This window comes from Paenibacillus sp. WC2504, assembly GCF_052682475.1.
The window spans coordinates 632,449-690,119 of the sequence record NZ_JBQZFH010000001.1; the positions used below are offsets into that span (position 1 = coordinate 632,449).

50 protein-coding genes and 3 riboswitches (1 of these 53 running past the window's edge) are annotated in these 57,671 nt (G+C 49.3%); of the genes, 32 read left to right on the top strand and 18 right to left on the bottom strand.

The window, feature by feature from the left end; genetic code table 11:
* Window positions 1–7: 7 nt before the first annotated feature.
* The 3 genes from ACUN27_RS02985 to ACUN27_RS02995 are packed head-to-tail and all read left to right on the top strand — an operon-like array spanning window position 8 to window position 1,129.
* Complete coding sequence (locus ACUN27_RS02985) at window positions 8–292, top strand: 2Fe-2S iron-sulfur cluster-binding protein (protein WP_326061713.1); 285 nt, start codon at window positions 8–10, stop codon at window positions 290–292.
* Window positions 293–335: 43 nt separating this feature from the next.
* The gene (locus ACUN27_RS02990) at window positions 336–806 is read left to right on the top strand and encodes a RidA family protein (protein ID WP_315952891.1); all 471 of its coding nucleotides are present in this window, start codon (window positions 336–338) and stop codon (window positions 804–806) included.
* Window positions 807–829: 23 nt separating this feature from the next.
* Complete coding sequence (locus tag ACUN27_RS02995; RefSeq protein WP_127456893.1) at window positions 830–1,129, top strand: hypothetical protein; 300 nt, start codon at window positions 830–832, stop codon at window positions 1,127–1,129.
* 276 nt (window positions 1,130–1,405) lie between these two features.
* Here ACUN27_RS02995 and ACUN27_RS03000 read toward each other — a convergent pair whose 3' ends face one another.
* A complete protein-coding gene (locus ACUN27_RS03000; RefSeq protein WP_127456892.1) occupies window positions 1,406–1,741 on the bottom strand; it encodes a 2Fe-2S iron-sulfur cluster-binding protein in 336 nt (111 codons plus the stop codon).
* 136 nt (window positions 1,742–1,877) lie between these two features.
* On the opposite strand from ACUN27_RS03000, the gene nadX reads away from it, so the two are divergent.
* The 3 genes from nadX (at window position 1,878) to ACUN27_RS03015 (ending at window position 5,517) form a co-directional block, all read left to right on the top strand.
* Complete coding sequence (nadX, locus tag ACUN27_RS03005; RefSeq protein ID WP_326061712.1) at window positions 1,878–2,684, top strand: aspartate dehydrogenase; 807 nt, start codon at window positions 1,878–1,880, stop codon at window positions 2,682–2,684.
* 25 nt (window positions 2,685–2,709) lie between these two features.
* Complete coding sequence (locus tag ACUN27_RS03010) at window positions 2,710–4,116, top strand: NAD-dependent malic enzyme (RefSeq protein WP_315952893.1); 1,407 nt, start codon at window positions 2,710–2,712, stop codon at window positions 4,114–4,116.
* Window positions 4,117–4,530: 414 nt separating this feature from the next.
* On the top strand, window positions 4,531–5,517 hold the full coding sequence (locus tag ACUN27_RS03015; RefSeq protein ID WP_445558355.1) for a Gfo/Idh/MocA family protein: 987 nt from the start codon (window positions 4,531–4,533) through the stop codon (window positions 5,515–5,517).
* A 59-nt stretch (window positions 5,518–5,576) separates the two neighbouring features.
* On the opposite strand, the gene ACUN27_RS03020 is transcribed toward ACUN27_RS03015, so the two are convergent.
* The gene (locus tag ACUN27_RS03020; RefSeq protein ID WP_315952895.1) at window positions 5,577–6,935 is read right to left on the bottom strand and encodes an APC family permease; all 1,359 of its coding nucleotides are present in this window, start codon (window positions 6,933–6,935) and stop codon (window positions 5,577–5,579) included.
* A gap of 87 nt (window positions 6,936–7,022) precedes the next feature.
* A riboswitch (guanidine-I (ykkC/yxkD leader) is annotated at window positions 7,023–7,125 on the bottom strand.
* Between the two features lie 191 nt (window positions 7,126–7,316).
* A riboswitch (guanidine-I (ykkC/yxkD leader) is annotated at window positions 7,317–7,418 on the top strand.
* Window positions 7,419–7,489: 71 nt separating this feature from the next.
* Between ACUN27_RS03020 and ACUN27_RS03025 the strand changes: the two genes are divergently transcribed.
* The 9 genes from ACUN27_RS03025 to ACUN27_RS03065 all read left to right on the top strand — a co-directional run bounded on the left by ACUN27_RS03025 (window position 7,490) and on the right by ACUN27_RS03065 (window position 21,329).
* Window positions 7,490–8,206, top strand: coding sequence for an urea amidolyase associated protein UAAP1 (locus ACUN27_RS03025; protein ID WP_445558356.1), 717 nt, complete (start codon window positions 7,490–7,492; stop codon window positions 8,204–8,206).
* Window positions 8,207–8,227: 21 nt separating this feature from the next.
* Window positions 8,228–8,878 carry an urea amidolyase associated protein UAAP2 gene (locus ACUN27_RS03030; protein ID WP_315952897.1) on the top strand — a complete coding sequence of 217 codons (651 nt, stop codon included), beginning with the start codon at window positions 8,228–8,230 and terminating at the stop codon, window positions 8,876–8,878.
* Between the two features lie 23 nt (window positions 8,879–8,901).
* Complete coding sequence (gene uca / locus ACUN27_RS03035; RefSeq protein WP_445558357.1) at window positions 8,902–12,522, top strand: urea carboxylase; 3,621 nt, start codon at window positions 8,902–8,904, stop codon at window positions 12,520–12,522.
* Between the two features lie 16 nt (window positions 12,523–12,538).
* Window positions 12,539–14,377, top strand: coding sequence for an allophanate hydrolase (atzF, locus tag ACUN27_RS03040; RefSeq protein WP_445558358.1), 1,839 nt, complete (start codon window positions 12,539–12,541; stop codon window positions 14,375–14,377).
* 668 nt (window positions 14,378–15,045) lie between these two features.
* Window positions 15,046–15,372 carry an ArsR/SmtB family transcription factor gene (locus ACUN27_RS03045; RefSeq protein WP_445558359.1) on the top strand — a complete coding sequence of 109 codons (327 nt, stop codon included), beginning with the start codon at window positions 15,046–15,048 and terminating at the stop codon, window positions 15,370–15,372.
* Complete coding sequence (locus ACUN27_RS03050; RefSeq protein ID WP_445558360.1) at window positions 15,353–15,805, top strand: SRPBCC family protein; 453 nt, start codon at window positions 15,353–15,355, stop codon at window positions 15,803–15,805. The genes ACUN27_RS03045 and ACUN27_RS03050 overlap by 20 nt, the downstream gene beginning before the upstream one ends.
* A gap of 611 nt (window positions 15,806–16,416) precedes the next feature.
* Window positions 16,417–19,092: a YhgE/Pip domain-containing protein gene (locus ACUN27_RS03055; RefSeq protein ID WP_326061992.1), complete on the top strand. Its 2,676-nt coding sequence runs from the start codon at window positions 16,417–16,419 to the stop codon at window positions 19,090–19,092.
* A 375-nt stretch (window positions 19,093–19,467) separates the two neighbouring features.
* Window positions 19,468–20,151 carry a phosphatase PAP2 family protein gene (locus ACUN27_RS03060; RefSeq protein ID WP_326061991.1) on the top strand — a complete coding sequence of 228 codons (684 nt, stop codon included), beginning with the start codon at window positions 19,468–19,470 and terminating at the stop codon, window positions 20,149–20,151.
* Complete coding sequence (locus ACUN27_RS03065) at window positions 20,148–21,329, top strand: MGDG synthase family glycosyltransferase (protein WP_315952903.1); 1,182 nt, start codon at window positions 20,148–20,150, stop codon at window positions 21,327–21,329. Before ACUN27_RS03060 ends, ACUN27_RS03065 begins: the two co-directional genes overlap by 4 nt.
* Before the next feature lie 189 nt (window positions 21,330–21,518).
* Here the strand turns inward: ACUN27_RS03065 and ACUN27_RS03070 are convergent, their stop codons facing one another.
* The 5 genes from ACUN27_RS03070 to ACUN27_RS03090 form a co-directional block, all read right to left on the bottom strand.
* The gene (locus ACUN27_RS03070) at window positions 21,519–22,427 is read right to left on the bottom strand and encodes an ArsR/SmtB family transcription factor (protein ID WP_445558361.1); all 909 of its coding nucleotides are present in this window, start codon (window positions 22,425–22,427) and stop codon (window positions 21,519–21,521) included.
* A 208-nt stretch (window positions 22,428–22,635) separates the two neighbouring features.
* The gene (locus ACUN27_RS03075; RefSeq protein WP_445558362.1) at window positions 22,636–22,941 is read right to left on the bottom strand and encodes a hypothetical protein; all 306 of its coding nucleotides are present in this window, start codon (window positions 22,939–22,941) and stop codon (window positions 22,636–22,638) included.
* A 705-nt stretch (window positions 22,942–23,646) separates the two neighbouring features.
* Window positions 23,647–24,315: a hypothetical protein gene (locus ACUN27_RS03080; RefSeq protein WP_315952905.1), complete on the bottom strand. Its 669-nt coding sequence runs from the start codon at window positions 24,313–24,315 to the stop codon at window positions 23,647–23,649.
* 134 nt (window positions 24,316–24,449) lie between these two features.
* The gene (locus tag ACUN27_RS03085) at window positions 24,450–25,472 is read right to left on the bottom strand and encodes a LacI family DNA-binding transcriptional regulator (protein ID WP_326061988.1); all 1,023 of its coding nucleotides are present in this window, start codon (window positions 25,470–25,472) and stop codon (window positions 24,450–24,452) included.
* Between the two features lie 110 nt (window positions 25,473–25,582).
* Window positions 25,583–26,173 carry an AAA family ATPase gene (locus ACUN27_RS03090; RefSeq protein ID WP_326061987.1) on the bottom strand — a complete coding sequence of 197 codons (591 nt, stop codon included), beginning with the start codon at window positions 26,171–26,173 and terminating at the stop codon, window positions 25,583–25,585.
* 200 nt (window positions 26,174–26,373) lie between these two features.
* Between ACUN27_RS03090 and ACUN27_RS03095 the strand changes: the two genes are divergently transcribed.
* The 8 genes from ACUN27_RS03095 (at window position 26,374) to ACUN27_RS03130 (ending at window position 40,128) form a co-directional block, all read left to right on the top strand.
* Window positions 26,374–27,525, top strand: a complete 1,152-nt coding sequence (locus ACUN27_RS03095) for a serine hydrolase domain-containing protein (RefSeq protein WP_315952908.1) — start codon at window positions 26,374–26,376, stop codon at window positions 27,523–27,525.
* 166 nt (window positions 27,526–27,691) lie between these two features.
* Window positions 27,692–29,137, top strand: a complete 1,446-nt coding sequence (locus ACUN27_RS03100) for a DEAD/DEAH box helicase (RefSeq protein ID WP_315952909.1) — start codon at window positions 27,692–27,694, stop codon at window positions 29,135–29,137.
* 177 nt (window positions 29,138–29,314) lie between these two features.
* Window positions 29,315–30,259, top strand: a complete 945-nt coding sequence (locus tag ACUN27_RS03105; RefSeq protein WP_315952910.1) for a carbohydrate ABC transporter permease — start codon at window positions 29,315–29,317, stop codon at window positions 30,257–30,259.
* 19 nt (window positions 30,260–30,278) lie between these two features.
* On the top strand, window positions 30,279–31,106 hold the full coding sequence (locus ACUN27_RS03110) for a carbohydrate ABC transporter permease (protein ID WP_315952911.1): 828 nt from the start codon (window positions 30,279–30,281) through the stop codon (window positions 31,104–31,106).
* A 123-nt stretch (window positions 31,107–31,229) separates the two neighbouring features.
* On the top strand, window positions 31,230–32,570 hold the full coding sequence (locus ACUN27_RS03115; RefSeq protein ID WP_315952912.1) for an ABC transporter substrate-binding protein: 1,341 nt from the start codon (window positions 31,230–31,232) through the stop codon (window positions 32,568–32,570).
* Between the two features lie 103 nt (window positions 32,571–32,673).
* A complete protein-coding gene (locus tag ACUN27_RS03120; RefSeq protein WP_315952913.1) occupies window positions 32,674–34,461 on the top strand; it encodes a cache domain-containing sensor histidine kinase in 1,788 nt (595 codons plus the stop codon).
* A 2-nt stretch (window positions 34,462–34,463) separates the two neighbouring features.
* The gene (locus tag ACUN27_RS03125; RefSeq protein ID WP_326061986.1) at window positions 34,464–36,098 is read left to right on the top strand and encodes a helix-turn-helix domain-containing protein; all 1,635 of its coding nucleotides are present in this window, start codon (window positions 34,464–34,466) and stop codon (window positions 36,096–36,098) included.
* Window positions 36,099–36,555: 457 nt separating this feature from the next.
* Window positions 36,556–40,128: an OmpL47-type beta-barrel domain-containing protein gene (locus tag ACUN27_RS03130; RefSeq protein ID WP_445558363.1), complete on the top strand. Its 3,573-nt coding sequence runs from the start codon at window positions 36,556–36,558 to the stop codon at window positions 40,126–40,128.
* A gap of 256 nt (window positions 40,129–40,384) precedes the next feature.
* Here the strand turns inward: ACUN27_RS03130 and ACUN27_RS03135 are convergent, their stop codons facing one another.
* Both ACUN27_RS03135 and ACUN27_RS03140 read right to left on the bottom strand, forming a co-directional pair.
* Window positions 40,385–40,531 (bottom strand): hypothetical protein, encoded by a 147-nt coding sequence (locus tag ACUN27_RS03135; protein ID WP_326061984.1) that lies wholly within the window; start codon window positions 40,529–40,531, stop codon window positions 40,385–40,387.
* 29 nt (window positions 40,532–40,560) lie between these two features.
* Complete coding sequence (locus ACUN27_RS03140) at window positions 40,561–41,064, bottom strand: hypothetical protein (protein WP_326061983.1); 504 nt, start codon at window positions 41,062–41,064, stop codon at window positions 40,561–40,563.
* A 210-nt stretch (window positions 41,065–41,274) separates the two neighbouring features.
* Between ACUN27_RS03140 and ACUN27_RS03145 the strand changes: the two genes are divergently transcribed.
* Both ACUN27_RS03145 and ACUN27_RS03150 read left to right on the top strand, forming a co-directional pair.
* The gene (locus ACUN27_RS03145) at window positions 41,275–42,498 is read left to right on the top strand and encodes a multidrug effflux MFS transporter (protein ID WP_326061982.1); all 1,224 of its coding nucleotides are present in this window, start codon (window positions 41,275–41,277) and stop codon (window positions 42,496–42,498) included.
* A gap of 99 nt (window positions 42,499–42,597) precedes the next feature.
* Entirely contained in the window at window positions 42,598–43,446 is an 849-nt protein-coding gene (locus tag ACUN27_RS03150; protein ID WP_445558364.1) for a hypothetical protein, read from the top strand.
* A 59-nt stretch (window positions 43,447–43,505) separates the two neighbouring features.
* Here ACUN27_RS03150 and ACUN27_RS03155 read toward each other — a convergent pair whose 3' ends face one another.
* Window positions 43,506–44,117, bottom strand: coding sequence for a DedA family protein (locus tag ACUN27_RS03155; protein WP_326061980.1), 612 nt, complete (start codon window positions 44,115–44,117; stop codon window positions 43,506–43,508).
* 28 nt (window positions 44,118–44,145) lie between these two features.
* A complete protein-coding gene (locus tag ACUN27_RS03160; protein WP_326061979.1) occupies window positions 44,146–45,087 on the bottom strand; it encodes a DNA-3-methyladenine glycosylase family protein in 942 nt (313 codons plus the stop codon).
* A gap of 154 nt (window positions 45,088–45,241) precedes the next feature.
* Between ACUN27_RS03160 and ACUN27_RS03165 the strand changes: the two genes are divergently transcribed.
* Genes ACUN27_RS03165 through ACUN27_RS03175 form a run of 3 tightly spaced genes read left to right on the top strand, consistent with a single transcriptional unit; the run spans window position 45,242 to window position 47,223 of the window.
* Window positions 45,242–45,787 (top strand): bifunctional transcriptional activator/DNA repair enzyme AdaA, encoded by a 546-nt coding sequence (locus tag ACUN27_RS03165; RefSeq protein ID WP_326061978.1) that lies wholly within the window; start codon window positions 45,242–45,244, stop codon window positions 45,785–45,787.
* 23 nt (window positions 45,788–45,810) lie between these two features.
* Window positions 45,811–46,374 (top strand): methylated-DNA--[protein]-cysteine S-methyltransferase, encoded by a 564-nt coding sequence (locus ACUN27_RS03170; RefSeq protein ID WP_326061977.1) that lies wholly within the window; start codon window positions 45,811–45,813, stop codon window positions 46,372–46,374.
* Window positions 46,375–46,401: 27 nt separating this feature from the next.
* Window positions 46,402–47,223 (top strand): SPL family radical SAM protein, encoded by an 822-nt coding sequence (locus tag ACUN27_RS03175; protein WP_326061976.1) that lies wholly within the window; start codon window positions 46,402–46,404, stop codon window positions 47,221–47,223.
* Between the two features lie 2 nt (window positions 47,224–47,225).
* On the opposite strand, the gene ACUN27_RS03180 is transcribed toward ACUN27_RS03175, so the two are convergent.
* A complete protein-coding gene (locus tag ACUN27_RS03180; RefSeq protein ID WP_315952924.1) occupies window positions 47,226–48,161 on the bottom strand; it encodes a helix-turn-helix domain-containing protein in 936 nt (311 codons plus the stop codon).
* A gap of 208 nt (window positions 48,162–48,369) precedes the next feature.
* Between ACUN27_RS03180 and ACUN27_RS03185 the strand changes: the two genes are divergently transcribed.
* Window positions 48,370–49,107, top strand: a complete 738-nt coding sequence (locus ACUN27_RS03185) for a ThuA domain-containing protein (protein ID WP_315952925.1) — start codon at window positions 48,370–48,372, stop codon at window positions 49,105–49,107.
* Window positions 49,108–49,161: 54 nt separating this feature from the next.
* Here ACUN27_RS03185 and ACUN27_RS03190 read toward each other — a convergent pair whose 3' ends face one another.
* Both ACUN27_RS03190 and ACUN27_RS03195 read right to left on the bottom strand, forming a co-directional pair.
* Window positions 49,162–49,662, bottom strand: a complete 501-nt coding sequence (locus tag ACUN27_RS03190; protein WP_315952926.1) for a CBO0543 family protein — start codon at window positions 49,660–49,662, stop codon at window positions 49,162–49,164.
* A 674-nt stretch (window positions 49,663–50,336) separates the two neighbouring features.
* Window positions 50,337–51,785, bottom strand: coding sequence for an aminotransferase-like domain-containing protein (locus tag ACUN27_RS03195; protein ID WP_326061975.1), 1,449 nt, complete (start codon window positions 51,783–51,785; stop codon window positions 50,337–50,339).
* A 116-nt stretch (window positions 51,786–51,901) separates the two neighbouring features.
* Here ACUN27_RS03195 and ACUN27_RS03200 point away from each other — a divergent pair, with 116 nt between their 5' ends.
* Together ACUN27_RS03200 and ACUN27_RS03205 are read left to right on the top strand one after the other, a co-directional pair.
* Complete coding sequence (locus ACUN27_RS03200) at window positions 51,902–52,807, top strand: DMT family transporter (RefSeq protein WP_315952928.1); 906 nt, start codon at window positions 51,902–51,904, stop codon at window positions 52,805–52,807.
* 122 nt (window positions 52,808–52,929) lie between these two features.
* Window positions 52,930–53,478: a CBO0543 family protein gene (locus ACUN27_RS03205; protein WP_315952929.1), complete on the top strand. Its 549-nt coding sequence runs from the start codon at window positions 52,930–52,932 to the stop codon at window positions 53,476–53,478.
* Window positions 53,479–53,564: 86 nt separating this feature from the next.
* Here the strand turns inward: ACUN27_RS03205 and ACUN27_RS03210 are convergent, their stop codons facing one another.
* Window positions 53,565–53,741, bottom strand: coding sequence for a YjfB family protein (locus ACUN27_RS03210; protein ID WP_315952930.1), 177 nt, complete (start codon window positions 53,739–53,741; stop codon window positions 53,565–53,567).
* 168 nt (window positions 53,742–53,909) lie between these two features.
* A riboswitch (FMN riboswitch) is annotated at window positions 53,910–54,059 on the top strand.
* Between the two features lie 163 nt (window positions 54,060–54,222).
* Between ACUN27_RS03210 and ACUN27_RS03215 the strand changes: the two genes are divergently transcribed.
* On the top strand, window positions 54,223–55,152 hold the full coding sequence (locus ACUN27_RS03215; protein ID WP_445560590.1) for a DMT family transporter: 930 nt from the start codon (window positions 54,223–54,225) through the stop codon (window positions 55,150–55,152).
* An 85-nt stretch (window positions 55,153–55,237) separates the two neighbouring features.
* Here ACUN27_RS03215 and ACUN27_RS03220 read toward each other — a convergent pair whose 3' ends face one another.
* The 3 genes from ACUN27_RS03220 to ACUN27_RS03230 form a co-directional block, all read right to left on the bottom strand.
* Window positions 55,238–56,854 carry a HAMP domain-containing sensor histidine kinase gene (locus tag ACUN27_RS03220; protein ID WP_445558365.1) on the bottom strand — a complete coding sequence of 539 codons (1,617 nt, stop codon included), beginning with the start codon at window positions 56,852–56,854 and terminating at the stop codon, window positions 55,238–55,240.
* Window positions 56,851–57,546 carry a response regulator transcription factor gene (locus tag ACUN27_RS03225; protein WP_315952932.1) on the bottom strand — a complete coding sequence of 232 codons (696 nt, stop codon included), beginning with the start codon at window positions 57,544–57,546 and terminating at the stop codon, window positions 56,851–56,853. Before ACUN27_RS03225 ends, ACUN27_RS03220 begins: the two co-directional genes overlap by 4 nt.
* A gap of 107 nt (window positions 57,547–57,653) precedes the next feature.
* On the bottom strand, window positions 57,654–57,671 hold the 3' portion of the coding sequence (locus ACUN27_RS03230; protein ID WP_445558366.1) for a hypothetical protein. It continues 771 nt past the right edge of the window; 18 of the gene's 789 nt are visible here — the last part of the coding sequence; its start codon lies off the right edge, out of view — the gene reads right to left on this strand; its stop codon occupies window positions 57,654–57,656.

Sequence of the window (57,671 nt, forward strand, 5' to 3'; positions counted from 1 at the left end):
TTGTGAAATGCCGAATGTGACATTGCACCAAAATGGCCAAGTTTATCAGCAAGAGGTTACTGAGAATAGTAACTTGGTGGTTTTAGCGGGGGTTAAGAAATTCCCTCATCTGAAGTATGGCTGTGGTATGGGGAAATGCACGAAATGTATGGTGAAAGTGGTTACCGGTGGAGATAAGCTTCAAGAACCCAATTGGAAAGAAAATAAGATGCTGGGCGATAAAATTAAGGAAGGCTTTCGCTTAGCATGCCAGTTATATATTTCGGAAGATATTGAGCTTTGTCAGGAATAGATCGGCGAGACAGCAGTAAATATGGGGTAGGGGATGACTTATTGTGCAAATTTATGGACAAGTTGAAGCCAAACTCGAAGAACTGAACATTCTGCTGGACTCTCCGCCTAAACCAAGTGGCAATTATCTGCCCTACACCATGGTACCGCCTTTGATTTATTTGAGTGGTGTAACTCCGAAGGTGGGTGGAGTGCTTCAATATAAAGGCAAAGTAGGACAAGAGCTTTCGAAAGAAGAAGGATATCAGGCAGCCAGGCAATGTGTGATTAATCAATTAAGCACATTAAAGGCTATTTTGGGAGACCTGAATCGGGTGACCAGTATTATTAAAATGGAAGGCTTCATCAATGCGGAAGCTGGGTTTCAGGATCTGCCTTTTGTATTGAATGGCGCTTCTGATTTGCTAGTTGAAGCATTTGGGGATAAGGGCTTGCATGCCCGTTCTGCTATAGGTGTTGCTGCATTGCCCGGAGGGGCGGCAGTAGAGGTAGAACTAATTGTGGCTTATAAATAAAAAAAATGAGCGGAGGGCTTCATATGAGCGAATATATTCTAGTATCCACAACGGATCGTTACCGTACCGTAACAAATAACCCGAATTTAGAGTTAGTGGCCGCATATGAGTATTACTTCTTCGGCAAGAAAAAAACACTTTTTGAAGTATGCAAAATCGTTGGTGACGATGCGAGAATCATCATTCAAGGGGTTTCCGAGAAATTCGCAGATAACAGCATTCCGCTCAAAGTATTTCCCAAGTTCGATTCCACCGCTCAAATAGAGAAAGAGATCTATGAATTGGACATCGACAAGGACAGTAAAATTGTTAAAACGGCATAAGGTAAAGGCGCAGGCTCTTGGAGCTTGCGCTTTTTTTATGGGCAGGGAGCGGCGGATGTGCGATTTGAGCTGTAACGGACTCAGATGACGTTATTTATTGAATTTGCTGCTATTTGAGGTAGTTTCTTGGCCAATAGCGGCTCTGGAGTCCGTTAGCTGCAATTTTTATCCAAAAAGCAGCAAATAAGGTCATCTCAGTCCGTTAGCCAATCAACCCAGCCTACCTAACAAACACATAAAAAAAGCAGCCCCCAAGGACTGCTGCCATCGTTCCTGCTATTGAGCTGCGTTAATTCTTCGCTGAGCGATTTTGCCGAGGCGATTGAGATCTTCTTCGCCCCAGGAGATAGTCACATCACCGGTGACGAAGGTTTGGCAGGCAAGGCGGAAGCCTTGATCGAGCTTTTCCTGGCCGAGTCTGTCGACTTCCTTTTTCATAATTTTGCTGAGGTGTTCATGTCCGTCCACGATTTGTACACGGCAAGTTCCGCAAAGGCCACCGCCGCATTTGTAAGGTACAGACCCTTCATAACGGATCGATGTTCTTAAGAGATTAGCGTCTTGTTCGACTTCTATCGTTTTTCCAGATGTTTGATAAGTCACTGATGGCACTTGGCATCCCTCCATGTCTTAGTAGAGTCAGTATATCATATTTAATTGGTTTATGGTATACCAAATACAATATTTTTGATATGATAGAGGGACAAGGCGAGATCATTTGAACCCACATTAGGAGGATCCCTTACATATGTTAAACGTTGGCATTATCGGATATGGAACCATAGGCCAGGATGTAGCCCAAGCTATTTTGCAGGGAAACGCCGGGCAGGTGCAATTAAAAGCGATACTAGTTCGTGACGAAACGAAGTATCCGGATACAAGTTCCCATGGATATGTGATGACATCAAATGAGGAGGTGTTTTTCCGTCAGGGGCTGGACGTTGTGGTGGAGAGCGCTGGACACGAAGCGGTAAGGCATTATGGCGAAAAAGCCTTAGACAATAGAGCGGACCTCATCTTGGTCAGCGTTGGTGCGTTAGCGGACGAGCCGCTGCACCTTAAAATTCTCGAGAAAGCACGGCAAACAGGCAGAAAAGTGATGGTTCCTTCAGCTGCAATTGGAGGTTTAGATCGCATCGCAGCAGGAAGTGTAGGCCCGATGGACGAAGTTACATTAGTGACAAGAAAACCTCCTAAGGCTTGGATTGGTACAGTTATCGAGCAGCAGGTGAATTTGGCTGAATTAACGGAGCCGTTTTGCGCATTCGACGGAGTGGCTCGTGATTCCGCTCGCTTGTTTCCGGAGAGTGTCAATGTTTCCGCTGCACTAAGCTTAGCCGGTGTAGGATTTGACCGGACCAAAGTGAAAGTGTTCGTAGATCCTCACATCAGCCACAATACGCATGAAATCGAAGCGAGGGGGAAATTCGGTCAAATCCATTTGCAAATCAGAAATACCCCTTCCGCCGGCAATCCCAAAACCGGCTATATTGTGGCGATGAGTGTTATCAAAACGCTGCGAGATTTAACATCACCTTTTGTCATCGGCATATAAAAAATGTAGAAACGGGGATCTGAATATGGCCTATAACAGTATCATTCTGCGTCTGGAATTAACTCTCAACCAAGTGAGTTTTGGCGATGTTGCTTCAGCCATTAGTAAAGCAGGGGGAGATATTACATCTATTGATATTATTCGCCCAGGGCAGGAAGTAACAGTTCGCGATGTTACGGTTCAAGTAGCTGATACGGCTGAGACCGCCGTTGTTGAAGCGATTAAATCGCTAGAAGGCATCCGTCTTGTCAATGTATCGGACCGCACGTTCCTTGCGCATCTTGGGGGCAAAATTTCTGTACAGCCAACACTGCCGATCAAAAACCGGGATGATTTGTCCATCGTGTATACACCGGGAGTGGCCCGCGTGTGCACAGCCATTCATGAAGATCCTCAGAAAGCGTACTCTCTAACGATCAAAAGAAATACCGTAGCTGTCGTAACGGATGGTACCGCTGTACTAGGCTTAGGCGACATTGGCCCTCATGCAGCTGCACCTGTTATGGAAGGTAAAGCTATGCTTTTTAAACAATTAGCAGGGGTTGACGCTTTCCCGATCTGCTTGGACACGCAGGATACGGAAGAGATCATTCGCACGATTAAAGCGATTAGTCCTATTTTTGGCGGTATTAATTTGGAGGATATTAGCTCCCCACGTTGTTTCGAGATTGAGACAAGGCTTAATGAAGAGTTGGATATTCCTATCTTCCACGACGACCAGCATGGAACGGCTATTGTTGTCATCGCGGGACTTCTGAATGCGCTCAAGGTTGTTGGCAAACGAATGGACCAGGTTCGTGTTGTCGTTAATGGCATTGGTGCAGCAGGCGTCTCTATCTGTAAAATGCTGCTTGCCGCCGGAGTAAAGCGGCTCGTCCCCGTTGATCGGGAAGGGGCGATCATTCGCGGAGGCGAATATGCGCACCACCCGATGTGGGCATGGCTTGCCGAGCAGCCGCAAGTTGAAGCTAACCCTGGCAGCTTGCGCGATATCATTAGAGGCGCTGACGTATTCATCGGCGTGTCGAGAGGCGGATTGCTGAACGGAAGCGATGTGCAAAAGATGGCTCCGAACAGCATCGTCTTCGCCATGGCGAATCCGGTGCCGGAGATTGATCCGAAAGAAGCGCTCCCTCATGTGCGAGTATTTGCTACGGGGCGGAGCGATTATCCGAACCAAATCAATAATGTGCTTGTGTTTCCGGGGATCTTCCGAGGGGCGCTGGACTGCCGAGCACGCGAAATCAACGAACCGATGAAACTTGCGGCAGCACGCGCCATTGCTTCTGTCGTTTCCGAGAATGAGTTGAATGACCAGTACATCATCCCGAGTATTTTTAATGAGCAAGTTGTCACCAAAGTCAGGAATGCCGTAGTTGAAGCAGCTATTTTGACCGGTGTTTCACGCCGTATTCCGCCTGATTTCAGATAAGTGGTACCATGAAATAGGACAAAGAGGCTTGGGGGCTAGATACCCGAGGCACCCCAAGCACCTCAAGCAAAAAGTACCCAACAAAGGGTGCTTTTTTTGCATTCAATTTGCGCGTACCTTTATCAACCATCCCAAATCAGGTATAGTAAAAAGAACAAATTGATGGAACCTGCCACATCACCAACATGTGGAACTACAGTCCGCTATTTCAGCGATATGCAAAAATATAGCCCTCCAAGCGGAACTACAGGGCCTTATTTGCCAACATTGGCCTCCGATTCCACCGAATGCGCCAAAATAGAGGACTGTATTTCTCGCTAACTCGTCAAAGTGACATTTTCTGAGCAAATAGAGGACCACAGTTCCCTCCGACCAGCCAAGCTAACGCCAAAACCTAATCACAAAGGAGACACTATGATACGTTTTGCAGTAATAGGAACAAATTGGATCACAGAAGAGTTCATTCACGCAGCCCGCGAGACGGGAGAATTTGCTCTAACAGCCGTGTACTCACGCACGGAGGACAAGGCGGCGGAATTCGCCAATAAATTCGAAGTCGCACACCGCTTTACGGACTTGAATGCTTTTGCTCAAAGCGATACATACGATGCGGTCTATATCGCTAGCCCGAACTCGCTTCACGCTGAGTACGCCGTTCACTGCATGAATCACGGGAAGCATGTCCTTTGCGAGAAGCCCGCAGCATCCAACTCGGCCGAGTTGTCCGCAATGATTGAGGCAGCGCGCAGCAACAAGGTTGTGTTCATGGAGGCGCTCAAATCCACGTTGATGCCGAATTTCAAAGCCATTCAAGAGAATCTGCACAAGCTTGGACCTATCCGCCGTTATTTTGCGGGTTACTGCCAATATTCCTCGCGGTATGATGCCTATAAGCAGGGTACGGTGCTCAATGCGTTCAATCCTATTTTCTCCAATGGTTCCTTGATGGACCTTGGTGTGTACTGCATTTATCCGCTGGCTGTGCTGTTCGGAACCCCTGATCGTGTGCAGGCATGCGGCATGCTGCTGGAATCCGGAGTCGATGGGGAAGGCAGCCTTCTGCTGAGTTATAAAGATATGGATGCGGTAATTATGCACTCCAAAATCGCAAGCTCCTATTTGCCGGCAGAAATCCAAGGCGAGCACGCAACGATGATTATTGATAAAATCAACCAGCCAGAGAAAGTTGAAATCCGTTACCGTGACGGTTCCGTAGAGAATCTTACGCGCGAGCAGAGCGCTAGAACAATGCGATACGAGGCAGAAGAATTCATCCGCCTCATCCAAAGCGGAGCGTCGGAGTCCGAAACGAACTCCCATGCCAATTCCAGCATCGCGATGGCCATTATGGACGAAGCTAGAAAACAAATGGGACTTGTATTCCCGGCAGACCGGAAATAAACGGCAAATAAAAAACCGAGCGATGATCAGGAAAAGGTCCTGAGTTCGCTCGGTTTTTTTTATTTGATAGAACCAGTGGTACGCATAGGTTTGTTTGATATGGCCATGGGAGCGAGGACGGTCCCAGCCCTCTCGGAGCTAACTTTTTTCCGGATCAGATGATACACAATCCCGATCATGAGCCAGACACCGCCCATCCATAAGGCGTCTCGGTCTAGCAGCGATAGTAGATAACCAATGAAGCCGGCTCCGACTAAGGGAAGCGCAAGATACATGATGGTTTGCTTTACGGAGCGTTGGTTTTCTTTGATGTATTTTTGCGCGATGACAGAGATGTTCACGAAGAAGAAGGCCGTTAATGCCCCGAAATTTACGAATTTGACGGCATTGTCCAGGGAGATCACGAGGGCCAGCAGGGAGACACAGCTCACGATCACGATGTTGATGACCGGTGTATTGAACTTCGGATGAAGGAAGGCAAACACACGTTTAGGCAGGATGGAATCGCGCCCCATGACATAGAGCAGGCGGGAAACGCTCGTTACGGACGATAAGCCTTGTGTAAAAATAGCGAGTATGAGCACAGTGATGAACACAGAGCTGAGTGCGGCCCCACCAACAAGTTTAACGATTTCGAAGCCTGCAGAATCTACATTTACGAAGGTTAGGTGTGGATAAATCAGCTGAGTCAAAATAGATGGCACCAAATACAGAATGCTCGCTGTAAGGATGATGATCATGATAGCCCTAGGGATCGTTTTCTCGGCATTCACCGTTTCTTCGGACATGGTTGTGACCGTATCAAAGCCTAGAAAGGAAAAGCAAATAATGGAGGCGCCGGCTAGAATTGTGGAGAACGGCACGTCCGTTTGAAGAAATAATCCCATCGGATGAACATCCCCCGTTAAATTACGGATAAGGAAGAAACAGAACACACCAATAAACAAAATCTGAATCCAAACGAACAATTTGCTAATATTCGCTGAGAATTTAATACCGATAATATTCACGATACCAAGAACGATATTCAGTCCGATGATCCAGACATAAGCCGGGATGGACGGAAACTGTGCATGCAGATAAATGCCGAAGGTAAGACAAGCAATGATAGGAGAGAAGAAATAGTCCAGCAGCAATGCCCAACCAACGAGGAAGCCCAGGTAGGGATGGATACTTTTTTTCGTATACGTGTAGGCGGAGCCTGATGTGGGGAACGACTTGGACATGACGCCGTAGCTGTAAGCTGTGAAGAAGATCGCGATAAAAGCAAGCAGGTACGCCTGTGTCAGCATGCCATGAGCATTCTCGTAAGCTATCCCATAGATGGAGAAATAAATCATAGGTGTCATCCAGGCAAGCCCCATGTAGACGACTTGATACAAGCTTAAGGATTTCCGTAGTTTGACTTCGTTGGTCATGATGGAACACTCCCTTATCGTTGGTGCTGTGGTCGCTGTCAGGGGCTGGTATGCAAAAAAGCCAAGGAGGATATCTAATAAACAGATATCTCCCGGGCTTTTGTCCCTCCGTGAACACAGGGTGAGCTGTGCGTTTTCTCTCGGACCAGACCGAGGCTTATGCCATCGCGGAACCCTAGAAAACTTTGTATGTCATAAATCATTACTTATAAGTTGAAAAGTAACCGTGATGATTCTTCAATGTTAACTATACGTCTTTTATGTAAGTTAATATAACACATTGTAAAGGGTATGAGAAGTATTTTGCATGAAAAAGGTAAAATGCATAGAAGTTATTGACACATCCACTGGTCGATGTTATGTTTAATAACACAAATGAATACGATTGTTTACTAGGGTTCCGCCGGCGCAGCGTCGGGCTGGTCCGAGAGTAAACCGTTCCTAACGCAAGGAGCGACACGGAAGGATAAAAACCTGGGAGATATCACCAAGACGATTTACGTCTTGTGATGTCTCCCTTTTTGTTTAAGCAAACTCAGGAGGAGATGGATACGATGGCAAACGTGTGGAACAAGACAATAGGGCCGGGAGGCAAGTGGTCAGGCGTGATTGGTAAAGGGAAGTTGATCCGGTTTACGGCTCTGGAGGCGGGAGCGAATGTGTCCATCCAATTGTTTCACGCGCGGGATTTGACGGAGCGCTATAATATGCCGGATACGCTTAAGGCGCAGTATACCGCCCATCTGACGCGAGGGCATGTGCTGATGAGTGACAATGGGAGAGTGCTCGCAAGCATCGTGGAAGATAGCATAGGCTGGCATGATCCGCTTAGCGGATACACGAGCCGAGCGGTGACGGACGCCAAATATGGCGCCACCAATTATCAAGAGCTGCGAAATGAGTGGCTGCGGAGCGGGCAGGAGAACTTCGCTGTAGAACTTGTTCGCAACGGGTTGAGCATGAGAGATATGATGCCGGTCCTCAACTTATTCTCGAAGGTGATCTGTGATGAGCAGGGCGATATGCATTTCAGTCTAACGCATTGCCCGGCGGGTGCCACTGTCACGCTTCGTACAGAGCTAGATACGCTGCTCGTTCTTTCCAACACACCCAATCCACTTGATCCAAGAACCACTTATCCATCGGTGCCTGTTCACATCGAGGTCCTGCAGGCTGATCCTGTAGGCATGGACGACTTTTGCGTCAATTATCGTTCGGAGAATCGCCGAGCTTTTGAAAATACATGGGAATATCACGCACTGCTTACTTAAAAAAACGGAGGAGGAACGGATATGGCGGTATTTAATCGTGTGGAAAGCCCTCGCAAAGTCGAGGAGGCGATATATAGCGAGATCATTCAAGCGGGGGATGGTTGGATGCATGCGCTGAAGCCGGGTCAAGTGCTGCGTATTGTTGATCTGGAGGGGAATCAAGCGGCGGATACGTTGTTTTACGACGCTGAGAACCCAGAGGATCATTACAGCGCTGTTGCGACAATTGCAGGCCAAAGCAACATTTATTTAAGCACAGGCTCGGTGCTGCGTGCGGAGTCCGGCAAAGAATTGCTCCGAATCGTAGCGGATACGTGCGGACGGCATGACACCGTAGGTGGCTCCTGTTCTGCTCAAAGCAACACAGTGCGCTACTCGCACGACAAGTTGTCGATGCATAATTGCCGGGATACCTTTATGCTGCAGCTTGCACAGCACGATGGGGCATATACGAAGCGCGATTTAGCACCGAATATTAACTTTTTCATGAATGTACCGGTTACAGCGGAGGGAGGATTGAAGTTCGATGATGGCGTCTCTGGACCTGGCTGCTACGTTGAAGTTCAGTCGCTGGGAAGCTCCATGGTGCTAATCAGTAACTGTCCGCAGCTTAACAATCCTTGCAATGCCTACAATCCAACGCCGATTCAGGTGCTAATTTGGGATAAATAGAAATTTAAAGGGGTGTGGATACGATGTTTAAAAAAGTACTAATCGCTAATCGCGGTGCCATCGCTGTACGCATAGAGCGCACACTGCGCAAGCTCGGAGTGGCATCGGTTGCTGTTTATACGGGAGCAGACCAAGATAGCCTGCATGTGGATGGAGCGGATGAAGCTGTTCTAATCGGCGAAGGGCCGGCGAAGGAAAGCTATTTGAATACAGAGTTGATTCTGAAAACAGCGCTGGAAACCGGTGCTGAAGCGATTCATCCCGGTTATGGTTTTCTTAGTGAGAACGCGGATTTTGCCCGTGCATGTCGCGATCAGGGGATTGTGTTCATCGGACCTACACCGGAACAAATGGAGATGTTCGGGCTTAAACACTCGGCGCGCGAAATCGCGGAAAAGGCTGGTGTCCCAATGCTGCCGGGAACACCACTCATCACAGAGCTTGAAACTGCGCTTTCAGAAGCTGCGCGGATTGGTTATCCGGTTATTCTCAAAAGCACAGCAGGAGGCGGCGGCATTGGCATGCGCGTCTGTGCGGATGAGGCGGCATTGAGAGCCGCTTACGATGGCGTGCGCCATTTGGCCGAGACGAATTTCAAAAACGGCGGCATGTTCCTTGAAAAATATATCGCCAGAGCACGCCATGTCGAGGTGCAAATTTTCGGCAACAACTTCGGAGAAGTCGTTACGCTTGGCGAGCGCGATTGTTCCATCCAACGCCGCAACCAGAAGGTTATTGAGGAGAGCCCGGCTCCGAATTTATCGGACGATGTGCGTGAGGCGATGTTTGCTTCGGCTAAGCGTCTGGCGGCTGAAGTCGGCTACCGCAGCGCAGGTACGGTGGAATATTTGTATGACCCGGAAACGTGCGAGTTTTACTTCTTGGAAGTAAACACGCGACTTCAGGTCGAGCACGGTGTAACGGAAGAAGTGCTGGGAGTTGATCTTGTCGAGTGGATGGTGCGTGAAGCGGCAAATGAGCTGACCGACATCCAATCGCTCATTCGCAAGCCGATCGGTCACAGCATGCAAGCGCGGATATACGCGGAGGATTGCTTGCAGCAGTTCCGGCCGAGTGCGGGGCAGTTGGATCAGGCGGTATTTTCGGCTGGGGCGCGGAATGAAACATGGGTGAGGGACGGCTTAACGGTTACCACCTTATACGATCCGATGCTGGCTAAAATCATTGTCCACGGTACAGATCGTATGGACGCGATTCGGAAGCTGATCGAGGCATTGTCCGAGACGCGTATGTATGGAATTACAACGAATTTGCAATATTTGCAGGCGCTTCTGCAAGAGCAAGATTGCGTAGACGGCAACGTCTTCACGCAGCTATTAAATACATTTGCGCCTGTTGAAAAGGCATTGGAAGTCGTAGATGGCGGCATCCAAACTACGGTGCAGGACTTCCCTGGGCGCATCAGCCACTGGGATGTAGGCGTGCCGCCGTGCGGGCCGATGGACCCGTTCTCGTTCCGAATCGGCAACAAGCTGCTCGGCAACGCGGATGACGCTGCCGGACTTGAAATGACGCTGCGCGGAGGTTCTTACAAGTTCCGCAGCGATTTGTGGTTCTGCGTCACCGGCGCGGATATGCAGGCGGAGCTGGATGGGGAAGCCGTCGCGCTCTATAAGCCGGTATTCGCAGCTCGGGGGCAAGTGCTGAGTTTCGGTGAGGCCAAAGAAGGGATGCGGGCTTATCTACTGGTCAGCGGGGGCTTCGATATGCCGAAAATTCTCGGCAGCTCCTCGACCTTCACGCTGGGCGGCTTCGGTGGACACGGCGGTCGCGCGCTGCGCACAGGCGATGTGCTTGGTGTGAACGCGGGCGGCAGCCCTGTACAAGAAGCGGCTGAACTTGCTGTACAGCATCGTCCGCAAATGACACGGGAATGGACGATTGGCGTCATTCCTGGACCGCATTGCACAGGAGAATTCCTGCGCGCAGAGTACTTGGAGCAGTTGACGGAAACAAACTGGGAAGTGCATTTCAACTCTTCAAGAACAGGTGTTCGTTTGAAAGGGCCGGCTCCGCTTTGGACGCGTGAAGATGGGGGCGAAGCGGGACTTCATCCGTCCAATATTCACGATAATGCCTATGCGATCGGCACATTGGATTTGACGGGGGATATGCCAATCTTGCTGGGTCCGGATGGGCCGAGTCTCGGCGGTTTCGTTTGTCCGGTAACGACGGCTTCGGCTGAATTCTGGAAGCTTGGGCAACTGCACCCGGGTGATTCGATCCGGTTCCACCTGCTGACGCTTCAAGAAGCGGAGGCTTTGCGTGAGGGGCAGGAGGGGAATTTGCGAGCTATTGGCGAGGGGAATTTTGAGGAGCTAACCAGTGCGGCATTGCCTGCTGTTAATAAGGATATTACGCCGGAGTATCCGCGACTTTTCCATGAAACAGCTCTTCGTAGATTCCCAATTACGATTCGCTGCTGCGGTGATCAAAATTTGCTCGTGGAATACGGCGAGCTTGAGCTGGATTTGCTGCTGCGTTTCCAAGTGCAGGCTTTGATGCAAGCGATCGTGGAGAGCGGCTCGATACCGGTGCTGGATCTAACGCCGGGCATTCGCTCCTTGCAAATTCATATTGACCCGACCCGAATTACCGTGAGTGAAGCATGTGCAAAAGTTGTAGAAATCGACGCTGCTCTGCCTCCTCTTGAAGAATTCCGTGTGCCGTCACGCATAGTGCGCTTGCCGCTTTCATGGGACGATCCGGCGACTCAGCTGGCCATTCAACGTTACCAACAAGGAGTTCGGCCCGATGCTCCGTGGTGTCCGAGCAACCTTGAATTCATCCAGCGTATTAATGGATTAGATTCGATTGATGATGTGAAAAAGATTGTTTTTGATGCCAATTACTTGGTACTTGGCTTAGGGGATGTCTACCTGGGTGCTCCTGTAGCCACACCGGTTGACCCGCGTCACCGCCTAGTAACGACGAAATATAATCCGGCACGCACGTGGACGCCTGAAAATGCGGTTGGTATTGGTGGAGCCTACATGTGTGTGTATGGAATGGAAGGCCCTGGCGGCTATCAATTCGTCGGACGTACGATTCAAATGTGGAATCGCCTGCGTTCGACGGAGAGCTTTAAGGCTGGTAAGCCTTGGCTGCTGAGATTTTTTGACCAAATTCAGTTTTATGAAGTGAGTGCTGAGGAACTTCTCCAGCTTCGTGAAGATTTCCCGCGTGGCCGTTATGAAGCGGATATTCAGGAGACGACTTTTGATTTAGGCGAATATTTGCAATTCCTGAGTTCTATTGAAGAAAGTGCAGCAACGTTCCGGGAGCAGCAGCGAATCGCGTTCAACGAAGAGCGGGAGAGTTGGAAGGCGAAAGGCTTGGCGGAGTACGTATCTGAGCAGGAAACGGCAAGTGAACAACCCGAGGATGAACTGCCGGCAGGCACAGTCGCTGTTCGTGGAATTATGCCTGGATCGGTGTGGAAAGTGCTTGTTTCACCAGGTGAGCAAGTGAAGAAGGGGGATCAATTAGCCATTCTCGAGAGTATGAAAATGGAATTCCCGCAGCACGCTCCTTGCGACGGTTATGTCTCGATGATTCAAGTGAAGCCGGGCGATCAAGTTCATGCCGGTCAGCTTATTCTTGGAATTGCCCAATCTGCTTAAGGAGAGGTGTTTGTAGATGACAAAGATTAGGGAGAATGGCGTTGATACGGAGCTTGCTCTAGAACTTACAATTTCTTGGCTTCGGGATAAATATGGTAAAGGGGAATTGACTCCGCATGAAGTCATGGCGGCTATTGTACAGCGCGCAGCGGACGACGCGGGCATGAATCTTTGGATTACGCCGCCTTCTGTGGCGCTCATTCAACCCTATTTGGATGCGCTGGCTGAGCGGAATCCAGCGGATGCGCCGCTGTGGGGGATTCCTTTTGCGATCAAGGATAACATTGATCTAGCGGGGGTGCCGACGACGGCGGGCTGCGAGGAGTATGCTTATACGCCCTCGGAGCACGCAGGCGTCGTGGAAAGACTGATTGCCGCAGGAGCAATTCCAGTCGGCAAAACGAATTTGGATCAGTTCGCGACAGGGCTTGTCGGCGCACGAAGCCCTTACGGCGACGCGCACAATGCGCTGCGTCCCGAATTGATCAGCGGCGGCTCGAGCTCAGGCTCCGCCGTCGCTGTAGCCCGCGGCCAAGCGGCTTTCTCGCTTGGCACGGACACCGCAGGCTCAGGCCGCGTGCCGGCTGCGCTGAACAGGCTGGTTGGCTATAAGCCGAGTCTCGGCGCTTGGCCAACCAAAGGGGTCGTACCTGCCTGTGCGAGTTTAGACTGTGTAACCGTCTTTGCGCACAGTTTGGATGACGCACTCGCTGTAGACAGCGTTGCGCGTGGCCTTCACGCGGAAGATCCGTGGTCGCGCAGCGTGAGGCGAGATGAGACTAAACTTCCGCAGACGCTGTTGCTTCCGGATGGTCCGCTCGGGTTCTACGGTCCATATGCCGCGGAGTATGAAGCGGCATGGGGAAGAGCCGTGGAACAATTACAAGAGCTGAATCTCCCTATTGCGTACGTAGATGTAACGATGTTCGCCCAAGCGGCGGCGATTCTATACGAAGGGCCTTGGGTAGCTGAGCGTTGGGCGGCTTTAGGCGGTTTTATTGAGGCCAACCCGGGGATCGCTTACCCTGTGACGGAGAAGATCCTTCGCTCCGGCTCAGCAGCGGAGTATGATGCAGCTTCAGTGTTTCAAGCGATGCATAAGCTGCAGCGCTTCAAGTTGGAAGCCCGCAAGCTGCTGCAGGGTGCGGTGCTTGTTATGCCTACCTGCGGGGGCACATGGACCCGCGAGCAGGTGCTCGCTGACCCGATTCAGACGAATCGGGAGATGGGCCGCTACACCAATCATTGCAATCTGCTGGATTGGTGTGCGGTTGCAGTGCCGGCGGGCGATGCCGCTCCGCTGACGCCTTTTGGCATTACCCTCTTCGGGGTGGCCGAAGAGGAGCACTTGATCTGCGGCGCAGCCGAGCTGATCCTGGCGGGGGCGAGCGCGGTAAGCGAGGCTGCTAGCGCGAGCGAAGGCGCATCGGTGTCTGCCGATGCGGGAGCAAATGCAGCGGTAGCGCAGGCGACGACGCTCGTCGCGGTCTGCGGCTTACACATGCGCGGCTACCCGCTGGAGAAGCAGATGCGAGGCTGTGGAGCGCGGTTCATCCGTGAGGATGAAACCGCGGCGAAGTACAGCCTCGTGAAGCTGCCGACCACGCCGGCGAAGCCGGGGCTCGTGAAGCGGGAGCAGGGCGGCGCAGCGATCGCCCTGGAGGTTTGGGAAATGCCGCTGGAGGCATTCGGCGGCTTTGTGGCGGCGATCCCGGCTCCGCTCGGGATCGGTAAGGTTGAGCTCCGGGACGGCACGGAGGTCCCGGGCTTTGTTTGTGAGGCTTACGCGGCCGCGGGCGCGGAAGATGTGACGGCGCTTGGCGGGTGGCGCCAAGTAGTGCCGCTGCAAAGCTGATAACGATGTTTTATATCGTTACAGCATAACGTCATCTCAGCAACTGTTGGCTAACGGACTGAGTGGGCTTTATTTGCTGCTTTTGGGTAAGGTTCAGGCATCTAACGGACTCGGGTGACGTTATTGGCTGTGAAGTTGCCTAAAACAGCAGTAAAATGTATAAATAACGTCATCTCAGTCCGATAGCCCCTCAATTATCGCTGAAATGAGCAGAATAACGGCTGCTGAGTCCGTTACGAACGGTGGCTACTTGGATGTTGGTGGTTGAGCGGCTATTGGTGGGTTTATGGATCTTTAACTAGCTTGCTACTATAGATGGAGTCAGTCCGTGCTACTGCGGCGGTTGGTTTATCTTGTGTGATCAGCAACTGTTGGCTAACAGATTAAGTGGGCTTTATTTGCTACGTTTGGGTAAGGTTGGCGCGATAGATAACGATGTTTTACATCGTTACGGCGTGCACTTGGCGCGCTCCGCGTGCGATAGTGATGAAAAACAACGTTACAGAAGCTAAAAACCCCCTTCATGCGAGGGGGTTTTTTGTCGTAGCGGCAGGTCTTATCTACCTTAATCGTGATCGCTTTCTTTATTGCTTGGAGAGTTCATATATTCATTAGGGTTAGTTATTAATTAAGTTGACACTTAATTAAGTGTGTGCTAAATTATTGGTATGATTGATAAAGCCATCCAAGCGATAACGGAACCAAGGCGCCGAGATATTTTACATCTTGTCCGTGATGAGGAGCTGACCTCTAGCGCCATTGCTTCGCATTTTGACATTTCAGCACCGGCAATTTCACAGCATCTTAAGGTTCTTGAAGAGGCTGGACTCGTCGTTGTTCGACGGGCAGGCACCAAACGATTCTATGGCATTAGGAGGGAAGGATTCGCCGAGTTGATGCAATACATTGAGAGCTTCTGGGACGATAGTTTATTGCGCCTGAAAGAAGCTGCAGAAGAGGAGGAAAGAAGAAAAGATGGAAACAACGAGCAGTAGTGAGATGATTAAGAAGGAAATTTTTATTGCATGCCGCCCGGAGACCTTGTTCTCGTTTTTTACGGATCCGGATAAATTAGTTCGTTGGATGGGACGCAACGTACTGCTTGATCCGAGCATTGGGGGCAAATTTAGAATCGATTTGAACGGTACTGATATTGCAATAGGTGAGTACAAAGAGATTACCCCCAACGAAAAAGTCGTCATGACATGGGGGTGGGAACGCTCCAAGGCAGTCCCTCCGGGTTCAAGCACTGTCGAATTTAAGTTAACACCTAAAGATAATGGCACTCTGTTAGAGTTCATGCACTACGATCTGCCTGCAACGGAAATTGCAGATCATGTAAAAGGTTGGTCGCATTTTCTGCCACGTATTCAGATGGTAGCCGAGGGCGATGAAGCGGGGGAAGTCCCGTCATCTGAACACACTTAATGATAGGTGCATTAGAGGCGCGCATGACTATGCGCGCTTTTCATATTTCATGAGGGAAGATAACCTAGCTCAGGTGACCCTCCCTCTTTTTCATAGTCAAATCGCTCATTCTATCTAGTGGTTATTTCACCGAATCGCGTGTGCTTATCCCACGCTTCACCCAGCAATTCGTTAAGCTCCCCTCATACCTTTCTTCCCGCGCTGCGTCCATTATTCCTTCTGTTATTCCTCCTGTCATTCCTTCCTCATTTAGTCTCGCCCTTGACCACTCATTCCATCCTCCCGCGCCCCTACGCCATGCCGCCTTCCATCACGCTCCACACCCATCCGCTTTTTCCTCCCTGCTCATCGCCAATCAGCGCCTGTCCTCCCTCTTTTTCAAGCGCTATTCACACCTAATACCCACTTATCCACAAAATTACCCACAGTATCAACATGTCCACAAATCATACTGTGCATAAGGCTTCGTGCATTCTGTGCACATATCCACAGGACAAGTTATCCACATGGGAGTATGTACTCAGATCCTATATATATGATACTATTTGGTATGCGTAAGGGGCTGTCAGGTTACATTAATAACCAAATGTGAAGGGATAGGTGGGGCGTCAATGAAGAAGATTTTCAGCATCTATCGGACGGATCTAATTAACTTATGGAGGGTGCCTACAGGCCTGCTCCTTATGGTGGCGCTTGCCATATTGCCGTCTGTGTATGCCTGGATTAACCTAGAGGCGATGTGGGACCCTTATTCCAATACATCGGGGATCAAAATCGCAGTGACAAGCAACGATCAAGGAGCGAAAATTGAGGATAAAACCATTAACATCGGAAACGAGGTTGTGGATAATCTGAAAGAAAATCATACGCTGGGCTGGACCTTTGTGGATGAAGCAACGGCGTTGAATGGTGTAGAACGCGGGGATTATTATGCGAGCTTAATTATTCCCAAGGACTTCTCACAGAAAATTACGAGTATTGTGGATGGCACGATGGAAAAGCCCGAAATCGTCTATACCGTGAATGAGAAAATCAATGCGGTTGCGCCCAAAATTACAAGCAAAGGCGCGTCCAGTGTCTCTCAGCAGATCAGTGAGAATTTTATCAAAACGGTGAGTAACTCGATTTTGACCCGGATGAAGGAGATCGGCATCGATTTTGAGAAGGAGCTGCCGACGATTCGCAATATGGAAGCGAAGATTTTGGAACTGGAAAATCGGCTGCCTGAAATCGAGACGATGGGTGGAAAGGCGCTGGAGTTAGAGCAGAAGCTGCCCGAACTAAAAGAGAAGGGGCAGAAAATCGTCCAACTCGAAGAGAAAATTCCGGACATTAACCGCGCGGCGGATACTGTTTTGAAGATTGAAGAGCGCTGGCCGAAGATTCAGGCGGTTGCGCAGGAAGTGCTGCTTATTCAGCAGAAGCTGCCCGAGATTCAGAAAGCTGCCAGCCGGGTAGCGGAGCTGGACCAGAATTTCGGCAAAGTGGAAGAGGTGCTGAATACAGCCATTGATAAATCTCGCAAAGCCGATGAGATCGTTAGCGCTGCGCTGGACACGCTGCCGAAAATCGACTCGATTGCGACACAGGGAGCGGCTTTCGCTGATGCGCTCACGAATTTTTTACAAAAAAATGAGGCGGCATTCCAGACATTAATCCCGGTGGTAAAGCAGAACCTGACCCTGCTGCAACAAACGGCGGACGCTGTCACGCAGCTTACGGGAATGCTGCAGGACGTCAATATCGACCCGCAAAAAGCGCTGGCGGCTATAGGCTTTTTGTCAGAACGCCTCACGTCCGGCGCGGCAGTGCTGGATAACACAATCGATGTGTTCACGCGTTTGAACGCGAATTTGCCGAATAACCCGTTTGCGGATACCATCTCGCGGTTAACGGCTCTTCGAACGAATATGGCTAACCAAATTCAAGCCTTGAATAAGCTGCAAACGGCTATCGGACGCGGTGAAAAACCGGCAAAAGACATCGTGAATAATTTGAACACATTGTCCAAAGAGGCAAGTAGCGCGCTGGGCAGTATTCTCGCCAGATACGATTCGGAGATCGTGCCGAATATGACGAAAGCCTTTGGGCAAATACTGTCCGTCGCCCAGAATGCAGGAAGTGCGCTTCAAACATTGAAGACTCAGCTGCCCAATATCAAAGGGATTTTGACGGATGCGCAAAACGGCATCCATTTTGCCCAGACGCAGCTGGATACCCTGCAAAAGGAACTTCCGGATATCCGGGCGAAGGTGCACGAAGCGTCATCGACGCTTCAAAGCAAACTGGATGCGTTCACCACTGGCATCAATGAGGCGGCTCCGTTCATTCGCAACGACCTGCCGCGCGTAGAGCAAAAGCTGCACACGGCAGCGGATTTTATACGCAACGACTTGCCTGCGGCGGAGGAAGAAATCCGCAAAGTGGCGGATCTGTACCAGACGAAGCTGCCCGAAGTGGAAGATGCCGTCCATCTGGCAGCTAATCTTGTGCGCAGCGATCTGCCGGCATTCGAAGAGGCTGTCCACAAGGCAGCGGACCAGATTCGCAAAGTTCAAGGAAGCGGCAGCGTCGATGAGGTTCTCCGTTTGCTTCAGAATGACATTCAGAAGCAAAGCGATTTTCTCTCTAATCCGGTGCTGATCAAAGAGGATAAGAGATTTCCCATTCCGAACTATGGATCGGCGATGTCACCTTTTTACACAACGCTTTCGTTGTGGGTAGGCGCTATGCTGCTTGTGTCTCTGATGAGAGTAGATGTGGATAACTTGGATGGTGCCTACAAGACGCATCATATCTATTTTGGACGGATGATGATCTTCTTGACCGTCGGATTATTTCAAGCGCTGATTGTCACCCTTGGGGATATTTTTATATTGGGTACATATGTTGTGGATAAGATTTGGTTTGTTATTTTTGCGTTGTTAATAAGCGTTGTGTTTATAACCATCACGTACACTTTGGTCTCTGTTTTTGGCAACATCGGCAAAGGCATCGCTATTATTTTTCTGGTGCTGCAATTCTCCAGCTCGGGAGGGACGTTCCCAGTGAGCACGGCTTCGCCTTTTTTTCAAAAGCTGAATCCGTTCGTACCGTTTACTTATGCGGTTGGGGTGATGCGCGAGGCTGTGGGGGGGATGCTGTTATGGGTGGTGCTGAAGGATGTCATCTGTCTGTGCGTATTCATCGTGGTTTGTTATGTGGTGGCATTAGCTCTGAAAAAACCGCTTAGCGGGTATACGAAACGTGTAGCTGAAAAGGCGAAGATGACGAAATTGATCTCTTGAAAATATTTCCTTGATCCGTGAAGGTGCTCCCTGTTATTCTGATGCGTGTGTTAAGCGCTGTGATATATGGTGGAGTACGGTTTACAAAGTGGAGAAACGGAAAGAATGGATAGCAAGAGACACGAGAACCTGAGGCGATGCCTTGGGTTTTTGTTATGCCAAAATGGAACGAGTATTGCGAAGTATCTCTTTCATAGGAACGGAATCGACAGGGAGAACGGGAAGGGAATACAGGAATACAGTCACGTAGAACTTAGCCTTTAGTCTAGGTTTTATCAAGACTTTTGGCTAACAAAAGACAGTACCTTAGAGCGTTTAGATAAAAAAGCTTCTCCTTTATCATTGAGATAACGTTAAGGAGAGCGAGGAATTGGAGTGAGATTAACATCGTGGTGGTCCTATTGCTTGGCCTGCAGCGCATTGTTGCTGATCCCGTTGGTGGGTCTTATCTATGTTCAGCTGAATCAAGCTGGTGGAATGGCTTACAACCTGGTGACCGATTTGGATCGGCAAATCCCCTTCGTGAAAGCTTTTGTCGTACCTTATCTATCGTGGTATGGCTTTCTGCTTGTCGGATTTCTGTACTTGGCTTACAAAGATCGTCGTAATTATTATAGAACGCTAATGGAATTTCTGATAGGATTGCTGATTTGTTATGGCATATATGCCATTTATCAAACGACGGTTCCTCGGCCGGAGCTAACTGGCAGCGACCCTCTGCTGCGGCTGGTGGCGTGGGTGTACCGATCGGATCAACCTTTTAACTGCTTCCCAAGCACTCATGTACTGACTTCTTATCTCATGATGAGAGCCTACCTGCGTACGACTCGAGTCGCGACGCGCTACAAAATCATCGTAACCGCTGTATCGCTGCTCATCATCGTCTCCACACAGTTCGTGAAACAGCATGTCCTGCTCGATATTGTAGGAGCTGTTCTTGTGGCGGAAGGTGTTGTTTATGCCATGGATCGCGTGCGAAGAAGCTGGTTGGCGGAGTCGCGCATCAAAGTCAAAGTACGGACACAGCAAAGCAATCTCGAAGGAGGATTAAGGCGATGAAACGCAGAGAGAAATTATTGATTTTGACAGGCAGTTTAGGGGATGGACATAATAAAGCGGCTCAGGCGATCCTTGAGGCTACGAGATTGCATAGGCCTAATGTAGATGTGAAGGTGGTCGACTTTTTGGAGTGGACGCATCCTTACTTGCATGGGGTGGGCAAATACTGCTATATGCAGTGGGTGAAAAGCCTGCCGTCCGTTTATGGCTTCTTGTACCGTAAGACGCGTGATGATAATACTTTTTCCCATATGTTTAAAAAGATGAAATCATTCAGCACGGATCGGATGCTGTCGCTGCTGGATGAGGAGGAGCCGACAGAGGTCGTGTGCACGTTCCCTGGGGCTGCGGCGGCGATGTCGTACTTAAAATGCAATGGATTCACAACGGTGCCAACCGTTACGGTCATGACCGATTATACGGATCATAGCTATTGGATTCATCCGGGAACGGATCGTTATCTGGTCGGCGCTGACCATGTGAAGCAAGCGCTGCTTCGATACGGTGTTCCGGAAGAGCATGTTATGGTTACGGGGATTCCGATTCGGAAGCCATTCACACAGGTGTATGATCGGGCGGAGCTGCGAGATCGGCATGGTTTGGATCGCGAGATGCCGACCGTGCTAGTCATGGGCGGCGGGCATGGCTTGATCGGCAAGCAGTTCAAGTCCGTGCTGCAGTCGGATGAGCTGGCGGAGCCGGTGCAGTTCGTTTTTGTCTGCGGGCGCAATGAGAAGCTCAAACAGCTCCTCGAAGAGGAGCTTGGAGGCGAGAAAACGCGGCATCGCGTGAAGGTGACAGGTTTCGTGGACCATGTCCATGAGCTGATGGCTTTATCGGACCTGATCATCACGAAGCCGGGAGGTCTCACCATCTCGGAAGCGATGGCGTTGGAGCTTCCCATGATGTTGTATAAGCCGATTCCTGGCCAAGAGCAGGAGAACGCCGCGTACTTGGTCAGCTTGGGGGCTGCGATCGAAGTGAAAAATGCACTGGAGCTGAAAAGCCAGCTGCTGGAAGTGATCGCGAATCAATCGCTCTTATCGAAGCTGAAAGAAAACGTGAAGCAGAGTCAACAGCATCAGGATGCTCAGCATATGCTTCGCGCTATTTTTGAGACCCGCCATCATTTCGTCCCGATGGCTGACGACATGCGTTTGGCCTATGCCAACGGCTAAAATGGCGGGTGCCTCCCTCTTTTTACCCTTCAAAAACGCCTCTTTTTCGCTAAAAAATGCACGATTTCATAACTTGTCAAGCTTGGTGTCAATAAGTGCTTAATATACTTGAAAATCTACTTCTGGATGATTTGTTCAGATGCTTTGCTTGACAATTTATCTTTTGTAAAGGTGTTTGGCTTGCAGCTTCTATTTGTCCTCATGCATGGTGACGATGATGTCCTGTGCGTAGTTGCCGAAGCTTTTGCCGAATAAGGTGATGCCTCCGCAGTTGGGTGAGCTCTCTAAGGATGCGATGCGGAACTGAATATCCTTGCCGAAGGCGGCGGATAGGTCTTGAATCGCGGTATCGGATATTTTGGTTCCGTCCAGGTAGGAGCCGGTAGGACTGACCGTGATGACTTTGAGCAGTCCGTGCTGCGTGTTGCTGCTGCTCCACCAATCAGGCGTCAAGACGCCGCGTTGGGAGCCGAAATCGCCCGGGCTCGTCCAGTTGCCGAGAGGGACGTCGTTGATGTAGAACGAGATATCGGAAGGCCAGTTCTCGTTGAATCCCGGCGCTTCGGAGCAAATTTCAAAAGAAATTTCCAGAGTGCGCAGCTTCTGATTGCTGTGAAGGAAGTTAGGAATGCGGTATTCCACATAGCCGCTGGCAAACCATAAAATCCCTGCATGAACATGACCGGGATCAGCAAAATAACGCGGATCATCCAAGACGCCGATCAGCTGGGTCGGAGACGCAAGCCCGCAGGTTGGCTTCACCTCGAAGGAGGTGTATTGGCCGATCGGGATGGCAATTGTATTCGTCGGAAGGTCGAACGGCTTCTTCGGTTTGAACTGTAGGACGGCTTGATCGATTTTCAAGTGGCATATTTTCTGAGTGCCGCGAACACCAGTTGTGTTCTCGGAGGTGATGATGCCGGCTAGCTCAAGCTTCTGAATATGTTTGGTTACAATCGCGGAAGAAATATCAAGTTTCTGTGAGAGTTGTTTGATGTTGAGTGGCTCCTGCCCGAGCAGCTCTATCATTTTCACGCGCGTTTCGGAGGAGAAGCATTCGAGAAAAGCCATATTTTTGGTAGAGACTTCAATTTGCATAAAAGGAACCTCAATCTTTAATGTTTTAGTTTATTGTATAACTTGTAGGTTAATTTAACAAGTTGACATGGGATTATTTCGGAAGTTCGTTATGAACGACGTGGTGAGGCAAGCGGGAAGTGGGGCGCAGGAGGGCGAGTAACGCGTTGCTGCTCTATATTGCACAATGTGCAACATAGAGCGAGCATATTGCGGTAAGAGCAGGCTTTCATTGTATAAAGTGCAATGAAGAAGCTGGAAATGCGCGGAAAAGCAGCATTTTGGCGAAAATGGTTGCACAAAGTGCAACGAAGACAGTAGCTGTAGCGGGTAGAGCCCCAAATGGTTGTACTAAGTGCAGCATAGACAGCCGCGCAACCAGTACAGCCCGAAATGGTTGCATAATGTGCAACGTAGGCTGTATTACTCCAAGCAGCTGGCGTTGGGAGAAGCGAGCAGCAGTAGGTGCAAGTTGAAGCTTTTCTTCAACTGCCGAACTACGCAATGCAGCTCTATATTGCACAATGTGCAACATAGAGCGAGCATATTGCGGTAAGAGCAGGACTACATTGTATAAAGTGCAATGAAGAAGCTGGAAATGCGCGGAAAAGTGGCATTTTGGGGTTAAATGGTTGCACAAAGTGCAACGTAGCTAACCGCGGCAATGGGTACAGCCCGAAATGATTGCACAAAGTGCAACATAGCTAGCCGCGGCAGAGGGTGCTGCAAGAAATGGTTGCATAAAGTGCATCGTAGGCTGTATTACTCGAGGCAGCTGGCGTTGGGAGAAGCGAGCAGCAGTAGGTGTAAGTTGAAGCTTCTCCTCAACTGCCGAACTACGTAATGCAGCTCTATATTGCACAATGTGCAGTATAGAGCGAGCATATTGCGGAAAGAGCTGACTTTCATTGTACAAAGTGCAATGAAGAAGTTGGAAATGCGCTGAAAAGCAGCATTTTGGCGAAAATGGTTGCACAAAGTGCAACGTAGCTGGCCGCGGCAGCGGGTACTGCCGGAAATGGTTGCACAAAGTGCAACATAGCTAGCCGCGGCAGCGTGTACTGCCGGAAATAGTTGCACAAAGTGCAACGTAGCTAGCCGCAGCAACGGGTACTGCCGGAAATGGTTGCACAAAGTGCAACGTAGCTAACCGCGGCAGCGGGTACTGCCGGAATTGGTTGTACTAAGTGCAACGTAGCTAACCGCGGCAGCAGGTACTGCCATAAATGATTGCAGTCCCCTAAAGCAAATGTTGCCAAGCTTCCGGCTGCAGCTCATACTGCCGAACGACAGTTCCACGTCCGATTGGGCGGAGTATGTCCTTGGCAGCTAGGCTATGGAGCTGCTTGCGCGCAGTGCGGAAATTGAGCCCGCACTGCGCAATGAGATCCTTAGGTCGGATGGGTCTACCTAGTCGAATAGCCAGCTGAATCACCTCTTTTTCATCCGGAGAAAGAGAAGGGGGCGGGGCACTACGAAGCAGATGAGGACCCACCACCAGCTGGAGCAGCATTCGACAAACTTCCGGGCGGTGCTGGACATCATCTAAAGAAAAATGGATCATTTTCCACCCCATCCCGGTCAAGAAAGTATCCCGATTAAGCGAATAGCTGAATCCCTCACGGTCCATGTCCTTAATGTGACTTTGAAAACCGTCGCACTCAACCCCGAAGCGGCCGTGCGGCGGGAGAAAAGCAAAGTCGAGGAACTGTGACTTACGGTTCCAATCGTAAATTTCGTATTCCGGATGCAGGTCGTCAAAGTTGCCGAATAAGGGCCACCATACGTTTTGGAGCAGTAGCTTCTCCGCGTATTTGTGTCCTCTAAGTAGACGTCCTTTTCGCTCGCCGATCCGATGTGTAAGATGGTCATCCAAGAATCTCTGATGCGCTTGTTCAAATTCCGACATAATAACAGCCTCCTCCTACCTCCTTAAAATAAAAAAAACGCCCCGGAGCCTGGCGGCTCAAGGACGTTCTTCGTCATTTCATACTATAGCATCTTCAGCGAAGATGAGGTACTCCAACTTCAGTCAGCCTATTTTCAAACTCCTACTTCGACTTTGACACAAGACTCCCGTTCAATCAATTCGCCGTAAATGGAAATTTTGGATGGCACGCCGCCTTTTTCGATTCTGCGGAGCAGCAAATCAACGGCCTCAAAGGCAAGCTGCTCCCGCTGCACATGAATGGTCGTGAGGCGGGGCCGGACCATCTGCGCGGCTTCAATATCGTCAAAGCCGACGACAGACATCGCGTCCGGCACGTGAAAGCCTCTGGCGGTCAGATGCTGAATCAGCGAAATGGCAAGCCGGTCGTTGGCGCAAAACCATGCGGTTGGCCAAGGGGATTGGCCGCTCATTGCCTCCAGGAACGAAGCTAATTCATCATCAGGAGAAGCGGCCTTATTAGGTCCAATGAGACAGAAGCTCCTATCGATCGCTAGTCCCGCATCGGACATGGCATTTGTGAATCCGAACCAGCGCTCACGGAAGCTTTTGGACATGCTGCCCGCCCCAATGAAACCGATTTGCCGGTGGCCTTTTCGGATCAGATGGCTGACGATGCTGCAGGCGCCTTCCGCATTCGCTGTCACAACGGAATCCAGCTGCAGTCCGTCGTAGCAATGATCCACGCTGACCAGCGGAGTCTCCAATTCCTTGAGTTTGCTGACATACGCAGGGGTGAAGACGCCAATGAGGAGGATGCCGGAAAACGCAAACTCATGATAGAGATCGGGGAGAATCAACAGTCGCTCCATATCATTCGTTACCCCGCTAATGATAGCGGTATAGCCGTTTTCCTTGGCTCTTTTTTCAATGGACCAGAACACTTCGTAGTAGAAATTTTTATCGTTCTGGACAGATTCAGGGAATAAGACGAGCAGGTGATTCTGCTTCTTCCTCGCCTTGGATTCCGTCCGGTACTTAAGCTGCTGGGCGGCTTCAAATACACGGGAACGCAGCTCTTCGCTAACGCCGGGCTTGTGATTAAGGGCTAAGGAGACAGCGTTTTTGGAAATGCCGAGCAGATTGGCAATGTCTTGCATGGAGGTTTTGGCGTTCATTTAGCTCAATACTCCTTTAAGAAAAAGTGAATGATTTATAAATTGTAAAGCTTTAGAGGTGTAGTTGTAAAGGTTTATAACTTATTTTGTAACTTTACAAAAATTCGTCGTCAATTCACTTTGTCAATAAACTTTTCGAGCATTTCCAACTTCTCAGAAGTAAATGGTCCAGAATTGTCGAGATAGAGAATGGAGGCTGGATCAACCGGCCATCGGATCTCACTACGACTTAGGGAGGGGCTGAATTGTTCCCAGTTATCCAATTTCCAAACGTCTAAAGCCGAGCCTCTCCCGCTAATGCGTGAGTGATAGGCTTCCTCAGATGGAAGGTAGACGTAAACAGCTTTAACTGCAACATTCTCGGTGCTTGCGTTGATTGTGGAAAGTTCATGGTCCAGCCACAACGGATCGTTGATTTCGCGGGTAAATGGTCCGATGACGATGGCGTCCAAGCCTAAGGTCAAATTCTCCAGCGCGGCGTTCATGGTGATGCGGTATCCGAGATCTCGGCAGTGCTGTTTATAAAAAGGGGAGTCCCGATCCTCGGGATCTTTCCCAGCTAGTGACATCAGCGCTACCGCAGCGGGCCGAAGCAAAGTGTCCATGTCTAGAAAGGCGCCCCCGCGCTTACTGGCATATGCTTTGGCTAGCGTTGTTTTGCCTGCTCCAGCAGGACCTATGAAAAAGATGAGTTTACGCATGTTAACCTCCAATATGAAACCTGTGACAGCGAAATAGTTACGATTATTGTAACATAACAGGGATATTCCTTTACTTTTTCATCCAATTTTCAGGTTTTATTAAGGTTTTATTAAGGTTTACGTCATATTTGCTTCATAATTGAGTAGTAACCTATATAGAAAGAGAGAGGGTTAATACCATACTGGAAGGATAGATAGAGATGTCCGGAACCCAAGAAAAGACGTTACATTCGGGTAACAATACCATATCGCCATTCCAATCGAATGACAAAGAATCTACCGCGTATTGGCCAACGACAGGCTGGAGAACGAGCACGCCGGAAGCGCAAGGGATGTTCTCAGGTACGCTAGCTAAGACAGTTGAAATGTTCAGCAGTCAACAGGTATGCAGCATCGCAGTCGTTCGAAACGGCCATTTAGTTGCAGAAGCTTATAATAGTTGTACGCAAGATGATATACCTCAAGATGTGAAGTCCGTCACCAAAAGTGTAACATCAGCACTAGTTGGTATTGCTTTAGCTGAACGGAAGCTGATCAGTTTGGATCAAAAGGTTCGCGATTTTTTCCCTGAACTTGCCAATGACCCTTTGAAGTCCAAAATGACAATTAGACATTTGCTGAGCATGACATCCGGCCTGAATTGGGATAATACGAATGAAATCTCCTCAACCGAGATGATGTATTCATCCGATTGGGTACAGTACATTCTGGATCGTCCTGGATATGCAGAGCCAGGTACCCTGTTTAATTATAGCAATGGTGACGCGCATTTGTTGTCGGCTATAATGCACAAAGCAACGGGGCAATCGTTGTTCGATTATGCCCAGTCACGTTTATTCGATCCTCTTGGCATTACAAACGTGAGCTGGAATTCTGATGGAAAAGATCGCTCCATTGGCGCATGGGCAATGGCTTTAACGCTGAGAGATATGGCTAAGTTTGGCTACCTGTATTTGAAACAAGGCCAATGGGAAGATCAAACGATTATCCCACCAAACTGGATTCGCGATTCCCTGCAAAAGCGAGTAACGCTGAATTACAGCAATGGTACGCAGGGAGGCTACGGACTGCTATGGTGGTCCAAGACGCTGCCCAAAGGAATCGTCAAAGGAAGTAAAAAACAATACGACATGTTCTATGCCTCAGGTTCAAGTGGAAGACGCATTTTTGTTGTCCCTGAGCTGCAGCTGATCGTGGCATTAACCGCTAACTCCCCTGATCCGAATATGCCCGAAAATCTGCTGACTCATGTGCTGCAAGCCATTCGTTCTGATAAGGCTCTTCCGGATAATCAGGAGAACTTTGCCAAGCTGGAGCAAGCTGTGCAAGCTTTTAAAGAAGTAACTGAATAGAACAGGGAATAAGGAAGAAGCTGCCGCGGCGGCTTCTTTTTCTTTGTCCGAGGGTTGAGGTTGGGTTAAAAAACCATCCGTTTTGGCATCCGCTGCCGCTCTTGATGGTTTTTTTGGCACGTTTATGAGATAGTTGGAGGAAAGTGAACGGAAAGGGAGTTATTTAGTGGCATTAAGAAGTTTTACGGATTATCAATTAAGTGAGGATATCGTCCGGGCGTTGCAGAGCTTAGGTTATGAGCAGCCGACGGACGTACAGCACGAAGTGATTCCCATCGCGCTTCAGGAGAAGGATCTCACGGTGAAGTCGCGTACGGGAAGCGGGAAGACGGCGGCTTTCGGGATCCCGATTTGTGAGCTCGTAGAATGGGAGGAGAATCGGCCGCAGGCGCTAATTCTAACACCGACGCGAGAACTCGCGGACCAGGTGAAGCAGGATATTACGAACATTGGGCGGTTCAAACGGATTAAAGCGGTAGCACTATACGGCAAACAGCCCTTTGCCAAACAGAAGCTGGAGCTTCACCAGAAGTGCCATGTCGTTGTAGGTACACCGGGACGTGTGCTGGATCATATTCAGAAGGGCACACTGGATTTGGAGAAGGTCAAGATGCTCGTCATCGATGAAGCGGATGAGATGCTGCGGATGGGCTTCATTGAGCAGGTGGGAGCGATCATCGATGAGGTTCCGACGGACCGAATGACGATGCTGTTCTCAGCGACACTCCCTCAAGACGTGGAACAATTATGTCATCAATATATGCAGAGCCCGATAGATATTGAAATTCAAACTCCGGAAGCGGCGAAGGTTCAGATTGAACACGCGCTGATTACGATGAAAGAAACAGAGAAATTTAATGTGCTTAAGGATGTCTTCGTGACGGAAAATCCTGAGAATTGCATCATTTTCTGCAGGACGCAAGAACATGTGGATGATGTCTTCCGAGAGTTGGATCTTCTTGAATATCCGTGTGACAAAATTCATGGAGGCATGGTGCAGGATGACCGCTTCTTGGTTATGAACGCATTCAAAAGAGGCGAGTTCCGTTTCCTGGTGGCAACGGATGTTGCGGCGCGGGGGATTGATGTGGAGGATATTACTCACGTCATTAACTATGACCTGCCGCTAGAGAAGGAAAGTTATGTCCATCGGATCGGAAGAACCGGACGAGCAGGCAAAACGGGCAAAGCCATCACATTCGTGACTCCGAACGAGATGAAATTTATCCCCGAGATCGAAGATTACCTTGGATTCGAGATCCCGCGCAGAGATGCTCCCACAGAGGAAGAAGTTGCCCAGGGATTGCCGGCCTTTGAGCGGAAAATGCAAGCGACGCCGGTTATCAAGCGAGATAGAAGCGATCAATTGAACAAAGGGATCATGAAGCTCTATTTTAACGGCGGGAAAAAGAAAAAGATTAGAGCGGTGGACTTCGTCGGGACGTTAGCCAAAATTGAAGGCGTGAGTGCAGAAGATATTGGCATCATTACGATTCAAGACAACGTTTCGTATGTGGATATTTTGAATGGCAAAGGCCCGATGGTGCTAAAGGTCATGAAGAACACAACGATCAAGGGGAAACTCCTGAAAGTGCATGAAGCAAATAAGTAAGGGGAGAATATCCGGTAGGCCATCATCACGGCTTAGCGGATTTTTTTCGTCATCAGAGGGGCAATAGTGTTTATTGAAGGTTAAAATTTTACTCAAACGAGTAAATTATTTGACTTACCCGACCTGTCCTCCGCAAGGTAGACTATAGGAAACACAACACATGGGGTGAATAATCATATGGCCAACAATACACATACACATTCGAGCACCCTTTCCAATGCGAAAGTGAAACGGAGAAGTTCGACTGCGCAAATACGTGAGGACCTGATCGGATATGCCTTCGTTGCACCAATGGTACTCGGACTATTTGTCTTTACTTTATTTCCAATTATTGCATCCTTCTTCCTCAGCTTCACGGATTGGAACTTTGTTGCCGGTTTTTCGAAAGTGAAATTTCTCGGCTTAGATAACTTTATCAAGCTTGTGCACGATTCCGTTTTCTTACTATCCCTGAAGAACAACATGATTTTGATGATTGTCGTTCCCTTAACACTCATCATTTCTCTTCTTCTAGCGGTTGTTATCGATAAAAAAATCTATTTGAAAGATTTCTTCAAAGTTATTTATTTTATCCCGTATATTTCTAGCGTTGTTGCTGTTGCTATCGTTTTTCAGGTGTTATTTCACCCGACGTATGGTCCAATCAATCAAATCTTGATGGATCTAGGCTTTGCGAATCCGCCGAAATGGCTTGCTGACCCGGATGTTGCCTTGTATTGTGTAATGGGGCTTATGATTTGGATCAGTATCGGATATAACATGATTATTTTCATGGCTGGTTTGCAGTCTATTCCTAAAGATCTATATGAAGCAGCGGATATTGACGGGGCTTCCAAGTTTAGACAGCTGATGAGCATCACTGTGCCTCTTTTATCGCCAACAACTTTCTTCCTTCTAGTAACGGGGATTATCGGTACCTTTAAAGCGTTTGACGTTATTTCCGTCCTCACAGGCGGCGGACCTGCAAACTCCACGACCGTAGTGGTTTATCGTCTATACGAAACAGCCTTTGTTAACCTGCAATCCGGTTATGCCTCCGCTATGGCAATTGTACTTCTGTTGCTTGTGCTTCTGATTACACTTGTACAATGGCTAGGACAACGTAGATGGGTGAACTACTAAGAGAAGGAGGAATACCACGATGGACAAGAATCAAAAGTTGAAAAAAATAGTTCTTACATTACTAATGCTTGTCGTTGGCATACTATTTATGTCGCCGTTCCTTTGGATGATCTCCGCTTCCATGAAGCCGGAAGCCGATGTGTTCGCTTATCCGATTCAGTGGATCCCTCAGCATTGGAATGTCATTGAAAATTATAAAACGGTTTGGGAAACAAAATTTTCGTTGTACTATTGGAACTCCATTAAGGTTTCAGTATTAACAACAGCGTTATCCGTCTTACTTTCTTCTATGGCTGCCTATGCCTTCTCGAAGATCAAATTTCGCGGTCGCAACGCGCTCTTCGTGCTCATTTTAGCGATCTATATGATCCCGAGCCAAGCCATTCTCGTTCCGCAATTCTTGCTTTTCCGTTGGATCGGGTTGTTCGACAGTCACTTTGGTTTGATTCTATTAGGTTCATTCTCTGTTCTCGGAACCTTCATGCTTCGTCAGTTCTATCTCGGTATTCACGATGAGTATATGGAGTCAGCCCGGATTGACGGTGCGGGACACCTCAGAATTTTCTGGTCGATTTGTACACCGCTTGTGCGCCCGGCTATTGCTACGTATGCGATTCTGCGTTTCATCTGGACTTGGAACGACTATCAGAATCCGTTGATTTTCCTAAGAACAAAAGACCTGTTCACGCTTCCGTTAGGTATCCGGTCTTTCGCAGACTTGAACGGTGAGTTCTACTCGCTAATCATGGCTGCATCGGTATCGGCCATCGTTCCACTGCTGATCATCTTCATCATTGGACAAAAGCAGGTTATCGAAGGAATTTCGATGGGCGGCGTGAAGGGTTAATCCAAAAAGTCAAAATAAGAGTGCATGAGGTTAAAATAGTGCCTCGTGCGCTCCACTGAAGTTTGTTACGATCGGTCATGTAAAGGTTGTCACACAAAACAAAGCTCACTTGGAGGGGTTCCTATGAAAAAGAGTTTACTAGTATTAAGCGGTGTGCTTGCTATCAGTGCTGCACTTGCAGGCTGCGGTAATAAAGCAGAAAAACCTGCTGCAGATAGCGGTGCTGCGGGTGGAACGAAAGCTCCTGTTACGATTAAAGTGCAAGGTTGGTACACAGAAGCGCAAGGGAACTGGAATGCAACGGTTGATGCTTACAATAAGACACACCCGAACGTAAAAGTTGTCTATGAAAGCATGTCCGAGAAAGGCGATTCCCAAGAAGGGATGAAAAAACTTGACCTTCTAGCTGCTTCAGGCGAGCAAATGGACGTTGTGATGTATTCCAGCGCATCCGATTTCGCTCAACGTGTAGGCGCAGGAATCTTGGAGCCGCTTGATGATTATTTGAAAAAAGATAACATTGTTGTAAAAGATGAGTACAAGCTTGATCCGATTGTAAATGGTAAATATTATGCACTGCCAGGTAAAATGATTGAATGGTTCGTCCTCTTGAACAAGGACAAATTGGATGAAGCTAAGCTTCCTGTTCCAACAGAATGGACATGGGATCAATATGCGGAATACGCTAAGAAGCTGACCAAAGGTGAAGGTGCTTCAAAAGCTTACGGTTCCTACTTCCATAACTGGAAAGATTACGCGCTGCTTGGTTTGAACAATGACATGGAGAACCCGTACTTGGTGAAATCCGATGGTACGCAAAACATCGACAACCCGAAAGTTCGCTACTCCCTTGACCTCAGAAATAAAATGGAGAACGTAGATAAAACGTCCGTACCATACTTCGAAGTTGTATCGCAAAAAATGGCTTACCGTGATGTGTTCTACGGCGGTAAAACAGCTATGCTGGCAACTGGTAACTGGATGGTTGGCGAGCTTTCCCTGAATGCGAAATTCAAAACGGTTTTTGCTCCATATCCAAAGTTTGACGCTAAAGATCCAAACGGTTTGACAGAAGTAGGCGCTGACTTCATGGGTGTTGCTGCGAACTCCAAAAACAAACAAGCGGCTTATGATTTCGTGAAATGGTACACAACAGAAGGTATTCAAACACAAGGTCTCTTCTTCTCCGCATGGAAAAAAGCCGATGTTGAGAAAAACGTTGACGCGATTCTGAAAAGCGGTAAACCAGAACAAGTCGCTATGATCGATAAACAATCCTTGCTTGCTACGTTGAAAGTTAACAAAGCTACCAAACTGGTTGTTCCTCCAACTTACGCGCTGCAACAAGAAAAAGAATACCTAACGCAAGTTGAGTTGTTCTTGACAGGCAAACAAGATTTGGAGAAAACCATCCAAACAGCAAAAACAAAAATTGAAGATATCCGTAAGAGCAACGCGAAGTAAGAAGTAACGAATCGCGCAAGATTATTACTATAATGAAAAGAGGAGGCCTTAGGCTCCTCTTTTTCCCATTTCCAAAGGTGCATTCGAAAGGCAGGAGAACGCAGTGCCAGGTTGGCTTCGCAGGTTATCTTTACGCAATAAATTGGTGCTGACGATTCTGATTTGTCTCGTTCTGCCATCGGTTGTTTCCATGAATGTCTCCAGCCTGTTTACAAGAGATGCTGTAAGAACGCAGGTGACAGACTCTTCGCGCGAATCGATGCGGATTGTGAGTCAAATTGTGAATGCCCAGATCAAAAATATGATTTATGTGATGAATTTCATCCAATTTGATGAGGAATTGCAGCCGTCTATCCGGGAATTAGGCAGAGCGAATGAGACAACGGATAAGGGGGATGTGCTGCAATACAAGCAGACGATAGCGAAAAGAATGTCAACGGTGATTGATTCCTTCGGTAATCTGAGCGTGACGGTGTTGCTGCCCAATAAGGAGTACGTTGCCTCCTATACGACTTTTGCTTTTAATCCGACGGATTTTATGAAAAAAAGCTGGTTTAGCGCCGTTGAACAAGTTTCCGGCTACAATGTATTGTGGATCGGGGCTGAGCCCAATTACAGTGAATCCACGAATCAGCCTTATTTGCTGTCGGCAGCCAAACCGCTCCGCAAGAACGATATCACCTATGGGTACGTGATTGTTGGTCTGGAGCTTCGCTTGCTGCAGGACCTTTTCAATCAATATCAAAATAATGAATCTATGGTAATCATTGATGAACAAGGACGCATTCTGGTCGATAAAGATTCCACGACGATCGGTACGAAATTCCCTTATTATGATCAGCTGCCCAAGGAGGATGGCTCTTCTTTTGTGAAGGTGGCGGGAGAAGATTATATTCTGCTCAGCAGTCATGTAACGCCGGAGTGGCAGCTTGTGAATATGAGTCCCTATAAAACAGCGGCACAGAAGATTGAGTCATTTCGAAAAACAGATTTTCTTATTCAACTATTTTTTCTGGTCTTATTTGCCGTTACTTTACTATATATGGTGCGCACGCTCACAAAACCGATTGCGCGGCTTGTCCAAACGGTTGTCCGGATTGAATCTGGTCAACTCGGCGAACGCTCCAACATTACCGGTGTGGATGAAGTGGGCCGGCTGGGGTATGTGTTCGACCGCATGATTGACCGTATTGAGCTGATGCTCGAGGAAAACCGCCGCGAGCAGGAACTTAAGCGCATGGCGGAGCTGGCGATGCTGCAGGCGCAAATTAATCCGCATTTTCTGTTTAATGTGCTGAACTCCATCCGTTTGAAAATCATGATGAAAGGGGATTCCGAGAACGCGGAATTGATTTCCTCCCTATCGTCGCTCCTGCGGATGACCATTAATCGAAATAACGAGTATATTCCGTTGCATGAAGAAATTGAGATCATCGAACATTACGTTCGTCTGTTGAATTCCAGGCACGGAGATCGGGTGAACCTTCGTATTTCGGCGGCTTCCGATACGCTGCTCATTGAGATCCCTCGGTTTCTGCTGCAACCACTCATCGAGAATGCCTACATTCACGGGCTAAAAAGCAAACCTGGAGAAATCACGATTGCCTCCAGAATCTGTGAGGATGGACGGCTTCAGCTCGAAGTCAGAGATTCGGGCGTCGGCATGACAACGGAACGTTTGGAAGAGCTTCGCACACATCTTGTGACACGGCCGACGAAGCATCACCATGCTTCGCGAAGCCCGTCCTTATCCGGTATCGGTTTACAAAATGTATTAGAGCGCCTTCGCATCATCTACGGTCATCGTTTCGATTATGAAATCGCAAGCGGGCCAGATCAGGGAACGCAGATTGTTCTGCGCTTTCCGCAGCAGGCAGGAAAGGAGGGCTAAGCATGTATACAGTCATGATTGTCGATGATGATTTACCTGTGCTTGAATTTTTGAGTTCAGCGATCAAATGGGAGGAATTGGGGTTTCGATTGACAGGAGCCTTTGAAAATCCTCTGGACGCCCTGGAAGCGGGACGGCGGGCCAAAACCGATGTACTGATCAGCGATATCGGCATGCCGGAAATGAATGGACTGGATTTAATCCGCTCTCTCCGTGAGGTAGATCCTCATGTGAAGGCGGTCATTCTCTCCTGCCATGATGATTTTCACTATGCGCAAAAAGCGATGAAGCTTTCGGTGAGCGAATATATCCTGAAAGAAACGATGAATATAAGCAATATTTCGGAGGTGCTTGGCAGACTGAAGGAGCAGCTGGATGCCGAGGATCACGTGCTGTCCAAAAGCCGCAAGCTCGAGAAGGAGGCCGCGCTGCACCGCAGCTCGTCCAAGCGTCATTTTATCCGAAGTACGGTCAATGAGCCGTTGTTTGATTCGGAGGAGTGGAGCCAGCAAGCGGAAGGTTTCGGCCTGCGTCTTGGGCAGCACGGGGTGCTGCCGGTTTTCGGGTATGCCAACCGGGCGAAGGAGGCGAATCAGCGCTTCCAATCCAGGGATTTATTCGACTATACCATTCAAAACATCATAGAAGAGCTGCTCGTCGATCAGAAAGAAATCACGTTGTTCACGTATGATACGGGCGAAATTGTATTGCTGTTCCCGCAATATGGCAGCATGCATGTCAATAACGGCCAGAAGGTCGAGCAGACGCTGCGGCATTTGCAGAGCTGTTTGCAGCAATACGCGAAAGTAGCGTTCTCTTTCATTACGGGAAGTCCAGCCAAGGATGTGCGCTCGTTGAAGGAGCAGCTGAAGCGGATGGTAGAAGGGCGGAGCTCGCGGTTCTACTTGCCGGAAAGCTCCGTCATGAAACTGGAGCATATTCGGGAAGGCTTCGGTGACGGGGGATTGCTGCTGGCCGAGTATGCCCAGACGCTGGATGAGTTTCGAAGCGTAGTGTTCGATGAGCGATCCGATTTGATCGATATGTATGTCTCGAAGTGGATCGATTTCATCCAGTACCATAGGTTTCGTCCCATGGAAGTGAAAGAATGGCTTCTCAAGATGATTCTTGATGTGCGTATGCGGCTTAAATCGCTGCAGCATTACCAGTCGACGTTTTCATCCGAGCTCTTGCATCATGATGTGCATGAACTGTCGTCTGTACGTGAGCTGGAATTGTGGCTGAAGGATTATCTGCAGCAGGCGATTCAATGGGCAGGGCAGGTGTACCGTGAGTCGCACAACCGCGAGATTATCGAGTGTCAGCGGTTCGTCTATAATCATTTGCATATGAAAATATCGCTCGAGGACGCGGCGGCGCATCTGCACCTTCATCCGAGTTATTTGAGCCGACTTTTCAAGAAGGAAACCGGGGAGAACTTCGTGGAGTATGTGACGCGGATGAAGATGGAGAAAGCGAAAGAGCTTTTGGAAATCACGGATAAAACCGTGGAACAAATCGCCGACATGCTCGGCTACGAGAACAAAAACTATTTCGGGAAGCTGTTCAAGGCGCATACGGGGACTGTGCCGAATGCATTCCGTGGGCAGACCAAGGGAGCTCAGCCTACGCCGTAAGCTAGCTTCACCACGCCTGGCAGTAACAAAATTCAAAGCCTTAGCGGAATGAAAATTCCGCTAAGGCTTTTTTGAGGGAACTGGAGTCCGCTATTTAGAGGAAAACGAGATGTTTCCTTTCCGAGGGGAACTGTGGGGTCTTATCCGGCCTCCATGGCACGTTTTTTGGTTGAAATCGCCAAAATAAAGGACCGTAGTTCCCCCAGCAGGTGGGGAAGGTGTTTTTTCGGTGAAATAGCGGCCTATAGTTCCCAATTAAGCAGGCGGGAGAACGATCCAGTGCTGGCAAGACTACCATTTGGCAGAAAACAAACAAGCATAGAGAACGTTAAAGTATTTGTCATCTTACACAAATTTCCTTAACTTTACAAAAAAAATGCACTATCCCTTTTTGAACCATGGTAAAATTAGGGACGGTACAAGGCTTGTCACATAGATGATAAGGGAGGAATTTGTAATGGGTAAGAGAGCGGGATGGAAAGCAAAAGCGGTAAAAGCGGCGCTGGCTTTAACAGTAGCGCTACCTCTACAAGTGCTGGCTACAAGCAGCTGGCAGGCAGTAATGGCGGAAGGGCCAAGTGATCCGGCACCATTCATTGAAGCGAAAGTAGTCAACGAAAATGCAGGAAAGAAAGTCCTGTTCGACAACACGCATGAACAAACGGCTGGTGCGGCGGACTGGGTCATCGACGGCGCTTTTTCAGATTTTGGAAACGCGTTAGCGAATAATGGCTACTACGTCAAAGAATTGCGTAAAACAACACCCATCACACTTAGCGATTTGAGCGGTTATGACGTTTTTGTCGTAGCAGAGTCTAATGTACCTTATAAAACGAGTGAGCAGGCGGCTCTGGCGCAGTATGTGCAGGGCGGCGGAAGTATCTTCTTCATCGGCGATCACTACAATGCGGACCGCAACAAGAACCGTTGGGACGGTTCGGAAGTATTCAACGGCTATCGTCGTGGCGCGTGGACGAATCCAGCCAGCGGCATGAGCGCTGAAGAAAGCGCCTCATCAGCTATGCAGGATGTAGCTAGCTCAGACTGGTTAGCTACGCAATTCGGCTTGCGTTTCCGTTACAACGCTTTAGGTGATATAAATGCGAACCAAATCGTGTCGCCACAGCAGTCGTTCGGTATCACCACAGGTGTATCGAGCGTAGCGATGCATGCGGGTTCAACGCTGGCGATTATCGACCCGACTAGGGCCAAAGGAATCGCGTACTTGCCGCAAACGAATGAGGCTTGGGCAAGCGCAGTCGATCAAGGTGTTTATAACGGTGGTGGCGTGGCGGAGGGACCTTTTGTCGCAATAGCCAAGTCAGGTGCAGGCAAAGCCGGATTCATCGGCGATTCTTCACCGGTGGAGGATGCGACGCCGAAGTATTTGCGTGAAGATACAGGCGCGAAGAAGACGACGTATGACGGATTCAAAGAAGTGGACGACGGCGTCCTGCTTGTGAATATGGTGAATTGGCTGGCGAAAAAAGAAAGCTACACAAGCTTCTCGGAAGTAAGCGGCTTGCAGTTGGATCAGCCGACGGCGCTGCTGCCTTTTGAGACGCCGGCTAATTCTACAGAGCCGCAGCCGGAGCCTTGGGCGGCGCCGAACGCCGGCTACAAATGGTATGACCGCAGCACGTTCAAAGCGGGCTCCTATGGTGGTCCTGCTGCGACAGCAAGCGCAGCTTACAGCTTCGTGCATCAAGCAACGCTGCCGAATGCCGTGGATTTCCCTCTGCGAGTTGTCGTAGACAACCTGCCACCGTCTACAACGGTTACGGGGTTCAACGTTGGGATTTATTTGGTTAGCGGCGGTACGCAAATTGCAATGGTTCAAAATGCCGACGGCACATGGCCTACCGCATATGGATATAGTACACAGTTCAGCGTGACCTCGGATATCAACGGTCATGCGACGAAGGATTTGATGGTTCGCGTGAAGCCGGGTACGACGGCTGCGGCGAATTTACGTCTGCGTCAAGCTTCTACGAACCTGAAAACCGAGAGCGTTACCCTGGGCAACGTACCTGCGGAGTCTTTGCCCGAAGAGGAAAACCCGATCCCGGCGAAGATTAATATCTCCGATGCTCGGAGCAAAGCAGCCGGCACATTGGTAACGGTGGAGGGTGTTGTAACGACGGAGCCGGGCGCTTTTGGCGGTCAGGCATTCTACCTGCAGGATGAAACAGGCGGAATCTACGTGTTCCAGAGTCTGAGCGGCTTTCATCAGGGAGATAAAGTGAAGGTTACAGCATCTACGGCTCTATTCAATACTGAGCTGGAGTTAGCGGATCCAGTTGCTATCGAAAAAACAGGTGTAGCGGCATTACCGACGCCAATAGCTGCAGCAACAGTAACCAATGACAATCAAGGACAATTGCTCGAGCTTAGTGATGTTACCGTGAGCAATATCATCAGCGCTACGCCGGTAGGTTCTTTTGAATTTGATGCTGTAAAAGGTTCCGTGAGCAATCACATTCGTGTTGATGTAAGAACTGGCTTGACCCTGAGTTCATTCCCTTACCAATCGGGACAAACGGTGAACATCAAGGGTGTTGCGGCCATTTTTAAAGGCGTATTCCAATTGAAACCAAGAGGTTTAGGCGACTTCACGGTTGCAGCGGATACAACAGCGCCTGTTACTTCTGCATCTTTGTCAGGCTCAGCGAATAGTGAAGGCTGGTATAAAGAAGATGTGACCGTATCTTTGTCGGCGGTAGATGATACGGCTGGTGCTTTGACAACGAAGATCAGCTTGAATGGCAGTGCTGCGGTTCCTTATGAGGCGCCAGTCGTGATTCAAACAGAAGGTACGAATACAATTGCTTACTCCTCGACAGATGCGGCTGGGAATGAGGAAGCTGTAAAATCCTTGCAGGTGAAGCTGGATAAAACGGCTCCGACGGCCGTATTAACGCAGTCAGGTCATGCGGTTGGGGACGTAACGACTGCTGATACGTTAACATTTGTGTTAGCTGGTACAGATACACTTTCAGGTGTAGTTGAGCAGGCTTTGACATTGGATGGCGCTGCAATCAGCAGCGGTCAATCCATTGCAGTAGGCAGTTTAACGCAAGGTACGCACACAGTAGGTTACCGCGTTGTCGATGCAGCGGGTAATGTAACACAAGCGACTGTACCGTTTAATGTGAGCGCGAAAGTAACGCTTAGCCAAGCGACGCTTTCGGCGAATGTGACTTCGCTCAAACCGGGCGAAACAACAGCTACGCAAGTAGCGGGTGTGTTAAGCAACGGTGCGGCTGCTGATCTTAGTGGTGCTGCGATTGTATATAGCACAAGCAATGGAGCTGTAGCGACTATCGATGCGCAAGGTAAAGTTAGCGCGGTGGCAGAAGGTACGGCACAGGTAACAGCCGCTGTTACGTTAAATGGAACAACGGTGCATACAGGCGCTGTAACTATCACGGTTGTGAAGCCATTGTCCTTAGGTGCGCCAGGGAAGCCTGTGTTGTCGGACAATAGCGGCCAAGCAACCGGCTTGAAAGACGGTAACTACACGGTGACAATGAACATGTGGTGGGGCAATAACGGCTCCGTGTTCAAATTGTACGAAAATGGCGTGCTCATTCAGACGCAATCGCTGACAGATGCATCTCCGGCCGCTCAAACGGCTAAAGTAGAAGTAAAAGGCAAAGCTAATGGCACTTATACGTATACAAGTGAACTTATTAATTCTTTTGGAACAACATCAAGCGCTCCGTTGGTTGTGAAGATTACGGATGCAGCACCCGGCAAGCCGGTCCTTTCCCAAGATAACTGGGATGGAGACGGCAATTACAAGGTATCGATGAACATGTGGTGGGGAACGAATGCCACGGAGTACCGTTTGTACGAAAATGGTGTATTAATCGAAACGAAGGCGTTAAACGCAGTTTCGCCTAGCGCCCAAAGCGCGGTGAGCACGATCGCGGGTCGCGCTGTCGGCGTGTACGAATATCGTTGCGAATTGGTTAACGCGGGTGGCGTTACTTCCAGCGATAAGCTAATTGTGAACGTGACGAAGTAAGGAGTTACCCAGATAGAGCCTTTAACACCTCAGGGTGTTGGGGGCTCTTTTGTTCTTTTACTGCAAAAAGTACAGCAAAATATTGGATTTTTACAGTTTTGAGAAGCGATCATGTAAAAAGTACATTAAATTTGCCCGTTTTGGCTAAAGAGGTGGAAGAATCGCGAAATTAGCTGCATTTATTACACGTTTTCTTCTAAAAAATCTAGAACTCGCCGAATTACATGTGCGTTTTACATGATTTTAGCATCATCAGCTAGTCCAGATAATCCAAAATCCCGCGAACAAGGGCATATTGAACGATTTTGCCATTGGGGGTACGGCTGATCGGCTGCAGCCAACCTTTTTGGCATAGCGATTGGAGCAGTCTGATGGCCGTTCGATGATTGATCTCGAAATGCAATTCAACATCTTTGGGGCGAAGAGGTCGTGCTAACTGATGGAGTAGGCGGAGGACTTCTTTTTCAGCCAGATGGGCTCGATGAACAGGAGAGGGGCCGACTGGTAACGGCTGAGCAGCATGCGAAGTAAGGTCATGCATAACTCGGGCCGATGAGCCACGTCATCGTAAGCGAACGAGATGACACGGAAGCCAAGTGCGTGGAGAAAGGTTTCGCGGTTCAGTTCTTCGCAGTAGCGCTTGCGATCCATATCTTGCACATGGGGGCCGTAGCCTTTGATTTCCCACATGAATTTGAGCTCGCCGGGTAAATAAACGAAGTCGCCAAAGTAAGAGCGTCCTCTCCAATCTAGCACTTCAAACTCCGGGTGCAAATGATCGAAATGTCCGTGCATCGGGAACCACACGTTTTGCATGAACAAAGTTTCCGCATGCAGATGCCCGCGCTCGAGTCTCCCCTTGCGTTCTCCTGACCTTCGAGCGGCGTGGGAGGCAAGAAATGACTGATGTTTTTCATGAAAAAGGAAAGAATTCATATTGGGGTCTCCTGTTCGTAATCATAAAAAAACGCCCCTGATTCACCATAAAGATGAATAGGGACGTTCTTCGTCGCATTAGCTCTTATTATAGCGGAAGGGCAGTGCTCTGGCTATTGCTTTTCACACTAGACAAAATTAAGACGCAATGTTAGCTTAATTGAACTACTATTAGCTTAATTGAACTACTAAATGAAAGTTGTGATCAAAATGTCCAACCAACTGGCTTCCCAAGCTGGCATGTCCACAGGCCGCTACAGCCGATTATGGATCGTGCTCGTGCTCGGATCCCTAGCGTCCTTCGGGCCGCTCTCGCTGGATATGTACCTGCCGGCACTGCCGAATCTGGCCGGCGATCTCCATACCAGCACCTCACTCGCGCAAATGAGCCTCACCGCCTGCATGCTGGGTCTGTCTATCGGCCAGCTCATCGCAGGATCTGTCAGCGATGTGCGCGGTAGACGCACGCCGCTGCTGATCGGATTGATCCTCTATGCGATCTCTTCGATTCTGTGCATGTTTGCGCCGTCCATCGGCGTGTTCCTAGGCTTGCGATTCGTGCAAGGCTTGGCGGGCGCCGCCGGGATCGTCATTTCCCGCGCAATCGTGCGCGACATGTACGAAGGCGTGGAGCTGACGAAGTTTATTGCGCTGCTGATGCTGGTGAATGGGGCTGCGCCCATCCTTGCGCCGATTGCAGGCGGGCAGATTCTGCAGTTCACTTCATGGCGCGGCGTGTTCCTCGTTCTAGGTGCGATTGGCGTGCTGATGCTGCTAGCTGCAACATGGGGGCTGAAGGAAACGCATCCGCCGGATCGCCGTTCCAAGGGCGGCCTCGCCAACACGCTGCGAACGTTCCGAGGACTCCTCACAAACCGCATGTTCATGGGCTATGCGCTGACACAAGGGCTCGTCTTTGCCGGCATGTTCGCCTATATTTCCGGCTCGCCGTTCGTGCTGCAGGAGATTTACGGCGTTTCTCCGCAAATATTCAGCGTTTGCTTCGCCGTGAACGGGCTTGGCGTCATCCTTGCCGGTCAAGTGACGGGCAAGCTCGCAGGCAAAGTAAGCGATCACCGCTTGCTGGCAGGTGGGCTGGCCATGGCTGCTTTTGGCGGCCTGCTGCTTCTCGTCGCCGTTCTCATCGGGACGGGGCTTCCGGCCATCCTTGTCGCCTTTTTCTTCATCGTTTCCAGCGTAGGGCCTGTCTCCGTAGCCACTTCCTCACTTGCTCTGCAAAGTCAAGGGAAAACGGCGGGGAGTGCAGCGGCGCTGCTGGGACTGCTTTCTTTTATCATCGGGGGGCTGATTGCTCCGCTTGTTGGTCTTGGCGGCAGCCAGACTGCAGTACCGCTAGGAATCATCATTGCTTGCATGGAGATAGGGGCAATTCTTTGTTTCATAGGAATGACAAGGGGCGGAAAGACAGCGTAAACTTTTTGACGGAATGAGATGTGACTTCAAATTTTTTTCACAATTGTCCTGTATACTGAAGCAAATTAGACCAATTCATGAAAAAGGTGGAGTTACAGGATGAAGCTTATTCACAAGAAAGTGCTGGTCAGTACGCTCGCAGCAGGACTACTCATTGGCGGTGGCCTCGCGCTTCAGCATAACCAGGTATTCGCAGATGAGACGAGTACGGTAACGCCTGCACCTCAGAAGGACAAATTCAAGGATAACCATCATAAAGATTTTCGCGGAGGTTCAAATAACCAAGGTCACGGCTCAGCAAAAGGCGGTTTTGAATTTGGCAAAGGAGGCGCCATCGATTTTGCTGCCATTCTTGGGATTGATCAGACTGTGTTGAAGGATGAGATCAAACAAGGGAAAACACTGGTACAAATCGCTCAAGAGAAAGCGAATCTGACGGAAGAAGCACTTCTGGCCAAATTGACGGAAGCTGAGACTAAGAAGATTGATGATGCAGTCACAGCCGGAAAATTGAAGCAAGAGCAGGCCGATAAAATGAAATCGGGTCTGGCGGATCGCTTAAAAAAAATGGTGGAGTCCAAACCGCATATCATGGATTTCAAAGGCGTACAACCGCGTGGAGGCATGATGCCAGGTGGGATGTTCGGAAATTCCGCAGAAATCGCAACGATCCTGGGGATCACGGAAGACGAGCTTGCTGCGCAGCGCATAGCAGGGAAGTCTCTGGCTGAAATCGCCCAAGATAAAGGCATCACAGAGGATCAACTGATCGCGAAGCTGAAAGATAATTTAACAGATGAGCTCAAAAGCTTCGTTGAACGCAAAGGCGGAGTACCCCCGAAGAAACCGGGTTCTGGTCATGAAGGCTTTAAATTCAAAGGAAAACCAGGTCATCCGGCAGCACCAGAACCATCAGCAACACCAGAGCCACCAGCAACACCACAATAAATGCAAGAAAGGTTGCCTCTATCGATCTCTGTGACCGATGGGGCAACCTTTTTATACGTTTAAATCCCCGTCTTCAAACGGTTTCGCCATTTAACTAACAGGATTCCCGCCAGCACAGCGCACACACCAATTATCGCATAAATCAAAAATTTCTCTACCCACATGAATATCGCCTGCCACTGTTCACCGAACAGGTATCCGATTCCAAAGAAAACAACGACCCATAAGGCAGAACCTGTGAAAGCATACATTGCAAAAACCCGGAATGGAATGCGAATGATGCCTACAAAGTAGAAAATAAACTGCCTGATCCCGGGTAAAAAGAAGCTGAAAAGCAGCACTTTATTGCCAAACTTTTCGTAGTAGCTCCGTGTCTTGTCCAAATGGCTGGGCTTCAGGAACAGCAGTTTGCCAAAACGCTCGATAATCGGCATCCCCAGCTTGTACCCAATCCAATAGGTAATCGACATACCGATGATCGAACCGACCCAGGCGGAGATCATCGCCGGCGCCCATCTCAGCACCCCTTTATAAGATAAATACCCTGTATAGGTCATAGTTGTATTACCGGGAGGGATCGGAAGCGCAATGACGTCAAGCGGGAGCCCGAGCAGCAGGACCAAGTAACCGTATTGGGCAAATAGTTGTTCGACTAATCCTAGAAATTTCACTGTGAGTTCGCTCCTTCATTCTCATGCTCTAATAGAGGACACGCCATAGATAAAAGGTAGCATAAGCCTCCCAGCCTTTCCAGTTTTCAGCAAGCTGGCGAATTTGGGCGAGTGTCGGCTTCTCGTCTAAGCCAAGCACATGCTTCAGCGCGTTATGCAAACCGACATCCGCAATCGGGAAAGCGGCGGCGTTGCGCAAACAGCGCATAAGGACATAATTGGCCGTCCAGGGGCCGATGCCACGAATGCTCAGCAGTTCTTTCTCGATAGCCGCAAAATCGTTCATCTCCAACAGCTGTTCCTTGGCCAGCCGGCCTTCGGCCATCATCTGGGCAACGCCGATTAAGTACTCGGCCTTTTTACCCGTGAATTGCAGTGCAGTCAAGGCTTCCGGTGCAAGCCCGGCAATCCGCTCAGGCGCAGGGAACGCCCAATACGTTCGTCCTTGCCAGTCCAGCCGGGTACCGAAGGCTTCCACGAGGCGTCTTTTGAGTGTATAGGCAAAAGTAAGGTTGATTTGCTGTCCCATAATCCCCCAGCTCATCGCTTCGAACAGATCCGGAATTCCCAGCAGGCGAAGCCCGCAAAAATCCTTAGTGACTTGGCCGAGTAGAGGATCGTGTCCAGCCAGCTCATAGAACGGAGCAAGGTCTGTGCTGAGATCAAACCACTCCCACACATAACGGGCGACATTTTCAAGAAGAGCTGGAGTTACAGAGGTATCGGCGCTGGATAGAATACGAATGCGAAGCTGTAAGTTATCCTCACTGTGTACAGCGATCAGCACACGGTTATCCCCAACGAGAAGCAGCTTATAAATATCTGAGTTATCCACATGGAATAAGCATTCATTGGTGGAGCGGGTCAAATAGCCAAGATTTTGCTCATATTGAAAAGGTTCAGGCAGTGGCAGTGTGAAAGAGCTTGTCTGCTCGCTCCACGTAAGAAGGGAAGGGTCAAAAGACGGCATAAGTCATTTCTCCTATAATCGGTTAGTTGGACTAGCTCTATTATCGCTGAAGGCGGCTTTCGTAATCTTGCTTTCTCATCTCGCGTCCCTTACAAGAGAGGACCCGTTTGGGTATACTGAGCTAGTAGAGGGAAGGCACGGGAGGAGCGAAGCCATGCAAGACAGGTATTGGCAAGCTATTATTGGAAATGATGCGAGTTACGATGGCACATTTTATTATGCGGTCACGACAACAGGTATCTTCTGCAGGCCATCCTGCAAATCGAGGGTGCCGAAGCGGGAAAATGTCCGGGTATTTCCTGATCGTCAGACAGCGGTTGCGGAACATTTCCGCCCTTGTAAAAGATGCCGGCCTGATGGCATTCGGCTGCCGGATGAAGAGTGGGTCGACTTAATAGCCGACTATATCAAGGAAAGTTATACCGAGCCGATTACGCTTTCGGTATTAGCCGAGCAATTCTATGCCAGCGTTTATCATTTGCAAAGGACATTCAAACGCTTGAAGGGCGTTACGCCTCTCACTTATCTTCAACAACAACGAATTGAAGCAGCTAAGAAGCTTTTAATAGAGACAGATAAGCCTGTGAATGTCATCGGTACGCTGGTAGGCATTGCGAATGCCGCTCATTTTGCCACTGTATTTCAGAAAAAGACGGGTGTCACGCCATCGGAATTTCGTCAATCTGGCACTACCATCTAACCATAACCGAGGAGGGTTCTTGGATGCAAACAATAGAAGCGAAGACAGCGGCTAAATCCATATATTGGAGCGTAGTTCGTTTATTGGATAATCACTTTTTGATCGCGGCAACAGAAGACGGGTTAATTTATTTGCAATATCAAACGGGAGATGCGGAGCGAGGTATCGTTGATGCAGAAGCGTGGTCCGAATTAACCAAATGGGCTAAACTTCGTTTCCCTGATTATGGCTGGATGGAGAATAAGGCCGCATTAGAGCCTTATGTGCAGCAGTTGGAGGAGTATCTGCGAGGCTCACGCAAAACGTTCACATTGCCGCTGGATCTGCGCGGGACTGATTTTCAACAATCCGTGTGGCGCGCATTAAAAGAAATACCGCATGGTGAAACGGTCAGTTATTCACAGATGGCTCAGAAGCTGGATAAAGCTGGCGCAGTAAGAGCTGTTGGTACCGCTATTGGCGCTAATCCGGTTCTCATCGTGGTGCCGTGCCATCGTGTGGTCGGGAAAGATGGCGCGTTAACCGGATATCGCGGTGGATTGGTGAATAAAGAGAAACTGTTGGTTCTGGAAAAGGTCGGGTTGTAAGCAGCAGAAAAAGGAGGAGGAGTACGTATGCAGACTGAGGTGAATCACAAGTCAGCGAAGACGCTGCTCACGAAAGCCAGCGGCTTTCTCGAGGGATATTCGCATACGCTGAACCCTTATACGGGCTGCGCTTTTGCGTGCTCTTACTGTTACGTGAGACAGATGCCGGTGGCTCTGTTCCGCACGGAGGCTTGGGGCACCTGGGTCGATGTGAAGGCCAATGCCGCGGCTCTTCTGGAGAACGAGCTGGCCAAAGCGAAGCGAAAAGGCCCGGTCACGATCTTCATGTCCTCGGCGACGGACCCGTACCAGCCGAGCGAGTATAAGGAGCGGATCACCCGCTCGCTCCTGGAGGTGATGTCCGTGCAGCCGCCGGACTTCTTGTTCGTTCAGACCCGCAGCCCGCTGGTGAAGCGGGACGCGGATTTGTTAGCGCTGCTCGGCGACCGTGTCCGAGTCAGCATGACGGTTGAGACGGACCGCGAGGATGTCCGCCGAGCGTTCACCCCGTCCGCGCCGCCGATACCGGCGCGGCTGGGGGCACTTCGCGAGCTCGCGGCTCGCGGCATTCCCGTGCAGGCCACGATAGCGCCGGTGCTGCCGAGCTCGGAGCAGTTCGCCGAGCGGCTCGCGGGCATCGTGGAGCGGGTGTGCATCGACGATTACTTCATGGGCGATGGCAGTGGGGGCCGGCGCACGGCACGCATCGGCGTGCGCGCGATCTATGACGCGCTGGGGCTTTCGGACTGGTACAGTCCGGATGCGTACAAGCGCGTGCACGAACAGCTCCTGCGGCATTTTCCGCAGGAGCGTGTGTTGGTCAGCCAGCAGGGTTTCCTGCCTGGCTGACGTTAATCCGCTTGCGCCAGCAGGGGGGCGACCCCCGTTTGACTGCGCATGCGTTGTTTGAATTCTTTGGGCGAGCATTGATTATGCCGCTTGAACAGCTTGTAGAACTGCGCCATATTGAGGATGCCAACCTCAAAACTGACTTCCATCATGCTGAGGTCTCCTGTTAGCAGGAGACGCTCGGCTTTTTTAATGCGCTTGTAATTCACGTAATCCACGAAGGATATCCCCATCACTTTTTTGAAATACTTAATAAAGTAATGATAGCTTAAATTGAGCAAGGAGCAGACGTCTTCAACCGTAATTCGCTCGCCAAGATGATTGTCGATATAATCTAGCGCCGGGCGCAAGCGAGCGATGCCTGAATCCTCCGCAAGTGCGGACAGATCACGGTTGTCATTGCGTAACATAAGCAGCAGCAGGTTCTTGATCGCCGCGCTGATGGCAAGCTCGTAACCAATTTTGCGGGACTGTGACTCTTCGAAAATCTGAAGAATAAGGTCATAAGCGGCTTGCTTCACGGCCGGATTGCTCCGGAAAAGCTCGTTGAACTGCTCAAGCGGATGCGTCAGCTCCGAGAAACAATGCAGGTAAGGCATTGTACTCAGGTCAAAATGCTGCTTGAGATCAATTTGGAAAACGATCTGCCGCAAGGGGCCGGCGGAGTATTTGTACGTCCGATGGGGCTGGGAGGAGCCCAACACGATCACATCTCCTGCGGATAACACCGTAAGTTCATGTTTGGTTTGAATAGCCAGGAGGCCTTCCATGACGACCAGGAACTCAACCTGCTTATGCGAATGCCAAAGCCAAGGCGTTGGGACACCGAAGTGAGCGGAGTCGGAGCCTAGCTCCCATATTTTTAGGAAAAGCAGTGGATTCTGATAAATAACTTCTTCATTGACAATTTCGGAGAAAGCACTATGTGCGGATTCCATGGTTTCGTATACCTCGCTATAGGGTAGGACATTTTTGAATATGTAAAACGACGTTACAAATAAGGTTTATCAAGAGAAAGTATAACATTGTTTACTTGCCGAGGACACTATTGAATAATAAATAGGCACAATCTTGCCTTTCATTCCGGGAAGGGACGGACTATACTCACATTATGAATGAATACGCTATCTTGGAGGGAATAAGAAGATGAGTCAAAAGCTGAAAGTAACGGTTTGGAACGAGTACCGTCATGAAAAAGAAAGTGAAATTGTACGCGCCGCCTATCCGGACGGCATTCATACAGCAATTGGCGAAGGTATTAGCGGGAATGTAGATGTCACTTATGCGACTCTAGACGATGCTGAGCACGGTTTGACCGAAGAGGTTTTGAATAACACCGATGTTCTTATCTGGTGGGGACATAAAGCGCATGACCAAGTGCAAGACGAAATCGTAGAGCGCGTTCAAAAACGTGTATGGCAAGGTATGGGGCTAATCGTGCTTCACTCCGGACACTTCTCCAAAGTGTTCAAGAAGCTGATGGGCACATCCTGTGACCTCAAATGGCGTGAAGCGGACGAAAAAGAGCGTATTTGGGTTGTTGCGCCAGGCCATCCAATCGTGGAAGGCATTGGGGAGTACATCGATCTTGAAGCTGAGGAAATGTACGGAGAACACTTTGATATCCCGCAGCCGGATGAGTTAATCATGGTTTCCTGGTTCGAAGGTGGAGAAGTATTCCGCAGCGGTTGTACGTTTAATCGTGGAAACGGGAAAATTTTCTACTTCCGTCCAGGTCATGAGACTTACCGTACTTACTACAATGAGCAAATCCGTCGCGTAATCTCCAATGCGGTTCAGTGGGCTGCTCCGTCCACACGTGAGTATCCGAAATACGGCAATCATAAGCCGCTTGAAGAAATTAAAGCGAAGGTTAAAGCTTAAATATGAATCGGGGTGCCCACGAGGTCTTTTTGCAGACTCGCAGGGCACCTTTTTTTATTTCCAGAGTGGGATGTGAAAATAGATGATCAAGAATGTGACCGTTACAACAGAAAAAAGCAGCCCGGCCGCTCGATTCGTATGAAGCAGTCTCATAGCCGCGAACATGAAGAAGTAAAAGGCAATCGACCATATAAAGTTCCACCCATGATGGTAAGTGATTCGGTCGTAAGAATACCACAGATATTCAAGCGCCGAAAAACCGATTACCCACAGGAAATAGTAAATCACTTGGCGGCGTTTGGCCGCAGGAAAGAAAGTGAGATACAGCAGCGTTGTACTTGGGAGCAGCAGGAAAGTGTTAACAAGGTCGGCCGTTTTGTGGTTCAGCAACAAATCAGGGTGAAACGACCAGGTCAAGTACTCTCGACACAGGAAATTGTAAAGCAAATTGCAGAAAGAGACAAAAAGCATAACGTCGTAGTATTTATCCCACTGCTTATAGGCTCGTGAAACAATTGCAGCTATAACGAAAAGTAGATTCGTAATTAAAATCACGTACAAGGCCCCTAGTAATGAGTCGTTGATGTAGGGTTAGTTTCTGCAAGAGTGTAAATTTTTACACGTGCTGGGGGAAGCAGAACTAGAGGGCGTTATTTTGGCTGTAGCCATCCGTTTTCCTATTTTGAAGGAACTGGAGGGTCTTATTTCCCATCACCAAGCTGCTTTAATGCCATTATTGGTGAAATAAAGGCTCATAGTTCCTCTAGATGTGCCAAATAGCGGTTTCTGGAACAAATAGGGGCTCGTAGTTCCTCTGAGTTCTAAAATTCCCGCTATTTCAGCTGAGGGACGCTTCCTAAAGACAGCAACTTTTGAATAGGGCTATGGAGCACCCTGAGCGGAGATTGATTATTGGTAAGTAACGCCGAATACTCCTGTTATTTTTACGAATTATATCATTTTTGTGTTATTAACTGGAATTACTACCGCTAATCCGGTTGAATCAGGTGGTTTTCGCTTGCTGCTGAAGAAATAGTGGTAGTTCTTCCAACTATTTCAATCCCCAGACAGGCGAGGCACGAAGTAACGGTAGATTTTCCAGTTATCTCAGCTGAGACACGTTGTTATGCTCATGCCCAGCTTATGTTCCAGCTCCTGCGCCTCCTTGTGCTCAAGCTTCCGCATCTCCTCGTGCTCAAGCTCCCATTCCCACTCCTGCTAACCTCATACTAGCATTCGCCATCGCTCGCATAACGCCCCGCAATAGCGATAAGCCGTCTAACACCATCCCGTAAATGCTCCTCATTCACGAAGGAATAGCTTAAACGGATCCAGGAGCTCATCTCCCTGAGCGGATCGCAGATCACGCCAGGTACGAAGGAGACCGATTGCCGGAGGCACTCCTTCAGCAGCTGCTCAACCGGGATATGGTCCGGAAGCTGGATCCATAGGTTGAAGCCACCCTGTGGGCTAACCCAGCGCCATCCGGTGGAGATTAGCTCCTGCTCTACAATTTCTTTTCGGATCTGCAGAGCAATGCGCAGTTTCTCCAAATGCTGCTGCATTCGAGGAGATTCGAAATAATGCAGGAACATTTTCTGATTGACGAGCGGTGTGCCGTTGTCAGCTAATGATTTGGCGGTGATGAGCGATTGGATGACATGCAGGCCTCCCATGACGGCGCAAATTCGCAGCCCAGGCGCGATATATTTGCTAAAACTGCGGAGATACACGACCCAACCTTCCGTGTCATAGGTCAGCATAGGCTGAGGAGGAGGTTGGTCCATGTACATCTCGTGAATAGCGTCATCTTCAATCAGCAGACAGCGATAGCGTTCAGCTAGTTCAACGAGCTGCTTGCGCTGTGCGGACGGAACCGTATACCCGGTAGGATTATGAAAGGTAGGATTCATATAAAACAGCCGTGGTTTATGCTTCTCCATAAGCTTCTCGAGTTTCACCAGATCATAGCCGTCCGGGTTGATCTCGACAGGAATAAACCGCGCCCCCTGTTGGCGGAAAATATCAAGCGCTGCACTATACGTCGGCCGCTCAACCAAGATCGGATCCATGGGGCGGATATAGATCCGTGAGATGAGGTCGATGGCCTGCTGACCGCCTGTGGTAATCAAAAGATCGCTTGCAGCGAGCTGGAGGTTATGATGCCGAACCATGTAACGGCAGAGATACTCGCGAAGCTCCTCATCCCCTTGTGCGTTGGAGTAGGTACCCATGAGCTTAGGATAAATGTCGAAAACCTTTTTTACATGTTCGGACAAAAAAAGATTCGGCAGCAAGTTGGGATCGATCAAAGCTTGCGAGAATTGGTATGTGACAGGGATTTGCTGGATTTCTGACAGCGAGTTTTTTAAAGGGTTGGACGTTGTGAATGAATGACCTCTTTCCGCATGCTCCGTCGGGGATTGCTCCTCCGTCTTGCAAGGACTTACGTAATAACCGGATTTCTCTTTGACGTAAACTTTCTGATGCTGCTTCAGCAGCTGATAAGCACGAAAAACTGTCAGCCTATGCACCTGCAGCTCTTCGGCAAGACGCCGGATGGAGGGGAGCTTGTCATGGGCTTGCCACTCGCCGCGATCCATGCGGGTAACCATATACTCATAAGCTTGCCTGAAAAGCAGATTAGCTTCTTTTCCAGATGTTCCTGGCGTCTTCATCCGATTTTCCCCCTCTGTTTACTCTATGATACAACAATCATTAGAAAACTGTTCTAGTGTTACACATCTGATCTGTTGCTTACCTAGTATGATACATACCAAGAGGGGGAACAGTCATGATTATTTTTAATTATTTGCTTATCTGTCTAATTTTTGGCACGACATTTCTGGCGATTAAGGTCGGGGTGGATGCGTCAGCGCCGCCATTTTTTTCAGCAGGCTTGAGGTTTTTTATTGCAGGGATGCTTTTGTTCGGTTGGTTATTGTGGCGGAAAAAAGCGACCCTAGCTCTTTTATTTCGCAAAGAAATGCTGCTAACAGGCATCGGTCTTACATTTGGCACATTCTCAACTTTGTATTGGGCGGAGCAATATGTTTCTTCCGGGATTGCGGCCGTTTTATCGGCTACTGGACCGATTATGATTCTCATGCTCCAAACCTTCGTGTTGCGTCTGAAGACGACAATGCTCTCTGTATTTGGCTGCATACTCGGCTTTGCAGGTATTATCATCCTCTTGCTGCCACAACTTGCGGTATCCGCCAACATCATTTGGGTGATCGGGAGCGTGGCGATTCTGGTCGGAGAACTGTTCTATTGTATGGGAGCTCTATATTCCAAAAAGGTCATTCAGCAATTTCCTGAGGCATCGCCGATTGCGCTGAACGCGGCGCAGATGATATGCGGAGGGTTGCTGCTGCTGATTCTTTCATTTTTTACAGAACCTGTGGACGTTCACAGCTTATTTTCTCCAAAAGCAGCCGGCTCTCTACTGTATTTAATCGTGATTGGCTCTATGGTAGGACATAGTCTGTTCTATTGGTTAGTGGCCAAAACGAATCCGGTTTTTCCAGCGACATGGCTGTACATTTCTCCATTGATTGCCCTGGCGGTGGGGGTCGTGTTTTATGGTGAGAGCATCACTTGGGTCACAGCTGTAGGCGTGGTAACTGTTATTGCCGGGACGATTTGTGCGAATCTGGATAGCTTGAAACCATTGATGCAACGGCGAAAAACGGCGTGAGTGCGAAGAATGGTAAGTCAATTGCGTTCTGTTTCATATGAAACAACATTTATAGAAATAATAACCACAGGAGCACAGGGTTGAACGGAGGCAGCACAAGTTTGATGGAATGGAGCTAAGTGATGGGTCACATAACAGCGTTGATCAGTTCATATTTGCCTGTAGTCATTGCCTTGTTATGCTTGATTGCAGCTTGGTTTTTAGGGGATTGGAGAAACTGGAAGACCTATTATCCAACTATTCTTTTTGCCATCTGCGTGGATTTTCTCATTAGCCTTCTAAGCTATAATTTCTCGCTATGGGAATTTCATAAATCCGCGGTAACGCCTAACCATACCATCGCAGATTTTATGATTGCTTTTACTAATCTACCGTGCATTGTAATGGTGTACTTACACAAATATCCACTTAAGTCGCGTCCGCTGAGACAAGTGGTCTATATTGCCATTTGGTCGGCTGTATTTACCTGCATTGAAGGACTATTTCTGTTAATAAAAATGCTTACTTATCATAACAACTGGAATTTTTGGTGGTCAATTGCGGTTTGGGTTTTCATGTTCATTGGGCTGCGGTTGCATTTTACGAGGCCGTTATGGGCGTGGTTGCTGTGTTTAGTAGGTGTGGTTTTCTTGATTCTATATTTCCATATTCCGATTGCTAAAATGAAATAATGGCAGCGTGGCAGATGTCACGATTATACAACATCAATAGCAAAAAAGAAGGAGAATTCTTCATTCTCCTTCTCCAAAGGGTAAAACTAGACACTAATATCTAGATTCCCACCCAAGTTTGGTTGAACACTTTGTTGCATCATTTGTACCATTTGCTGAGCTTGTTGCGTGGATTGATCTTTAGCCATGCTAAGAACCCGTATTTGTACAGCTTGAGCTAAGCTGCCCTGAGCTACGGACATGGAAAGCGCAGGAACGTCCATGAGTCTCCTCCTTTATGATTGATAGGCTAACAAGTTATATATCGGAAAATGAGTGGAAATATCTTAGCTTATAGCAAGGATGAAAAATCCTTGCTTTTTTTATTTTATGGTGCTAATATTCAGGAATAAATATCACTTATGTTTTGTAAGTGACCACAAACTGAATAATTGAACCTTCGGGGCAGGGTGCAATTCCCTACCGGCGGTGAGGATACGTGTATATGTATCTCAAGCCCGCGACTCCCGGCCTGTTAGGCTGGGACTGACTTGGTGAGATTCCAGGGCCGACGGTTATAGTCCGGATGGGAGAAGGTGAAAAACAGCTTGTCAAAAACTCAGGTATTTGACAGGTCTGTTTGTCAATGCCCCCGCTGATCATGAAGCGGGGGCATTGTCTCTTTTCAGAGGGTTCAATTCAAAAATTCCTTAGGAGGTTTTTGAATTGGAAAATGTATTTAAGCTAGGAACAAAGCACGCGAATGTGGTTTCAGCGCGCTCAGGGGGCATTAGCGGAGTTTGGTATGTGGCGCTAGGTGCTACGCTTTGGGGGCTCGACCCGCTCTTTCGGATCTTGCTGTTAAAAAGCTTTTCTTCCGCGCAAATCGTATTTATTGAGCACTTGCTCCTTGCCTGCTACGCGCTGCCAATACTCGTGAAGTACCGGAAAACCTTGATTGGTAAGCTGTCGCTAGGAGTCATCGGCGCGTTGCTGTTCATCTCTTGGGGCGGGTCGGCGATAGCAACGATTTTGTTTACAGCCGCATTCTCGCATGGTAATGCGAACGCGATTTTACTTTTACAGAAATTACAGCCCTTATTTGCTATTATTTTAGCTCGCGTGATGCTCAAAGAGACGCTGCCTTCTAAATTTTTTGCTTATATTGCGGTGGCGCTGCTAGGCACGTATTTGCTGACATTCGGCTTTTCGTCGCCAGAGATGGGCCTCAAAGATTTGGGTACCCTAAGCTGCTTATTTTCAATTCTTGCAGCCAGCTTATGGGGCGGATCGACGGTCATGGGCAAGTTCTTGCTGCAGAAAAAACTGGATTTCCCCATTGTTACTTCGCTGCGTTTCCTGCTTGCCATCCCATTGCTGACAGTCGTACTTGTGGCTAGCGGCGATGCTTGGCACGTAACCGGAACTAGCGGCGGCTTGATACTTATTGCCGTTAACATGTTATTCCAGGCGTTTTTCCCGGGCTTGCTCTCCATGCTCCTCTATTATAAGGGGCTGTCCTCGACCAAGGCGTTTTTCGCCACGTTGGCGGAGCTTGCGTTCCCCGCGGTTGGCGTCTGCGTGAACTGGCTTGTCTTCGGGCAAAAGCTAACCGTAGGACAGCTCGCCGGCTTCATCGTTATTTGGCTCACCTTGTGGGTCATGAGCCGCAATCAAAGCAAATCGGCGGCATAAAAACTCAAGAAAGAGGCTCTCCCTCGGTCACATGATGACCATGGGAAGCCTCTTTTGTTTGCCTCTCGACGTTTTCGCCGACATCTCACGAAACCTTCGGGACCTTGAGTTTACTATCCATTTGCGCTGTTTCCCCAGGCTCAAGGTAAAAGGCAACCCCGCCTCGCTCATTCGCGGCCCGCACCGTCATACCGTGATGGTCCATGATCTGCTTCACGATGGCAAGACCAAGCCCGAACTGGCCGTCCCCGCCAGAACGGAAGGGCTCAAAGAGGCTGTCCGCGATCGCTTGATCGAGCGGCGGACCATCGTTGCTGATCTGCAGCCGCGAGAATCCGGCTGCAGCTTCCTTGCCATCGCCATGGGATGACGGCGTGAGGAGAATCCGGATTCCGCTTTTGGCATAGCGGAGCTGGTTGTCGAGCATGTTCTCCAAGGCGATTTTCCATTGATCGGGATCGCCATGCAGAGTAGCGGGAGGGAGCTCCATCTCCCACTCGATTTCAGGACGGCGATAGCGCAGCCGTTCAACCACGTCTTCAATGACCTCGTGCAGCTCGAAAGGGCGGAACGGCTTCTCGCGAGCGGTGACATAGTTCAGCTTGTTGAGCAGCAGCAGGTCGCGAATCCGCTTCTCGAGGCGCTCGCCTTCCTTCAGAATGACGCCTAAGCTTTCGCCTAAGGTCCCTTTCGGGAAAACGCCGTCGAGAATGGACTGGGCATAGCTGCGGATCACCATGACCGGGGTCTTCAGTTCGTGAGAAGTATGCTGAAGGAAAAATTGCTGCGCGCGGTCCTGGCGCACGAGACGCTGCCGCATCGCTTCAATCGCTTTGGCCAGACGTCCTACTTCATCTTTGCGCCCGGTTTCAATCGGGTCATGCCAATCTCGTTCAGCCATACGCCCAACGTGCTGCTCCATCAGAACGAGCGGACGAGTGAAATACCGCGCGATGATCAGACAGGGCAGCCATGAAATCACGATGAGACCAACCATCATCAGCATAAGTCTGCCGAACATGGTCATGACTAGGTCATTGCGATAATTGCCCCAGGCATAGGAAACGATAAAGTTGGGTTGGCCCTGAACAACTTCTTTGCGAATCACGTAAAAGATACTTTTCTTATCAATGATGGTCGTATACTTGGCAACGGGCTGTTTTTGGGCAAAAGCATCCTGTTCCATGGCTTGCATGAACGGCTCTCCGCTCGTGAAAGATTTGCTAAGGGCCAGTGACTCTTGGGTTCCGCTAATCGTAAAGTGCCGGATTGCCGGAGCGCTCAAGGTTGCTGTAAAGGGAGACATCACCTTCGTTGCAATAGAGGCTTCCAATGGGGTAGCAGATATAGCGCTGCCCATTTGTATGCTAGTCGCCTTCGGCATTGTTTCCGTTTCTGAGGCATCAGCATCAGGGATAGCTTGATTGATAGGTGTCAACGTTTTTACATTCGTTATGATATCCGTCATTTGCTCGGTTGTACCCTTGGTTGCCAGCGTTAGGGTCGGTGCCGCCAACGTCGTAGCTTCCATGCGAAGCCCACTTTGCGTATCCAGTAAAATATCGTACAGCTGCTCTGTAAAAAAACCTTTCAACGTCCAAGGCAGCAGAACGGCAAGCAGCGTAAAAATAAGCAGCGTCAAAGCCGCGAATGCTCCCCAAAGCTTCATGGCCAGCGGCCATTGTCCTAATCGAAGCGTCATGCTTTCACCATCCTGTACCCGTATCCATATACGGTTTCTAAACGCAGTTCCGGCAGCTTGCGGCGAAGTCTTCGTACCAAATCATCCACGACCCGGTCTGTTCCGAAGTAGTCGATTCCCCAAACAGCTTGGAGCACTTGTTCACGCTCTAGCACTTGCCCATGATGGCTCACCAAATATAGCAGCAGCTCAAATTCCTTGGAGGTCAGCTCCAGTTTGGTGCCATCCTCTGCAGTTACTGTGCGTGCTTGCTCATCGATCAAATAAGGAGCCACATTCAGCTTCGTGCGGCGTTCCAGCTGTGCAGGCATCAGGCCGGCAGGGTGTCCGCCGTACACGCGCTCCAGCAGCTTGCGAGTGCGAATGACAAGCTCGCGAGGTAAAAAAGGCTTGGCCAAGTAGTCATCGCTACCCATCTCCAGGCCAACGATTCGATCGATATCCGCATCTCGCGCCGATATGAAAATAACGGGCTGCGCCGGCTGATCCGCCTTAATCTCGCGCATAAGCTGATAGCCGTCTACGCCGGGGAGCATGATATCGAGGACCCACAAGTCCGGCCGCTCGGATATAGCGGATCTTGCCGAGGTCCCGTCAGCGAACGAACGCACTTGCCACCCCTCTTTCTCCAAATAGGCGGCCAGTACGCCCCTGAGATGCTCTTCGTCTTCTACTAAATGAATGCGATACATGCAGATTTCTCCTTTTTTCTACTCAGCGATGGGGAAAAGGTGGAGCCGTTCGCATAATTTTGCGTTCGGTCCACCGGAAAAGTCAACTTGCTTTTATCTATAAAAAGTTAGTTAGATTCTTCAGC

Excerpts from the sequence above, each read along its gene's own strand:
- ACUN27_RS03205 (WP_315952929.1), top strand. The coding sequence starts at position 52,930 with ATGGGTCACATAACAGCGTTGATCAGTTCATATTTGCCTGTAGTCATT.
- ACUN27_RS03170 (WP_326061977.1), top strand. The coding sequence starts at position 45,811 with ATGCAAACAATAGAAGCGAAGACAGCGGCTAAATCCATATATTGGAGC.
- ACUN27_RS03090 (WP_326061987.1), bottom strand. The coding sequence starts at position 26,173 with ATGCGTAAACTCATCTTTTTCATAGGTCCTGCTGGAGCAGGCAAAACA.
- ACUN27_RS03075 (WP_445558362.1), bottom strand. The coding sequence starts at position 22,941 with ATGTTGCACATTGTGCAATATAGAGCTGCATTGCGTAGTTCGGCAGTT.
- ACUN27_RS03130 (WP_445558363.1), top strand. The coding sequence starts at position 36,556 with ATGGGTAAGAGAGCGGGATGGAAAGCAAAAGCGGTAAAAGCGGCGCTG.
- ACUN27_RS03020 (WP_315952895.1), bottom strand. The coding sequence starts at position 6,935 with ATGACCAACGAAGTCAAACTACGGAAATCCTTAAGCTTGTATCAAGTC.
- ACUN27_RS03080 (WP_315952905.1), bottom strand. The coding sequence starts at position 24,315 with ATGTCGGAATTTGAACAAGCGCATCAGAGATTCTTGGATGACCATCTT.
- ACUN27_RS03065 (WP_315952903.1), top strand. The coding sequence starts at position 20,148 with ATGAAACGCAGAGAGAAATTATTGATTTTGACAGGCAGTTTAGGGGAT.
- ACUN27_RS03055 (WP_326061992.1), top strand. The coding sequence starts at position 16,417 with ATGAAGAAGATTTTCAGCATCTATCGGACGGATCTAATTAACTTATGG.
- ACUN27_RS03110 (WP_315952911.1), top strand. The coding sequence starts at position 30,279 with ATGGACAAGAATCAAAAGTTGAAAAAAATAGTTCTTACATTACTAATG.
- ACUN27_RS03095 (WP_315952908.1), top strand. The coding sequence starts at position 26,374 with ATGTCCGGAACCCAAGAAAAGACGTTACATTCGGGTAACAATACCATA.
- ACUN27_RS03195 (WP_326061975.1), bottom strand. The coding sequence starts at position 51,785 with ATGAAGACGCCAGGAACATCTGGAAAAGAAGCTAATCTGCTTTTCAGG.
- ACUN27_RS03030 (WP_315952897.1), top strand. The coding sequence starts at position 8,228 with ATGGCGGTATTTAATCGTGTGGAAAGCCCTCGCAAAGTCGAGGAGGCG.
- ACUN27_RS03145 (WP_326061982.1), top strand. The coding sequence starts at position 41,275 with ATGTCCAACCAACTGGCTTCCCAAGCTGGCATGTCCACAGGCCGCTAC.
- ACUN27_RS02985 (WP_326061713.1), top strand. The coding sequence starts at position 8 with ATGCCGAATGTGACATTGCACCAAAATGGCCAAGTTTATCAGCAAGAG.
- ACUN27_RS03125 (WP_326061986.1), top strand. The coding sequence starts at position 34,464 with ATGTATACAGTCATGATTGTCGATGATGATTTACCTGTGCTTGAATTT.
- ACUN27_RS03070 (WP_445558361.1), bottom strand. The coding sequence starts at position 22,427 with ATGCAAATTGAAGTCTCTACCAAAAATATGGCTTTTCTCGAATGCTTC.
- ACUN27_RS03025 (WP_445558356.1), top strand. The coding sequence starts at position 7,490 with ATGGCAAACGTGTGGAACAAGACAATAGGGCCGGGAGGCAAGTGGTCA.
- ACUN27_RS03220 (WP_445558365.1), bottom strand. The coding sequence starts at position 56,854 with ATGACGCTTCGATTAGGACAATGGCCGCTGGCCATGAAGCTTTGGGGA.
- atzF (WP_445558358.1), top strand. The coding sequence starts at position 12,539 with ATGACAAAGATTAGGGAGAATGGCGTTGATACGGAGCTTGCTCTAGAA.
- nadX (WP_326061712.1), top strand. The coding sequence starts at position 1,878 with ATGTTAAACGTTGGCATTATCGGATATGGAACCATAGGCCAGGATGTA.
- ACUN27_RS03185 (WP_315952925.1), top strand. The coding sequence starts at position 48,370 with ATGAGTCAAAAGCTGAAAGTAACGGTTTGGAACGAGTACCGTCATGAA.
- ACUN27_RS02995 (WP_127456893.1), top strand. The coding sequence starts at position 830 with ATGAGCGAATATATTCTAGTATCCACAACGGATCGTTACCGTACCGTA.
- ACUN27_RS03045 (WP_445558359.1), top strand. The coding sequence starts at position 15,046 with ATGATTGATAAAGCCATCCAAGCGATAACGGAACCAAGGCGCCGAGAT.
- ACUN27_RS03105 (WP_315952910.1), top strand. The coding sequence starts at position 29,315 with ATGGCCAACAATACACATACACATTCGAGCACCCTTTCCAATGCGAAA.
- ACUN27_RS03175 (WP_326061976.1), top strand. The coding sequence starts at position 46,402 with ATGCAGACTGAGGTGAATCACAAGTCAGCGAAGACGCTGCTCACGAAA.
- ACUN27_RS03140 (WP_326061983.1), bottom strand. The coding sequence starts at position 41,064 with ATGAATTCTTTCCTTTTTCATGAAAAACATCAGTCATTTCTTGCCTCC.
- ACUN27_RS03050 (WP_445558360.1), top strand. The coding sequence starts at position 15,353 with ATGGAAACAACGAGCAGTAGTGAGATGATTAAGAAGGAAATTTTTATT.
- ACUN27_RS03225 (WP_315952932.1), bottom strand. The coding sequence starts at position 57,546 with ATGTATCGCATTCATTTAGTAGAAGACGAAGAGCATCTCAGGGGCGTA.
- ACUN27_RS03015 (WP_445558355.1), top strand. The coding sequence starts at position 4,531 with ATGATACGTTTTGCAGTAATAGGAACAAATTGGATCACAGAAGAGTTC.
- ACUN27_RS03200 (WP_315952928.1), top strand. The coding sequence starts at position 51,902 with ATGATTATTTTTAATTATTTGCTTATCTGTCTAATTTTTGGCACGACA.
- ACUN27_RS03085 (WP_326061988.1), bottom strand. The coding sequence starts at position 25,472 with ATGAACGCCAAAACCTCCATGCAAGACATTGCCAATCTGCTCGGCATT.
- ACUN27_RS03165 (WP_326061978.1), top strand. The coding sequence starts at position 45,242 with ATGCAAGACAGGTATTGGCAAGCTATTATTGGAAATGATGCGAGTTAC.
- uca (WP_445558357.1), top strand. The coding sequence starts at position 8,902 with ATGTTTAAAAAAGTACTAATCGCTAATCGCGGTGCCATCGCTGTACGC.
- ACUN27_RS03160 (WP_326061979.1), bottom strand. The coding sequence starts at position 45,087 with ATGCCGTCTTTTGACCCTTCCCTTCTTACGTGGAGCGAGCAGACAAGC.
- ACUN27_RS03210 (WP_315952930.1), bottom strand. The coding sequence starts at position 53,741 with ATGGACGTTCCTGCGCTTTCCATGTCCGTAGCTCAGGGCAGCTTAGCT.
- ACUN27_RS03180 (WP_315952924.1), bottom strand. The coding sequence starts at position 48,161 with ATGGAATCCGCACATAGTGCTTTCTCCGAAATTGTCAATGAAGAAGTT.
- ACUN27_RS03150 (WP_445558364.1), top strand. The coding sequence starts at position 42,598 with ATGAAGCTTATTCACAAGAAAGTGCTGGTCAGTACGCTCGCAGCAGGA.
- ACUN27_RS03115 (WP_315952912.1), top strand. The coding sequence starts at position 31,230 with ATGAAAAAGAGTTTACTAGTATTAAGCGGTGTGCTTGCTATCAGTGCT.
- ACUN27_RS03010 (WP_315952893.1), top strand. The coding sequence starts at position 2,710 with ATGGCCTATAACAGTATCATTCTGCGTCTGGAATTAACTCTCAACCAA.